Here is a 56,593-nt window from a genome sequence, read left to right as displayed (position 1 = left end):
GATCGGCGAGGAAGTGCGACAGGGCGACGCAGATCAGGTTGGACGACGTCTCGTGTCCCGCGAGCATCAGCCCGGGAAACATGGACAGCATCTCGAAGTCGGTCATTTCGACCGCACCGCTGTCGCGCTGATCCCAGATGTGACTGATCAGATCGTCGCGACGGTCGACCCGACGCAACTGCATGAGCTCCCGGAGGTGGTCGTGGAGGTCGAGGAGCTTGGCTGCCTTCTCGTCCGGTGTGCCGGGGTGGTGGATGTCCCGGGGTCCCATGAAGAAACCGAGTGCCTCGCCCACCCACTCGCCGCGCTCCGCGTCGATCCCGACGATATGGCTGATGACCCGAAGCGGCAGCGGCAGCGCGAAGGCGGTCTTGAGGTCGGCTTCCCCGCTCTCTGCGAAACGGTCGACCAGCCGGTGCGCCTCCTCGCGGATCCACGGCTCGAACCGGGCGAGCCTGCGGGGCATGAAGAAGGTGTTGACGCTCGACCGGAGCCGATCGTGGTCGGGGTTATCGACGCCGATCAGCGTCCCGCGGCTGGGCACGCGGCCCTCGAACTGTTCGCGCCACGGGGACGGCACCGTGCCGACCGTGGGCTGCGACGAGAAGGTTTCCGGGTCATGGAGGGCCGCGACGATGTCGTCGTAGGCCGTGAAGACCCGGGCACCGCCGAACGTCTCGGACTGCGGCGGATCGTCCAGCTGGCGGGCCGCCTCGAGGTCGGCGAACAGCCGCTCGGGATCGGCGAAGGGACACGCCGGCGGCGTGGTGAAGGTGGTCATTCTTGGGCTCCAGGAGTGCTGGCGGCCCGCCGGAGGCATGCACAAGCGGGACGCGATGGGTCCTCGTGCTCGCCCGGCGCGCTGGAGGCGCCGAGGGGGATTATTCGCTCCGGCCGTGATGCCGGGCGCCCTCACCCCGCCTGTGTAAGCGACGACGGTACACAACGCCGGTTCGTATTGTCAAGAATCGTGTAACTTATGCAGCTTTCCTGCGGAAGCCTGCGATACTCGGAAACATGGACACTGCGGTCACCCCAACTTCGTCGCTCATCGTCGACGGTCGTCCCTTCCTCGCCATCGGCGGCGAGCTGCACAACTCGAGCTCGTCGGATGCCGCCCACCTGGAGGCGGAGTGGGGCCGGCTGGCGACGGTCGGCATCAACACCGTTCTGGTGTCGGTCTCCTGGGCGGAGGTCGAGCGAACCGAGGGCGACTTCGATTTCCGCATCGTGGACGAGCTGGTCCGGCAGGCGCGCGACGCAGGTCTGCGGCTGGGAGTGATCTGGTTCGGCGCCTTCAAGAACGCACTGTCGACCTACGCGCCCACCTGGGTCCGCGCCGACACGGCGAGGTTCCCGCGAGCGGTGCTGCAGGACGAACCGCTGCCCACGCCGTTCAGTTACGCGGGCTCGACGGCGAAACCTGCGCTCTCCGTGTTCTCGCCGGAACTCGTCGCCGCGGACGCGCGCGCCTTTGCGGCCTTCGTCGGGCACCTGACGGCGATGGACGAGGCCGGGACCGTGATCATGATCCAGGTCGAGAACGAGATCGGCCTCCTCGGGTCCGCCCGGGATCACTCCGCACCGGCGCTCGCCGCGTGGAACGCCGCCATGCCGGACATCGTGGTGGAGCTCGCACGGAACGACCCGGAGGCGCTCCCCGGCGGGGTCGCAGGGGCGGTGCTCACGGCACCCGCCGGGGCGTCGTGGTCTCAGCTCGCCGGGAACGACGACGACATCCAGGAGACGTTCATGGCGTGGGCGTTCGCATCGTACGTCGAGGGGGTCGCGGCTCCGGTGCGCTCGACTGCACGCATCCCGTTCTTCGCCAACGCCTGGCTCGGCCCGCAGCCGGGCCAGGACAGGCCGGGGCAATATCCGAGCGGGGGCCCGACCGCGCGGATGCTCGGACTGTGGCAGGCGGCGGCGCCGTCGCTCGACTGGGTGTCGCCGGACATCTACATCGACGACGCCCGACCGGTGCTCGAGGCGTATGCGCAGCGCGGGAACCCGCTGTTCGTCCCGGAGTCGCGCTTCTCCGCCGGTGACCTGTTCCTCGCGGTCGGGGCGCTGGACGCAATCGGCTACTGCGCGTTCGGGCTGGAGGACGGCCGGGAGGGCGCGCTGTTCTTCGAGGCCGCCCGCAGCCTGTTGGCGTTGGCGGACCAGATCCTGGAGCAGCGCTCCCGCGGGAACGTCTGGGGATTCGCGCTCGGAGCCGACGTGGAGTCCGCGTCGCACAGCTTCGGCGACCTCACCCTCACCGTGCGCAACGGGCCCGGCCTCTTCGCCCGGATGCTCCTGGATGTTGGAGTGCAGCTCCCGGAGCCGGAGCCGTCGCCGTCGGAGACGAGGCCCGGCGCCATCCCGTCGCCCGGGGACGACCGCCCGTTCGGCATCGTGATCCGCACCGGACCCGACCGGTTCATCGTCGCGGGCCAGGCGGCGCTGTTCGATTTCGCCGCAGACGATGCGACGGTCGAGATCGACGAGGTGCGCGAACTCGTGCTCGACGACGGCGAGGTGCGGCCAGCGCGATTCCTCAACGGCGACGAGCGTCTCGCGATCGTGCCGCAGCGTGGCATCGGCATTGCCGAGGTCACCCTGCTTCGGATCTGAGCGAAACCCCTACTTAGGTTGAAAAAATACCTAAGATCGTCGTAGACTGACAATGACGTCGGGGCTTCTGCCCGTTCCTCACCGTGACGTTGCGGCGAGGGCACAAACCGTCGCGTCGATCACCCGATCGTTCGGGTTTCGCATGCCGCTCTCGCCACTCAGGTTCCGCCTCCTCGTCGCTTCCCTTCTCGCCGTGTCCTTCCTCGGCGCCCTGGACAACACCGTCGTCAGCACAGCGATCGCGACCGTCGCCGGCCAGCTCGGTGCTCTCGAGCACATGAGCTGGATCGTCGTCGGCTACACGCTCGCCAGCACGGTCCTGCTGCCCGTTCTCGGGAAGCTCGGCGACCGGATCGGGCCGCGCGCCGTGTTCCTCAGCTCGGTCGCCGTCTTCATCCTCAGCTCCGTCGCGTGCGGTTTCGCGAACGGCATCGTCTGGCTGATCGTCGCCCGAGTGATCCAGGGGATGAGCTCGGCAGGCCTCCAGCTGATGTCGCAGACGATCATCGCCGAGGTGACCACGCCGCGGCAGCGGCCGAAATACATGTCGATCATCGGCGCGGCCTTTCCCGTCGCTATCCTCATCGGGCCGGTGCTCGGCGGCATCATCACGGACACCTGGGGCTGGCCGTGGGTGTTCTGGATCAACGCCCCCGTGGGCATCGTCGCGTTCGCCCTCGCGCTTGTCGCCGTCCCGCACATCCAACCCGGGCGGATCGGGCGCTTCGACTTCGCCGGGGCGATCGCCCTCACGATCGGCCTGGTCGCCCTGGTGCTGGCCGTGTCCTGGGTGGGCGACAGTGCGCAGGCGGCTGCCTCGACCGTCGCGTTCGTGGTGGCAGCCGTCGCCCTCGTCGTCTTCTTCGTCATCGAGTTGCGCGTCGAGGAGCCGTTGGTGCCCCTGGGCTGGTTCCGCGACCGCACGGTCGCCGCGGGCACGGTCATCTCGGCCATCGTCGGCATCGGCCTGTTCTCCATCACCTCGTATCTTCCGACGTACTTCCAGATGGCGTACCGGACGAGTGCCACGGTCTCCGGGCTGGTGCCGATCGCGACGGTGTTCGGGATGCTGGTCAGCAACCTCGCGACCGGCTGGCTGGTGAGCCGCACCGGCCACTACCGCGTCTACCCGCTCGTCGGCACCGTGCTCGGCGCCGCCGGCCTCGGCGCGATGGCGCTGCTTCCTGCCGGTGCGCCCCTGTGGGCCCCCGCGGTCGCGATGGCCGTGGTCGGACTCGGGACCGGCGCTTTCATGAGCCTCATCGTCGCGGTGGTCCAGAGCGCCGTGCCGCGACAGGAGACCGGCACCATCACGGCCAGCGTGAACCTGGTGAGACAGGTCGGTGCAACCGTCGCGACCGCCCTCATCGGCGGCATCATCGGCGCGACCGTCGTGGCCATGCTCCCCACCGGCCTCCACCCGGCCACGCTCACGCCCGCCATCGTTCACGCCCAGGGCCCGGAGATCCAGCAGCAGGTCGCACACGTCTACCAGAGCGTGTTCGTCCCGATCTTCGTGGCGCTTGCGATCACCTATGTCGTCGGCATCGTGGCGTCGATCCTGCTGCCGAACCGCCGTCTGTCCGACGACACCGACCCGCTGCGCGCGGCATCGACCGCGTCCATCCCCGCCTGAGCACGACCAGGAGACCACCATGACCCTCACCCCGACCCACACCATCGCCGTCGTCGGCAGCGGACCCATCGGCTCCGCCTACGCCCGGCTGCTGCTCGAGGCCCTTCCCGACGCGCGCGTCGTCATGTTCGAGGCAGGCCCGCAGCTGAGCGCCATCGCCGGAGAGAACGTACGCAACATCCCCGACCCGGACGAGAAGGAGCGGGCGCGCGAGCTGTCGCAGGGTCCGCAGGCCGGCGCGTTCCGCGAATCCCTCGGCATCCCCTCCTCCGTCGTCGTCGAGGGGATGTTCACCGCACGCGGGGGCACGCACCTCCTCGATTTCGGCGGTGAGGGATCGGGGCACGCGCCGAGTTTCCCCGCGGGGGCGGCGTCCACCAACGTCGGAGGGATGGGCGCCCACTGGACATGCGCGACGCCGAGCCCGTCGTTCAGCGAGCGCATCCCGTTCATCGCGGACCCGGAGTGGGAAGAACTCGTCGCGGAAGCGTCGCAGCTCCTGCACGTACAGACCTCAGCCTTCGCGGACTCGGAGATCGGTTCGGCGATCCGATCGCTGCTGACGGAGGAGTTCGGCTCCGAGCTGCCCGACGGCTACGGGCCGTCGACCCTGCCCGTCTCGGGCGACCCCCAGGCGGACGGCACGATGCGCTGGGCCGGAGCCGACGTAGTTCTCGGGCCGCTGATCGAGCCAGGAAGCGACCTCACGGAGCGATTCGAGTTGCGGGACCTCTCCCTGGTACGCCGGATCGAGCACGCCGACGGCCGGGTTACCGGTGTCCTGGTCGAGGACCTGCGCAACCACGAGCTCTACGGGTTCGACGCCGACCTCGTCGTCGTGGCCGCCGACGCCTTCCGCTCCCCACAGCTGCTGTGGGCGTCCGGGATCCGCCCGCGGGCGCTCGGCCACTACCTCACCGAACATCCGGTCGTGATCTCCACCGTCGCCCTCGATGCCGAGAGCATGGGCCGCTTCGCGACGGAGGAGGAGCTGGATGCGGAACTCGCCCGCAGGGCGACCAACCCGGCCGATCCGGTCGCGGCCGTCAACCGCATCCCCTTCTCGGAACCGGGCCACCCGTTCTCCCTGCAGGTGATGTATGCGGAGAGGCCGCCGTTCCAGCTCGACCCTGCGCATCCGGCGGCCGGCAACCGCTGGGGGTACGTCAACATGGGCTACGGGATGCGCAAGCAGCCGCGCTACGACGACGGGGTGACCTTCGACGACGACGAGCTCGACTACCGCGGCTTCCCCAACATGACCGTCTCGTACGAACTCACCGAGGGGGAGCAGCGCGAGATCGCCGAGGCCACGGAGCGCCTCCGCCGCGCCGGAAACGCCCTCGGCACGTTCGTCGCCGAGCCCCGGCTGCTGCCGAACGGCTCCAGCCTGCACTACCAGGGGACCATGCGCCTCGGCGCGGAGGACGACGGCACTTCGGTCGCCGATCCGTACTCGCGTGTGTGGGGCTACGAGAACCTCGTGGTCGGCGGCAACGCCCTCATCCCGACCGCCACGAGCATGAACCCCACGCTCATGAGCGTCGCAATCGCCGTGCGCGGCGCGCGGCAGGCCGCCGCGCAGTTGGCCGCGACGACGAGCGCATCTGCAGACGCCCGCAACTGACACGTACGAACTCGATCCGAAGGAGAATCCGATGCTCGAAGAACAACTCATACAAACGGCGGGGTTCCGCAACGTCGGCCCGGAGGCTGCGCCCACCGGCTTCCAGCTCCGCGTGCGCAGCCCCTACTACCGCGGGCTGTGGGCGAACCTCATCGAGAAGCCGACGGTGACCGTCGACGGTGAGCGCTTCGACGGCGACACCATCCGCTGGACCCTCCCGGCCGGCGAGTTCTCCTTCGGGGAGCTGCAGCAGGCCGCCGACGCCCGCTGGCCCCTGGGCCACGCCGCCGTGCTGACCGTCCCCCGCGACGGCGGACTCGCGCGCGGCATCCACGACGTGAGCCTGGAGCTGCGGTTGCGGATGTCGTACATCCCGGAGGAGCTCCAGCCCTCGATCTGGACCGCAACGCGGAAGGCGGTGATCGTGAAATGAGCGATCGAAATGGAACCACCGACGACCTCCCCTTCGGCCTCGGCGTCTCGCTGTACAGCTACACCGACGACATCGGCGTCACCATGACGGTCGAGGACTGCATCGCCGACGTCGCCGACCTCGGGGCCACTGGTCTCGAGATCCTGGGCGAAGGCCACATCCAGGACTACCCGAACCCGTCCACCGCGTGGATCGACGCGTGGTTCGCCCGCAACGAGCGCCTCGGGCTCACGCCGACTCTCTACGGCTCGTGGATCGACACGCGCCGCTTCCCGGGCCGCGGGATGACCGCAGCCGAGGGCGCGCAGCAGCTGGAGCTCGACCTGCGGCTGGCCTCGACCCTCGGCTTCTCGTTCGTGCGCCCCAAGATCGGCGTCATCTCGGAGGACCTCATGGTCGATCCGATCTGGCAGGAGGCCGTGGAGCGCAACCTCCAGCTGGCAGCCGACCTCGGCATCGTGATCTGCCCGGAGATCCACTGGCCGACCGTCATCAAATCGCCGGTCGTGGAGGAGTACCTGGAGTTCAAGGAGCGCACCGGCTCCGAACACTTCGGCCTCCTGATCGACACCGGCGTCTTCGAGTTGTCGTCATATCCGCGGCGCGGAGGCAGCGCCTCCTTCCGGATGGGCGACGGCTCGGCCCGTCCGCCAGTGGTGCCGTTCGTGCCGGTGTCCGACCTGGCCGAGGTGATGGAGCACACCGTCTACTTCCAGGCCAAGTTCTACGAGGTGGACGACGACCTCGTCGACCACTACATCCCGTGGCGGGACATCATCGACGTGGTCGTCGACTCCGGCTACACCGGCTGGCTGTCGAGCGAGTACGAGGGCCACCACGAGCCGTACCGCGCGCCCGACCAGCTCCGGCGGCAGCACGCCCTCATCCGTACCATCGCCGCAGAACGCGCTGCGGCGCACGCAGACAGGAACTGACCCATGCCCAACGGACTCATCGACGACGCGAGCCTGCGCGTCCACCCGGAGGGCTTTGCGCTCGCCCTGACCATCCCCTGGTACCGCAGCCTGTGGCTGTCCTCCGTCACGACCCTCCGGCTGACGTTCGACGGCGCCGAGGTGCCGGAGGAGGACCTCGCCTTCGAGCTGGACGGGGTGCGCTTTCGTCTCGCCGACCTCCCGCAGCAGAGCGATGTGCTCTGGTACCTGCAGTCGCATCCGCTGCTCATCGTCCGGCGCGCGCCGGCTGTCGAACTCGGCGAGACCCACGAGGTCGAGCTGCACGGGGAGCTTCGGCTGCCGTACATGCAGATCAGGCCGGGAGAGGATGGCGGCCCCGGGCTCTACGTGCCCAACATCGTGCACCAGCGCCTGGCGCTCACCGCGACGGACCACGATGCCGAACCGCCCGTGCTCGTCACCGACGTTCCTCCGGCGCCCGAAGCGACCGACGCCGATCCGTTCAAGCTGGGACTGACGCTCTACTCGGCCAGTGCGGAGTTCCGCGCGGGCTGGTTCGACTTCGACGGGCTGCTCGACCGGGTCGCGGAGCTCGGTATCGGCCCGGGGATCGAGATCGTGGCCTCCCAGGTGCTGCCGACGTATCCGGTCGTCTCCGACGAGTTCGTGACGACCTGGCGGGAGGCGTTCGACCGGCACGGCTTCGACGCCAGCTCATTCGGGGCCAACCTCGACATGGGCAAGCGGCGCGATCGTGACATGACGCCCGACGAGGAGTTCGAGGTCAGCGAGCTGCTGTTCCGCGGCGCCAAGAAGCTCGGCTTCCCGCTGGTGCGCATCCAGTCGGCGAAGCCGGAGCTGCTGCGCCGCCTGCTGCCGGTCGCCGAAGACCTCGATCTGAAGCTCGCCTACGAGATCCACGCGCCGATGGGACCGAACGCGCCCGAGATCGTCAAGGTGCGCGACCTCTACGCCGAACTCGACTCGCCGCTGCTCGGCTTCGTCGCCGACTTCTCGTCGACGATGCACAGCATGTCGCCGACCCTGCTGCGCGCGGTGCGCCGGGCGGGCCTGGGGGACGAGGAGGTGCAGCGGCTCCAGGAGATCTGGGGGACCGAAGCGTCGATGCGCGAGCGCCAGGAGGAGTTCATCGGCTACCTGAACAGCCGCGGCTTCGACCCGGGCCGGCTCGGTTCGTTCGCGCACCTGGCGTTCAACATGCACGGGCACGTCGACCCGCACGAGTGGGCGGACATCATGCCGCAGATCCTCCACGTGCACGCCAAGTTCTACGACATCGACGACAACGGCCAGGAGCCCGCGATCGACTACCCGGAACTCGTGAGGATCTTCGTCGAGGGCGGCTATCGCGGCTACTGGTCGAGCGAATGGGAGGGCCACGCGTTCGCCGAGCTGGGCGAGGTCGACCCGCTCCTGCTCGTGCGCAAGCAGCACGACCTCATCCGGGCGAGCATGCGTTCGCTGCAGGCGGCCTCGGCGGCGCGATGACCGACACTCAGCCCGACCTTCGCGCGCTGCCCCTGCCCGACGCCATCGCGTGGTTGCGCGATCACGGCGAGCCGGCCGACCCGCGCCCCGATATCGACACGGCGTCGCTGCTGCGGCGGTTCCCCCACCTCGCGAACGTGCGCACGCGTGACCTGGTGGTGGAGGCGCCGAGCGGCCCGCAGCCGGCGCGGCTGTACCGGGATGACACGGTCGAGCACGCGGGCGCAGCGCTCGTCTGGGTGCACGGTGGCGCGTTCATCGGCGGGTACCTGGAGATGCCTGAGTCGAATTGGGTGGCGCTCGAGCTCGCGGCACGCGGCATTCCGGTGCTCGCGGTCGACTACGTCAAGTGCCTGGGCGACGTGCACTTCCCAGCGCCGTCCGATGATGTGCTCGCCGCGTGGCGGTACGCCGGGACGAACAGTGCGGAGCTGTTGGGCGTCGAGCCCGCGGCCCTCGTGCTCGGCGGCGCGAGTGCGGGAGGCAACCTCGCTGCCGGGGCGGTGGCGCGGCTGCGGGACGCGGGAGAATCGCTGCCCGGCGGCCTTGTGCTCGGCTACCCGGCGCTCGATCCGGACGGCGCGCATCCCGGTGGGATCCCCGACCCGGAGTCGCCCTACGCGAAACTCTCGCTCAACTTCGCAGGCTCGCCCGAGGGGATGCACAACCCGCACGCGTTCCCCGGGCTCGGATCGGTCGGCGGGTTCCCGCCGACCCTCGTGGTCGTGTGCGAGCACGACAGCCTGCGACCCTCGGGCGAGGCATTCGCCACCCGCCTCGCGGCAGCCGGGCTCGACGCCACCCTCTACGTCGAGCCGGACGCCGACCACGGGCACATCAACGAGCCGTCGGACCCGGGTGCGGCGCGCACCCTGGCCGCGATCGGCGATTGGATCGGGCGAAGCCGGTGAGCCATCGTCGCATCCCCGTCACGCCCCAGATGCGCGTGATCGTCGACAACGACTTCGCCGGCGACCCGGACGGGCTCGTCGCGCTCACGCATCACCTACTCGCTGACGCGGCAGAGATCCGGGGGATCACCTGCACCTCGATCGCGATGGATGACATGCCTTACCCGGTCGGTCATCCGGCGAAGGCGATCGTCGAGGAGCTCGTCGCGCGCCTCGGGCTCAGCCGCGTCCCTCCGATCGCCGAGGACGTGCAGGTCGGCTTCGCAGAGCTCGACGGTCCGACGGCGGGGGCGCTGCTCATCCTGGAGGAGTCGCGCCGTGACGACCCGTTGCCGCTCGTCATCGCGTGCGGCGGCCCACTCACCAACGTTGCCTCAGCGCTACGCGCGGACCCGACCCTCGCAGACCGGGCGGACCTCATCTGGATCGGCGGCGGGTCGTATCCCGAGGGCGCATGGGAGTACAACCTCGTCCTCGACATCCCGGCTGCTCAGGTCGTGTTCAACGAGAGCCGGATGCGAATCTCGCAGGTTCCGCAGCACGTCTATCGGCAGTGCGCTGTGTCGGTGGCCGAGTTGGAGGTCGGCCTTCGGTCGGCCGGTCCGTTCGGGGAGTGGCTCTACGACTGCTTCACCTCGCCTCCGGACTTCATCCGGGTCGGCGGCAACTGGCCGATGGGCGACAGCCCGCCGGTCCTGTTCACGGCCATCACGACCGAGTCGAGCGCGTCGCGCATCGTGGATGCGCCCTGGATCGACGACGCCGGAAACTACGCTGTGCATCCTCAGCCGCGGGCGTTGACTCTGTACGACACCGTGGACACCCGCGTGCTCTTCGCCGATTTCTGGGCCCGCCTCGCGCTGCTGAGGTAGCCCCTCAGGTGTGCTCGCCCGCGGCGACGATGCGGCCGGCCTCCTCGAAGAGGGAGCGCATCCACGTGTGCTCGGGGTCGTGCGAGTGGACTGGGTGCCACCACAGCGCGTTGACGATGGGGGTCGGGGGAAACGGGAGCTGAACGACCCGTACCGCGGCGCCGCGCTTGGCCAGCGGCACGAGAGCCGAATGGATGATGCCGACGCGGTTCGTGCCCGCGATGAAATGCGGAATCGCCAGGAAGCTCTCCACCACGACCTCGACGTCGGGCTCGATCCCGAGCTGCTGCACCTGCCGTTCCGCGGAGGTGAACGCTGAGCGCGACTGGTAGTTCATGACCCAGGGAAGCCGTGACAGCTCCTCGCGCGAGAGGACGTCGCCCACCTGGTCGTTCGTCTCGGCGACGATCGCGACCCAGTCGTCCTGCCACAGATCGACGAACGGCAGCTCGGTGAGGAATCCGTGCGGGATGACCATCCCGTCCACCGATCGGAGGCGGTTCGCGGCGTCTTCGACCACCGTCGGGTTGTGGAGCATGAACCGGAAGTGGACGCCGGGGGCTTGCGCGGCGGCAAGCTCCGAGACGACACGTCCGATGGTGGTGAACCCGTAGTCGGACCCGAAGATCGAGAACTGGCGCACCGACTCGGACGGGTCCCAGGTCGCCTGACTCTCGAAGACCCGGCGCGCCGCCTCCAGCGCGATCGTGGTGTGGTCGGCAAGCCGCAGGGCCAGCGGCGTCAGCTCGTAGGCGTTGCCGCGTCGGGCGAGGATCGGATCCCCGAAGTGGACCCGGAGTCTCGACAGCGAGGCGCTCAGCGCGGGCTGGCTGAGCCGCAGCCGCTCGGCGGCACGCGTCACACTGCGCTCGGTGAGGAGGGCGTCGAGCGCGATCAGCAGGTTGAGATCGAGCCGCGACATCAGCGGGGAATCTGTCACGACGATGTGTGATCCTTCCTGCCCGACGGTGGGCGTCTTCACTATAACGAGGCGGTCTGCAGGCGAGCGGCCCGCCGCGTATCGATCGGGTATCGACCCAGCTTATGTCTGGGATAAGCAGAAGTAGCGTTGTTTATCTGCCTTAGCGCTGCGAAACTCGAAACGCCCCCAGAGGAGACAGCGACACAGCCGCCGCCTCACCGACAACGAAGTCTAAAAAGAGGTCAATCCGATGAAGCACACACGCAGGAGCCGCACCAGCCGGCTTGCCTGGCTCGCCATTCCCGTCGCCGCAGGGCTTACGCTCGCGGGCTGCTCCAGCAGCGGTTCCTCGGGTAAGGAGCCGCAGACGATCACCTTCGCCTACGGCGCCACGAACGACCAGGACAAGGCAGCCTACGACGGCCTTGCCAAGGCGTTCGAGGCCGAGAACAAGGGGGTCACGATCACGACCCAGAACCTTCCCGTCCAGAGCTACGGCACGACGATCGCGACGCGGGTGCAGGGCGGAAACGCCCCCGACACGTTCTTCGCCGAGGGCGGCACCGGCCAGGCCCAGTCGATCCTCCCGTGGGCGAAGTCCGGACTCGTGCTCCCCCTCGACGACGCGTCGATCACGAAGAACATGCCCGACTCTGCCAAGAGCCTCTATACCTACAACGGCAAGATCTACGGTGTGCCCCTCGGCACCCAGCTGAACGGCGTCATCTACAACGACGAGCTCGCCCAGTCCATCGGTGTGAAGATCGACGCGACCACGAGCCTCGACGACATCATCGCGCAGTGCGGCAAGGCACGCGACGCGGGAAAGACGGTCTACGGGCTCGCCGGATCGACCTTCCAGAACAACGGCATCCTCGCGGTCGCACTCGCCACCTCCACCGTGTACGGCAAGGACAAGGACTGGAACGCAAAGCGCGCCCAGAACAAGGTCACCTTCGCCGGGACGAAGGGCTGGACGACCGCCCTCGAGTCGATCAAGAAGATGTACGACGCGGGATGCTTCCAGGATGGCGCCACCAGCGCCGGGTTCGACGCTCTGACCAACGGCGCCTCCTCCGGCAAGATCCTCGGCTTCTTCGCTCCGAGCGGCGCGGCGCAGCAGATCATGCAGGCAGCGGGTGGCCACGTGAAGCTCATCGCACTCCCGGTCGGAGCCCCCGACGGTACGAAGACCTACCTGTCGCTGAGCGCCGACCAGGGCGTCACGGCCAGTGCCAAGACCCAGAGCCCGAAGCTTGCGACGGACTTCCTGAGCTACATCATCTCGGACAAGGGCCAGGAGGCGTACTCCAAAGAGGTCGGCTCGATCCCCGTCAACGTGAAGAACGACTCGACCCTGCTGCCGCAGTACGCCAGCATCAAGGACGAGATCGCTAAGAACGACACCCGCGGCTACGCGCCGACCGAGTGGCCGAACGCCAAGATCTACACCGACCTCGGCAACGGCGTCCAGGGCATCCTCACCGGTCAGATGACCGTCAAGCAGGTGCTTCAGCAGATGGACACCGACTGGGGTTGATCCGGTTACCCGGGCGGCCGGTCCTCTGAGGGCCGGCCGCCCGAACCGGTTGAAAGGAACGAATCGATGACGACGCAGTCAGAGGTGCGGAGAATGACGAAGCTCGAGACGCAGGTGCAGGCTCCGCGCCGCGCGCCGCACAAGAAGGCCTATCAGGTCCGGCTCGGCAGCTGGTGGTGGGCCCTCCCCGCACTTGTGCTGATGGTTGTCGTGATCTACGTCACCACGATCGCGGGCGGATTCTTCGCCTTCACGAACTGGTCGGGCCTCGGCCCGTTCGACTTCGTCGGCCTGCAGAACTTCGTCAAGATCTTCCAGACGCCCGAGCTCATCGGGTCGCTGTGGAACACCCTCCTCCTCGCCTTCGGCTTCCTGATCTTCACCAACGTCCTCGGACTGCTCTTCGCCCTGGCGCTCAACCGAACGCTGAAGACGCGCTACGCGCTGCGCACGCTGATCTTCATGCCGGTGGTCGTCAGCCCGATCGCCGTCTCGTACATCTGGAAGTTCATCTTCGACTACAACGGCCCGCTCAACCAGGCGCTGGCCGGCGTCGGCCTCCCGAAGCAGAACTGGCTCGCCGACCCGGGGCTCGCGATCTGGTGCGTGCTCGTCGTGATGGTCTGGCAGAACATCGGCTTCGTCATGGTCATCTACCTGGCCGGTCTCGCGACCGTGCCGGAGGAGATGGAGGAGGCCGCCGCGCTGGATGGCGCCAGCACCTTCTATCGGTTCCGGTACGTCGTGCTGCCGATGATCCAGCCGTCGGTCGCGATCGCCACGACGCTCACGCTCATCCAGGGTCTGCGGGTCTTCGACCAGGTCGTCGCGCTGACGGGCGGAGGCCCGGCCGGCGCCACCCAGACGCTCGCGCTGGAGGTCTACCAGCAGGCGTTCACCTACCAGCAGTTCGGATTCGGAGCCGCGCTGGCGCTCGTGCTCAGCCTGCTCATCCTGCTCTTCTCCATCGCGCAGCAGTACGCGACGCGCGACCGCTCGGCCAAGGAGGCGTGAGCCATGTTCCGGTACACGAAGAAGACCCTCGCCATCGAGATCATCGTGCTGATCGCGGCCGCGATCCTGCTGCTGCCGTTCTGGATCCTGCTGGTCGGCTCCCTTAAGACGCTCCCGGACATCCTGAGCTCGGCAGCGATCGCCCCGCCCACGAATCCCACCTTCGACAACTTCATCACGCTGCTCTCGCCGGCCTCCACCTCGTCGGGCAACATCTGGGCAGGTCTCGCGTCGAGCCTCATCATCACGACGGGCAGCATCATCCTGCTGGTCGGGCTGGGCTCGATCGCTGCGTACGGGATCGCTCGGTCGACGAGCAAATGGAGCCGACGCTCCTTCTATCTGTTCCTCGTCGCCATCATCCTGCCGACGCAGCTCGGCACGCTGCCCCTGTACATCGGCGCCCGCGACGTGGGCCTGGTCGGCAACCCGTGGGGCATGATCCTGATCTATACGGGGATGCTGCTGCCGCTGTCGGTCTTCCTCTATGCGAACTTCTTCCGGAACCTGACTCCGGAGTACGAGGAAGCCGCGATCATCGACGGCGCGAACCGGTACCAGGTGTTCTGGAAGGTCGTCCTGCCGCTGATGTCCCCGGCGACCGGCACCGTGGCGATCCTCGCCGGGCTGATCGTCTGGAACGACTTCTTCACCTCGCTGATCTTCCTCAACGGGACGCCCTGGCAGACCCTCCCAGTCGTGATGTACAGCTACGTCGGCTCGCTGGTCTCGCAGTGGAACCTGATCTTCTCGGTCGTCATCGTCTCGATGATCCCGATCCTGGCGTTCTACGCCTTCGCGCAGAAGAAGTTCATCCAGGGGTACGCCGGCGGGCTCAAGGGCTGACATCGCATGACCTCCGCTCCGCGTTCCGCTCCCGACCGGGGGGACGGGACCTTCCTGAACCCCGTCCTGCCCGGTGACCGGCCCGACCCGGCGGTGCTGCGCGTCGGCGAGAACTACTACCTGACGTACTCGTCGTTCGACGCGTCACCGGGGCTGACGATCTGGCGCTCGCCGGATCTCGTGAACTGGACGTTCGTGACCAGCGCCCTCGAGAAGCCCCTGACGACCGTGTTCGCCCCTGACTTCATCGAGCACGATGGACGCTTCTACCTCTACATCCCGTTCATCCCGAGCGCCTGGTCGGACCGCATCCCGGAGCCGCAGATCTGGGTCACCCACGCCGACAGCCCGGAGGGGCCGTGGAGCGAGCCGACGTTCACCGGCGTCTCCGGCGCGATCGACCCGGGACACGTCGTGGGGGAGGACGGCGAGCGGTACCTCTTCGTCAGCGGCATCCGTCGCTGCCGCCTGAGCGCGGACGGGCTGACGGCGGTCACGCCGCTGGAGCACGTGTACGACGGCTGGCGGTATCCCGACGAGTGGATCACCGAGGCGTACGCCCTGGAGGGACCGAAGCTGTTCCGCCGCGGCGAATGGTTCTACCTGGTCAGCGCGGTCGGCGGAACCGGGGGCCCGGCGACCGGCCACATGGTGATCGTCGCCCGGTCCCGGTCGGTGCACGGGCCGTGGGAGAACGCGCCGGGCAACCCGATCGCCCGCACCTGGTCGGCCGACGAGGCGTGGTGGTCGCGCGGGCACGCGACGATCCTCGACGCTCCGGACGGCTCCTGGTGGATGGTGTCCCACGGCTATGCCAACGGCTTCCGCACGCTCGGCCGTCAGGCGCTGCTGGAGCCGATCGAGTGGACGGACGACGGCTGGCCCTTCGCCGCCGCGAGCGATGTCGGCGCGCCGCTCACCACGCCCGCGGCCTCCGGGAGCGGGTGCACCCCGGTCGCCGTTCCCGCACCCTCCGACGATTTCGCCGCCCCCGCGTGGGGCGAGCGGTGGGTCTTCGACAACCCCGGGCCCGACGAGCAGGGCCGGGCGCGCTTCGGCGACGGGCTGGTGCTTGCCGCGAAGGGCTCCTCCCCGTCCGATTCCTCGCCGCTCACTACCTGGGCGATGGACGACGCCTACGAGGTGGAGGTAACACTCGAGGTGCAAGGAGGCGCGACCGGCGGCCTGCTCCTCTATTTCAACCACCGCATGTTCTTCGGGATGGGCTGGGACGGCGAGGCGCTGCCCAGCTACGCGGGCGGCATCCGCACGCACTGGCGGGAGCCGGCCGAACCCGGCGCGACGATCGAGCTGCGGTTGCGGAACGACCACCACATCGTGACCGGCTGGCAGCGCCGCCCGGGGGAGGACTGGACGCGGCACGGCGTCCGCTACGACACCTCCGGAGCGCACTCGGCGACGGTGAACGATCTGAAGAGCCTCCGGCCCGCACTGTTCGCGGCGGCCGACGGCGAGGTCGTGTTCCGGGAGTTCCGGTACCGCCCGCTCGCGGAGGATGCGCCCGAGGGGGACCGATGACCGTCGACATCGAATCCCTGCTGGCGCGCATGACCTGGGAGCAGAAGCTCCTGCAGCTGCAGATCGTGTGGAGGCCCTCCGCGACCGAGCGGGAAGAACTCATCCGCCGCGGCATCGGCTCCACCTTCTGGCCCCCGAGCGCGGAGGAGACGAACGCGGCTCAGCGGATCGCCGTCGAGGAGACCGAGCTCGGCATCCCCCTTCTTGTCGGGCTCGACGTGATCCACGGGCAGTTCACGATCTTCCCGACGCCGCTCGCGCAGGCGGCGGCCTTCGACCCGGCGGTCGCAGAGCTCGACGCCCGGGTGTCGGCGACGGAGGCTCGATCGGCGGGCGTCACCTGGACGTTCTCACCGATGGCCGACGTCACCCGCGACCCGCGCTGGGGGCGGGTGGTCGAGGGCTTCGGCGAGGACCCGTATCTGTCGTCGATCCTCACCGTCGCCAAGGTGGCCGGGTATCAGGGCAGGGCACTCGACACGGGCGACGCGCTCGCCGCCTGCCTCAAGCACTTCGTCGCTTACGGCGCCGCCGAGGCGGGCCGCGACTACAACACTACCGACGTCTCCGACCGCCGCCTCCGCGAGGTCTACCTCGAAACGTTCCGGGCCGGCGTTGAGGCCGGAGCGGCGACGGTCATGGCCGCGTTCAACGCGTTGAACGGCATCCCGATGCATGCCCACCGCGCTCTGCTGACCGGAGTGCTCAAGGAGGAGTGGGGATTCGACGGCGTGGTCGTCGGGGACGCCGACGGTGTCGCCCAGCTCGTGAACCACGGCGTGGTGGCCGACGAGCGCGAGGCCGTGGCCGCGGCGATCGAAGCCGGTGTCGACATCGTGATGGGCGGATCGCTGCTGGTCGATGCGGACGGCGTGGCGTTCGTCTCACCTGACCAGCTTCCGGTCGCGCGGGTCGACGACGCGGTGCGCCGAGTCCTTCGCCTGAAGCAGCGGCTCGGCCTGTTCGAGCGACCGTACGTGGACGCCTCCACCGCCTCGACCGGCGCCACCGAGAGGTACCGCGGGCTCACGCGTCAGGCGGCCGAGCGGTGCACCGTGCTTCTGACGAACGACGGCGCGCTGCCCCTTCCCCCGACCGGCCGGGTGCTGCTTGCGGGACCGTACGCGCGCAGTCTCGACCACCTCGGCACGTGGGTGCAGCACTTCGCTTCGCCGGTGACCGAGTCGTTGGCGGATGCGCTGGCGACCGAACTCCCGCACGTCGACTGGGAGGTCGTCGATAGTTGTGGCTTCTTCGATGCGACCGACGCCTCCATCGCCGAGGCTGTCGAGCGTGCTGCGGACACCGACCTCGTCGTCCTCGCCGTCGGCGAACCGAGCCGGATCTCCGGTGAGGCGAGCTCGCGGGCGGACATCACCCTCCCCGAGGCGCAACGACGCCTCATCCACGCGCTCGCAGACGCCGGCGCGCGCATCGTCGTCGTGCTCGCCACCGGCCGGCCGCTCGTCGTCGAGGACTGGATCGAGCGCGTCGCTGCCACGCTCTGCGTGTGGCACCTCGGCTCGGAGGCCCCGGCCGCCATCGCGAGGACCCTGTCGGGCCGGGTCAGCCCGGGAGGCCGTGTTCCGATGACCTTCCCGCGCGCGGCCGGCCAGGTGCCGATCCACCACGATCACGAGCGCACCGGCCGTCCGCCGCGGACCGGGGGTGCGCTGCTGCCCGAGACGATCGCCGGTTTCACCGGCCCGAACAACACCGACGACTATTACACGTCGAAGTACCTGGACCTCCCGCTCGGCCCGCGCTTCGACTTCGGTCATGGTCTCGCGTACACGACCTTCACCCTCGACGGGTTCGCGGTGTCGCGGACCATCGCCAGCGCAGAGGAGGCGGCGGCCGGCATCGACGCCACAGTGCGAGTCACGAACACCGGCGACCGCGCGGGCGACGATGTCGTCATGCTCTTCGTCACGGACGAGGTCGCGTCGGTGACGCAGCCCGTGCGGCGCCTGCGCGGGTTCACTCGGGTGACCCTCGAACCGGGAGAGTCGGTCACGGTCGCCTTCCGGATCGACGACGACGACCTCCGGTTCTGGGCCGACGGCGTGCACCGCGTGCTCGAACCGGGAGACTTCACTCTCACCATCAGCGACGGAACCGTCGAGCACCGGCTGGGACTACGTCTGGAGGAGTCCGCATGACCCTGCAGCGCCTCCGCGACATCGTGGCCGGAACGGTCCCCAACGCGATCATGCCCCTGTTCTGGCAGAAGGGGGGCCCGGTCGAGGTCGTGCGCGAGGAGATGGAGCGCATCGCCGACGCGGGCATCGGCGCGGTCATCCTGGAGGCGCGGCCGCATCCGCAGTACCTCGAGGACGGCTGGTGGCGCGACGTGGACGCCGTGCTCGAGATCGCCCGGCGCCGCGGCATGACGGTGTGGTTCTTCGACGACGACACCTTTCCTACGGGTCACGCCGGCGGCGCGGTGGAGGCTGCGCCCGCGGAACTGCACCGTCACTTCCTCAGCGAGCGGCACACCGACGCCGTCGGTCCCGCACGCGGTGCCTCCTTCATTGTGGAACGCCGCGCGCTCTGGGGACCGGATGCGGCGCGGGAGCCCGGGGAACTGCTTCGGGTGCTCGCCTTCCGGCGGGCCGAGGACTCGGACGAGCTCACCGGCGACCCCGTCGACCTCACGGACCGGATCGTCGACGGGGTGCTGCACTGGGACATCCCCGACGGCTGGTGGCGGGTCTTCTTCCTGGAGGTCGGCGAAGGCGGAAGCGCGCGGCACGCGCAGCACATCGACTACCTGAACGCCGCCTCCACCCAACTGCTCATCGACACGGTCTACGAGCGCATCCACGAGCGCTACGCGGACGAGTTCGGCGCGACGATCGCGGGGTTCTTCAGCGACGAGCCCGGGCTCTACAACGACCCGGACACGTTCGACTTCGACTCGCGGCTCGGCAAGGCGGTGCCGCTGCCGTGGAACGACGACGTCGCCGCTCGGCTGTCCGAGCGGCTCGGACAGGATGCGGTCCCGCTCCTGCCCCTGCTGTGGATGCCGGGCGGCGAGCGCGGACGCGAGGTGCGGTACGCCTTCATGGACACGGTCTCGCGGCTGTACTCGGAGAACTTCGGCCGGCGGCTCGGCGACTGGTGCCGTGCGCACGGCGTCGAGTACATCGGCCATGTCATCGAGGACAACGGATCCCACGCGAGGCTCGGCCCGGGCGCCGGGCACTACTTCCGGGCGATGGCCGGCCAGGACATGGCGGGCGTCGACATCATCGGCGGCCAGGTGGTCCCTGGGTTCTCCCGCGGCCCGTTCGGCAACATCGGCGGGGCCGCCGACGGCGAATTCTTCCACTTCGGGCTCGCCAAGCTCGCGTCGTCCGCCGCGCACCTCGACCCGCTGAAGCAGGGCAGGGCGATGTGCGAGACGATCGGCGCCTACGGCTGGTACGCGGGTCTGCGGCTGTTCACCTGGTTGACGAATCACCTCCTGGTGCGTGGGGTCACGCACGTGGTGCCGCACGCGTTCTCGCCCGCGCCGTTCCCCGACCCGGACTGCCCTCCGCACTTCTACGCACGCGGCAACAATCCGCAGTACCCGCTGCAGCACCTGCTCAGCGCGTATACGAACCGGCTCAGCCACCTGCTCCAGAGCGGCGGGCATGTCGCCCCGTTCGCGGTGCTCTACCACGCGGACGCCGAGTGGCTGGGCGATGCGATGCCGTTCGAGCGACCGCTGGGCCTGCTGATGGAGGCTCAGCTCGACGCCGACGTCGTCCCTGCCGATGTACTCCTGGACGCCGGGGTGGACGGCTCGACGCTCACGCTCGGCGGCGAGACCTACGACGCGCTGATCGTTCCGGGCAGCGCGTACCTGCCCGCCCACGTCGCGCTCGAGCTGCTGCGGCTCGACGATGCGGGTGTCCCCGTGGTCTTCGTCGGTTCCGTTCCGGACGTCTCCGGGCCCCGCGTCGACGGGAACGCGCTGAAGCTGCGGTTCCGCCCGGTGTCCGAGAAGGGACTGGTGCCTGCCGTCCAGGGGATGAGCGACCGCGCTGTGCGCCTCGACCCGCCGTGCGCGTCCGTGCGCGTGCTGCGTCGCGACGCCGGCGACGCCGACGTGTTCATGGTGGTCAACGAGTCGGTGAGGGACACCGTGCGCGCGACGGCGACCCTCCCGCGAGCCGGGGAGATCGTCGCTTTCGACGCCGCAACGGGAACTCTCACGGAGGTGCCCGGCAGGGTCGACGGCAGGACGACGTCGGTCTCCCTGGAGCTGGGCCCCGGAGAGTCGGTCGTGCTGCTCGTCGGATCGCCGACGGCCTGGGAGGGCCTGCCGGTCCGGCCGGCCGCTGAGCTCGGCGATGCCGTCGAACTCGTGTCGACCTGGACGGTCGCCACGGCGACAGCATCCGAGCCCGCGTTCTCGGAATGGGGCGAGCTGGACGGCCTGCGGCCGCTCAGCGACCCCGATCTCCTGCCACGGTTCAGCGGCACGGCGCGGTACACGGCGTCGTTCGACTCCCGGGATGACGCTGCCGAGCACGTCCTCGATCTCGGGCAGGTCTTCGAACTCGCCAGCGTGCGCCTCAACGGGGTCGACCTCGGCAGCCGCATCGCGCCTCCGTATGTCTTCGACGTGCCGGCGGGTGTCCTGGCCGGCAGAAACACCATGGAGGTCGAGGTGACGAACACGCTCGCGAAGGCGCAGCCGGACTTCTTCTCCGCGTTCGCCCAGCAGGATCCGAGCGGGCTGCTCGGCCCTGTCACCATCGCAGCGCGGACGCCGCTGTCCAGCACGGCCGAGACCTCGAAGGACCGCGCATGAGCGACAACCGCGAGACATTCGAGCGCTTCTGCGACCTCTTCTACACGCAGAAGCGCGTCGCCGCCGCCTTCGCCCTCCTGGTCTCCGACGACTACCGGCAGCACAACCCGAACATCCCCGACGGCCCCGCCGCCGCTGTGGAGGCTCTCACGCCGAAATTCGACGGCAGCCCGGATGCGCGGTTCGAGATCCAGCGCATCCTCGTCGACGGTGACCTGGCGATGGTGCACGTCAAAGCTTCCCGACCCGGCGTCCCCGACGCCGCGGTCGCGGACATCTACCGATTCGAGGACGGCCGGATCGTCGAGCACTGGGATGTGCTTCAGCAGGTTCCCGTGCATGCCGCCCACGACCATCCGATGTTCTGAACAGGAGAACCCATGTACCAGCTCGCACCCAACATCGAACTGCTCTTCACTGAGGCCGGCGACTACCACGACCGCGTGCGCGCAGCGGCCGCCGCTGGCTTCGACGCCGTGGAGATGTGGGGTCCGACCGGCGTCGATGCACCGACGACGCCGAAGGACCTCCCCGCGCTCAAGGCCGCTCTGGAGGAGACCGGCACGTCGCTCACCGCCCAGCTGTCGGAGCCGCGCACCCAGTTCATGATCCCGCCGTGGGACCATTCGGAGTTCTTCCGCAAGCTCGACGAGGGCGTCGCCATCGCGCAGGACCTCGGTTGCCCGCGCATGGTCGTCGGCAGCGGAACCGGCTTCGGCGGGTGGAAGCGCCAGGTCCAGCTCGACAAGCTGATCGAGATCTACCAGAAGGCGATCGCGCAGATCGACGGGTCGGGGATCACGCTCGCCCTGGAGCCGGTCAACATCCGCGTCGACCACCCGGGCTCACTCCTCGACCGCACCGCCGAGGCGGTCTACGTCGCGCGCGGCGTGGGCTCCCCGTACTTCGGCGTGCTCTACGACATCTACCACTCGGCCGTCGAGGGCGAGGACATGGCGGCGGAGCTGGCCAACGCGGGCGACCTGATCGCCTACGTGCAGCTCGCCGATGCCCCCGGACGCGGCGAGCCGGGCTCCGGCGACCTCGACTGGGCGGAGCGCTTGCGGATCCTCCGATCCTCCGGCTACGACGGCCCGATCGGCCTCGAGTACTACCCGACGCAAGAGTCGGCGGCCTCCGTCGCACTCATCCGCGAGCTGGCGGTGACCGCGTGAGCCGCTATCCGGAATCCGTCGACGTCGCCATTGTCGGCAGCGGCCCCGCCGGCGCGACGTATGCACGCATCCTGAGCGAGGAGGCGCCCGGCGCCACCATCGCGCTGTTCGAGGTCGGGCCCACGGTGTCCAATCCGCCGGGCGCGCACGTCAAGAACATCGAGGACCCCGTCACGCGGGCCGAGGCGCAGGAGCGCTCGGAGGGCCCGGGCGCGGGCGCTGACACCGTGAGCTCTCCGGGTGCGGTGACCGCAGGGCAGCGCCGGGGGCGCCCCGGCACCTACCTCCTCGACGAGGGGTTTCAGGAGCCGGGCGAAGACGGCATGCCCGTCGTCGCGTTCTCCAGCAATGTGGGCGGGATGGGCGCCCACTGGACCGGAGCGTGCCCGCGCCCGGGCGACAGCGAGCGCATCGCGTTCCTCCCCGACCTCGACGCTCTGCTCGACGAGGGCGACCGGCTGCTCGGCGTCACCACCGACGCGTTCGACGGAGCGCCGTTCACCGCTCTCGTGCGCGAGCGGCTCGCCGAGGCCGTGGACGAGGGCCGACCGCCCGCCCAGCGGGTGCAGAAGATGCCGCTCGCGGTGCACCGGCGCGACGACGGGCGCCTGGTCTGGTCGGGTTCCGATGTGGTGTTCGGCGATGTGACCCGTGCGAACGAGCACTTCACCCTGTATGACGAGTCGCTGATCACCCGGGTGCTGCTCGAGGACGGCCGGGCCGCCGGCGTGGAGGTCCGCGACCGCCGTACGGGCGAGCTGCACACGGTTCGCGCGCGTTTCGTGGTCGTCGCCGCCGACGCTCTGCGCACGCCGCAGGTGCTCTGGGCCAGCGGGATACGCCCCGCCGCCCTCGGCCGCATGCTCAACGACCAGACGCAGGTGGTCTACGCCACGCGCATCCGGGATGCGGAGTCCGTGGCGAAGGACGCCCCGGGGAAGGCCGGCACCGGTGACGTCGGAGCCGACGAGGTGATCGACGGAGCCATCAGCGAGCGCAGCGGCGTGAGCTGGGTGCCGTACACCGACGCTGTGCCGTTCCACGGCCAGGTCATGCAGCTCGACGCCTCCCCGATCCCGCTCGCCGACGACGATCCCGTCGTCCCGGGCTCGATCGTCGGGCTCGGTCTATTCTGCGCCAAGGACCTGCAGTGGGACGACCGGGTGGCGTTCAGCGACGACGAGCGCGACTGGTACGGGATGCCCGCCCTGCGCATCCACTACACGCTCACCGACCGCGACCGCGCGGTGATCGCGCGCGCACAGGACGAGATCGTCGAGCTCGCGAAAGCGGTGGGGACCCCGATCGGCGACAGGCCGTTCACCATGCCGCTCGGAGCCTCCCTCCACTACCAGGGCAGCGTGCGGATGGGGGAGACCGACGACGGCCTGAGCGTGTGCGGGCCGGACAGCGAGGTGTGGGCGGCGCCCGGGGTATTCGTCGCGGGCAACGGCGTCATCCCGACGGCGACGGCCTGCAATCCGACGCTGACCTCGGTCGCACTCGCCGTCAAGGGCGCTCGCCGCATCGCGAGCGAGCTCGGTGCCGAATGAATCCTTGCTTATGTAGCAAACCGACATTAGTCTGTAGAAACGTGGAAAAAGTAGTCAAGGAGGACTCGTGATCCCCGATCGCATCATCGAGCAGGGAACGCTCACGACCAGCGGCACGCGTGCCGCGGTCGACGTGCGCATCCCCTGGTACCGTGCACTCCCGGCGTCCTGCATCGCAGGCGCCTCGCTGTCCGTGGACGGCGTGCCCGCTCCGGCCGAGACGCTCCGCTGGGAGCTCAACGGCCGCGAACGCACCTTTGCCGAGATGGCGGACGACACCGAGTCGTGGTGGTTCCCGCTCGACTCCGCAGTGCTCTCCGGCGACGTGCCGGTCGCCGCGGACGGCGGCGAGCACGAGGTGTCCGTGGAACTCACGCTCTACATCCCGTACATCGTGATCGGCGAGAACGAAGTGCTCCACATCGAGGAGCACGACACCAAGACCATGAAGGCGGCGACGGCATGACCGGCAACCTCGGATCCCCGATCCAGGGCGTGACGCTGTACAGCTTCACGCGCGCATTCCACGCCCGCGAGTACGACCTCGAGGGCCTCATCCGGAAGGTGGCCGCCGACGGTTACGGCCCGGGGCTGGAGATCATCGGCTTCTCCAGCTTCCGCGGGTTCCCCGCCATCGACGACGGTTACGCCGGCTGGTTCCGCGACCTCATCGCCGAGGTCGGGCTGGTGCCGACCTCGCTCGCGATCAACGCCGACATCGGCATCCATCGCGACCGGCTGCTGAACCAGGACGAGCTGATCGAGTACATGCGCCGCCAGATCGAGGCGGCCGCGAAGCTCGGCTTCCCGATCGCCCGCGTGCAGATCTCGATCACGCCCGACTCGATGGCGGCGCTGGCGCCGATCGCCGAGGAGTACGGCGTCACGCTGGCCCTGGAGGTGCACGCCGACCAGTACGCGTCGCACCCGCGCATCCTCGCGCTGCGGGACCGCTTCGAGGAGGTCGGCTCGCCGTTCCTCGGCTTCACCGCCGACTGGGGCGCGACGACCGTCGGCTTTGCGCCGTCGCTGCTGGAGGCCTACCGCCGCCGCGGAGCCACGGACGAGCTGCTCGGGCAGGTCGTCGACCTCTGGAACGAGTTCTACCAGGCCGGTCCGCCGGCGGACCAGGCCGACCACGGCCAGCGCTTCGGCCGCTTCATCGGCCTCGCCGCCCAGAACGGGCGACCCGACCTCGGCATCGACTTCGCCATCAACGGCACCGGCCTGTTCGGCCCGGCACGCGTCGACGACTGGCTGGAGATCATGCCGTGGATCAAGCACGTGCACGGCAAGTTCTTCGGCATCGACGACACCCACGAGGAGCCGTCCGTGCCGGTGCGCGACCTCATCGCGCTGCTCGTGGAAAACGGCTACAACGGCGCGATCTCCAGCGAGTACGAGGGCTGGCACTGGAACTACTGGCAGTCGCCGTTCGAGATCATCCGCGACGAGCAGGCCGTGCAGCGGTCGGCGGCACAGAACGCGGGTAGCCGGATGGTCACCGACGCCGCCGAGGCGCGTGTCCAGCTGTCGGAATGGCTGCCCAGCATCGAAGGAGCGACCCGATGACCGCGAACGACAACGCCGAAGCCGGAGGCATCGCCGGCACCGGCATCGAACTGGGCACCACCCTCTACTCGATGACGAGTGAGTTCGCGGCCGGGGTCTACACGCCGGAGACCCTCATCGCCGCGGTCGCCGAGAACGGCATCGGGCCGGGCGTGGAGTTCAACATCGCCCAGCTCCTGCGCACGTACCCCGACGTCGACGCCGGGTTCGAGAAGCTCTGGTTCGACTCGCTCGAGAAGTACGGCCTCGAGCCGAGCGCTGTCGGCACGAACCTCGACATGGGCCGCCGCAAAGACCGCGACATGACGCCGGACGAGGAGCACGACTTCCTCGCCCGCCAGCTGAAGACCGCGCATACGCTCGGGTTCAAGCGGGTCGTCATCCGCTCGGCCGGCCGGGAGCTGCTGCGCAGCCTCCTGCCGCTCGCCGAGAAGTACGACCAGCGGCTCGGCTACGAGATCCACGCGCCGCAGGGCCCCAACGATCCCAAGGTGCTCGGGATCCGCGAGCTGTACGAGGAGCTCGGCAGCGACCGGCTCGGTTTCACCGCCGACTTCTCCTCCACCATGCACAGCCTGTCGCCGACGCTGCTGTCGCAGCTCGCGAAGATGGGCCTCGACCAGAAGCACTTCCCGGTCATGGACGAGATCTGGCACGAGCCGACGCCCATGCACGTGCGCAACCAGAAGTTCGAGGACTACCTCACGGGCGAAGGCGTCGACCCTGCTCGATTCGGTCCGTTCACCCGGCTCGCGTTCAACATGCACGGCCTGGTGCCGCCGGAGGAGTGGCTCGACATCATGCCGCAGATCTTCCACGTGCACGCGAAGTTCTATGACATCGATGCGGAGGGCCAGGAGCCGGCTATGGACATCCCGCGCATCGTGCGTCAGTTCGTCCAGGGTGGATACCGCGGATACCTCTCCAGCGAGTGGGAGGGTCACGCGTTCTCCGACCTCGGGGAGGCCGACCCGATCGACCTCGTCAAGAAGCAGCACGCGCTCATGCGGCGCACCATCGAAGACGCCGTCGCCGGCGTCCCGGCCTGAACCGCGAAGGAGCACGACATGTCAGAAACCATCGCCGAGGGAACCCTCTCGGAACTCACTGCCGAGGTCGCGCGCCTGCGCGACGAGGTCGCCGCCGCACAACGGCTCGCCCGCCGCGCCGCCGACCACGGCGAGATCGAGAACCTGTTCAGCCGCTACATGTACCTGCACAATGCCTTCCAGGACGAGCGGATCATCCCGCTCTGGGTCAAGGAGGGCACGGAGGGCATCCGCGCCCGGTACACGAACGCCGGCCAGTACACGACCTGGGAGAGCGTCACCCGGTACCACCGCGACCGACCGTCACCGGTCGGGAAGCTCATCCTGCACGCCACCACCACCCCGGTGATCGAGGTGGCCGGGGACGGCGAGACCGCCAAGGGCGTCTGGCTGATGGCGGGAACGGAGTCGGGTCTCACCGACCCCGAGGTCGCCAAGGACAGCCCGGACTTCATGTACTCCCCGGGCGAGGTGCAGGGCAAGAAGGTCTGGGCGCACTGGGTTTGGTGCAAGTACGCGATCGACTTCCTGCGCCAGGACGGCGAATGGAAGATCTGGAAGTTCCGGTGCTACGAGCTGGCCCGGGCGCCGTTCGAGGAGAACTGGGTGAGCTTCGGCGAGAAGAACCAGGACGCCTTCGACCTCGACCTGATGTACTTCGGGGACGACGGCAAGCCCGCGTTCATGCCCCCGGCGGATGAGCCGGTGCCGAGCGAGAACCACCCGTACAGCCCGTCGACGGTGCAGAAGCTCGAGCCCGAGCCTCCGGTGGCCCACGACACGTTCGTCGACACGTTCAAGTAAGGGATCCGGATCATGGCAACGCACAATTCGCTCTTCGCCGAGCAGGACGTCCGGCGCACCGCTGACGGCATCGCCGTCTCGGTGCAGCTGCCCTGGTACCGCAGCCTCTGGCTCTCCGCCGTCGACGATGTCGCGGCGAGCGTCAACGGGGTACCGATCCCGCGCGACGACCTCCGCTTCGAGCTGAACGGCCGCAGCTACCGCATCGAGGAGCTGCCCGAGCAGTCCGAGACGCTGTGGTTCGTCGCCGACAGGCCCGACGTCGTGATCCCGCTGGGCCACGCGCCGGAAGCGGGGGAGAAGCTCACCGTGGAGGTCGTGCTCACCATGCGCCTGCTCTACATGCAGATCATGCCCGGCGTCGACGGCGGTCCCGGCCGCTACGTGACCAACCGCGTCCCCGTCGAACGGGAGCTGGTGCTGGCATGACCCTGCGGGTGGCGATGATCGGCTACGGGTTCATGGGGTCGGCCCATTCGGTGGGCTGGCGCCAGGCTCCGGCTATGTTCTCTCTCCCCGAGAAGGTGGAGATGGCCGTCGTCGTCGGCCGGAACGCCGATGCCGTCGCCCAGGCCGCCCAGCAGTGGGGCTGGGCCGAGGCGGCGACCGATTGGCGGGAGGTCATCGCCCGCGACGACATCGACCTGGTCGACATCGTCACTCCCGGCGACTCCCACGCCGAGATCGCGATCGCGGCGCTGGAGGCGGGCAAGCACGTGCTCTGCGAGAAGCCCCTCGCCAACTCCGTCGCGGAGGCCGAGGCGATGGCGGAGGCCGCCGCCCGGGCCGCCGAGCGCGGCGTCGTCGCCATGGTCGGCTTCACCTACCGTCGGGTGCCGGCGGTCACGCTGCTCCGCGACCTGATCGCACAGGGCACGATCAGCGAGGTGCAGCAGGTCCGCGCCGCCTATCGTCAGGACTGGCTGGTCGATCCGCAGATGCCGCTGGCCTGGCGGCTGCAGAAGGAGCACGCGGGATCCGGAGCGCTCGGGGACATCGGCGCCCACATCGTCGACCTGACCCAGTTCGTCACCGGGCAGACGGTCGACGCCGTGACGGGTGTGCTCGACACCATCGTGAAGCAGCGACCGCTGCAGGCGACGGGTTCCGGCCTGTCGGGCAGCGCAAGCGAAGGGTACGGCGAGGTCACGGTCGACGATGTCGCGATCTTCACCGGTCGGCTCTCCGGTGGTGCGCTGGCCTCGTTCGAAGCCACCCGGTTCGCAACCGGCCGCAAGAATGCGCTGTCGATCGAGGTCTCGGGCACCGCGGGCGCTCTGCGCTTCGACCTGGAAGACCTCAATACACTGCAGTTCTACGACGGGACCGCCCCGGAGGAACGCCAGGGCTTCACGAAGATCCTCGTCACCGAGGCGGTGCATCCCTACGTCTCCGCCTGGTGGCCCGCTGGCCACATGCTGGGCTACGAGCATGGCTTCAGTCACCAGGTCGTGGACCTGGTGGGGGCCATCGCAGAAGGCACCCAACCGCATCCCACTTTCGCCGAGGGCCTGCGGGTGCAGCGTGCCCTCGCCGCCGTCGAGGAGAGCTCGGCGAACGATTCCGCCTGGGTCCGCATCGCCGCGGACGACCGGGTCTGAAGCATCCTGAAGGAGTCAGAACGATGACGCGACCGATCACCCTGTTCACCGGCCAGTGGGCCGACCTGCCGTTCGAGGAGGTGGCGCGACTCGCTGGCGAGTGGGGCTACGACGGCCTCGAGATCGCCTGCTGGGGCGATCACCTCGACGTCTCCCGGTGGGACGATGCCGCCTACGTGCAGTCGCGCCGCGACATCCTGGAGCGCAACGGCCTGAAGGTGTGGACGATCTCCAACCACCTCGCCGGCCAGGCCGTGTGCGACGACCCGATCGATCAGCGCCACCGCGACATCCTCAACGACCGGGTGTGGGGCGACGGCGACCCGGAAGGGGTGCGGCAGCGCGCCGCCGAGGAGCTGAAGCTGACCGCGCGGATGGCCGCCGCACTCGGTGTGAAGACGGTGACGGGTTTCACCGGCTCGTCGATTTGGAAGGCCGTGGCCATGTTCCCGCCCGCCTCCGACGAGTGGATCGCCGCGGGCTACCAGGATTTCGCGGACCGCTTCCATCCGATCCTCGACGTCTTCGAGGAGGTCGGGGTGCGGTTCGCTCTCGAGGTGCACCCCTCCGAGATCGCCTACGACTACTGGACCGCCAAGGCGACGCTGGAGGCGATCGGTCACCGGAAGAGCTTTGGCATCAACTTCGACCCGTCGCACTTCATGTGGCAGCAGCTGGACCCGGTGGCGTTCGTCCTCGACTTCGCCGACCACATCTTCCACGTGCACGTGAAGGAGTCGATCACCAACCTCGACGGCCGCAACGGCGTTCTCGGCTCGCACTTGCCCTGGGCGAACCCGCGGCGCGGCTGGACCTTCGTGTCCACCGCGCACGGCGAGGTGCCGTGGGAGCCGATCTTCCGCGCGCTCAACTTCATCGGCTACACCGGCCCGACCTCCGTCGAGTGGGAGGACGCGGGCATGGATCGCCTTCAGGGCGCTCCGGAGGCCATTGCCTTCGTCCGCGAGCTCAACTCCATCACCCCTCCTGAGGCCGCGTTCGACGCCGCCTTCTCGACGAAAGCCGAGTGATGCCCGATCCACTGGATGTGCTCATCCTGTCGGGCCACATGACGCGTGAGCACGACAACGAGCACCGCAGCTTCCGCCAGCACAACCAGTGGATCACGACCCTGCTGGAGGACACCGGCCGGTTCCGCGTGCGGGTCGTGGAGGACCCGCGCGGCCTCGGCGCCGCGGTCATCGACAAGTACGACGTCGTCATTGTGGTCTTTGAGGGCCGCGACGGGTACCACGAGAAGGCGACCGGGTTCGGCGCCGAGACGGATGCGGCTCTGCTGAAGTTCGTCCACGATGACGGCAAGGGGATCGTCTGGTTCCACGGCTCGGCCGCGCAGGAGGACGACTGGGGCTATCCGGACGAGTACAACGTCATGCGGGGCTCGCGGCTGACGGTGGCCGGCGGCCTGCGGCCGCGGCCGTGGGGCGAGGCGCAGCTCGACACGGTCGAGCCGCGGCACCCGATCACCGACGGCATCAGCGCGCGCTGGACGGTGACCGGCGACGACATCCTCACCGGTGTGGAGATCCTCGACGGGGCCCAGGTGCTGGTGACGACCTTCGACGACCTGGAGTCGTACGAGAACGCGCCGGTCTGGCCGATGGCGCACTACCCGGTCGCGATCCCGCCGGAGGGCGTGGCGGCCCTCCCCGGGATGAACACCGACCAGCCCATCGCGTGGATCAACGAGTACGGAGCGGGCCGCTCGTTCACCATCACCATCGGCCACGACATCGACACCTTCCGCCGCATCGAGTTCATCCGAATGTTCCCGCGCGGCGTCGAGTGGGCCGCCACGGGTGAGGTCACGCTCACCGGTCCCGATCGCCGCGGCGAGCGCCGGTTCCTGCCCTGGCCGTACTACAACCGCGAGGGCTGAAGGGCGGCCCGGACGAGCGACAGGTGCGCACGCGTCTGTTCCGTGGGGTCCGCATCGAGCCACTCGTGCCCTCCCCACTCGCTGCAGAGCGTGCCGGCGAAGCCGGGTACGGCGGCACGCAGCAGCGTGCCGAGGTCGCGGAGCGGCTGAGAGACACGGCCGTCGGCGTCATCGAGGTCCCAGAACTTCAGGTGGAACGCTCCGACGAGCGGGAGGATGCCGCGCACGACGTCGACCGGCGACCGGCCGAACCGCACGAGCAGGTTCATGTAGAGCGCGTGAGCGGAGGGAGGCACGCCACCGGAGCGGAGGTGCGCAGTGACCGCCTCCAGCGTCTCCGGCTCCAGCCAGGCGTCCCTCAGCCGCGCCAGCAGCGACTCCGGGATGTGAGGCGCCAGCGCCGCGAGATACGTCACCGGCAACGCCGGCATGAACATGCTGGTGTCGACGAGCAGCCGCACTCGCTCGTCGTCGAGAGAAACGATGTCGTCGATCGCGCGCGCGACCGGCGCCGTGTCGGGTGTCTGTCCGCCCTGCAGCTCCTCGTAGAGGGTCAGGTCGAGATCGTGCAGCACGGGCTGCAGCCTGCGCAGCAGCGCCGGTCCCGCCTGCCCGATCGGGAGTCGCACGCCCTCCGCGCCGACGTCGTGGGCGGTGCGCAACTGCGGGAGGAGGAATTCGAGCCGCTCGTCCTCGTCGCGCCGAAGCGTGGGCCTCAGCCAGTCATCGAGGCTCGCCCCGACCAGGCTGACCCGGCCGCCCGCGGCGACGAGCCGCTCGCGCAGCTCCGCTGCCTCCGCGGTGGAGGTCGACGGGAACGATCGCCACAACTGCCCGGGCTCGAGCTCGACCACTGGTGAGACTCGGGAGGTCACGATGCCGACCGCGATGTCGGTCGACGGACGCTCGGCGCGGATCACCTCCGGCGTCCAGTTGAAAGCGCTCACTGCGAGCGTCCACGGCGCATCGCCGACGGCTGCCACCTCTCGCTCGGCGTCGAAGTCGAGCTGGAGCGGTCCCTCCTGCCCGCCCGGCAAGTACGGGATGAGCAGCCGGAAAGACACCCGGACGGTGTGCACGCCGGGACGCAACGGGCGGTGGATGCGCAGCGCGAGCCGGTCCTGCAGGAACCACCAGCCGTCGCCGCCCGGCGCCTCGGCGGGGCACTCTTCACCGTCGAGGTGGACCTGGACACGTGAGACGCTGGAAAGCGGCAGGGAGCGGATCCACGGCAGGCGCAGACGCACGTCGAACCCGTCGGCGGTGGCGATCACAGCGTCGTCGCCCAGGATCGGGATCATGCTGCCGCCGCTTTGATCCCCTCGATGCTCGGCCGGCCGTCCGCGAACCACCGCGGGAAGGTCACCTCGAACAGCTCCTCGATCGCCAGTTCGGCGCCGCCTCGCAGCGGTTCCCGTTCGTCGCCGACCGACCGCACGATCGACAGGTCGCGGGTCGCCAGAGGCAGCGAGAGCTCGTAGACGCGCTGGCGCACCTCCGCCAGGAAGAGCTCGCCGGCCGCCGACAGAGCGCCGCCGACCACGATCACCCCCGGATTGAACATGTTCACGAGTGCGGCGATAGACTCGCCGATCAGCCGGGCGGAGCGCTGCACGAGCGAGATGGCCAGGGCGTCGCCGTCCTGAGCGGCGATGGACACGACCTCCGGGGTGATCGGCTCCCCACGGGCGACCACGTTCGCGAGAACTCCCGTGGCGCCTTCCTGGAGCGCGAGTTCGGCGTCCCGCACGATCGCCCAGCCGGATGCCTCCGCCTCCAGGCAGCCCACCTTGCCGCACCGGCAGGGCGTCGTCGAGTCGCGGACCCTCACGTGCCCGATGTCGCCGGCGGCCCCGTTCACCCCGCGGTGAATGCGGCCGTGCGAGAGAAGTCCCGCGCCGATGCCGCTGCCGACCTTGCAGTAGATCAGGTCGACGTTGTCGTCGCGGCGATGTGCTCGTTCGGTGAGCGCCAGCAGGTTCACGTCGTTGTCCACCCAGACCGGTGCGTCGAAGCGCTGCTCGAAGCGGCGGCGCACGTCGAAGCCGTTCCAGCCGGGCATGATCGGCGGCGCGACAGGGGATCCGGTCTCGAAGTCGACGGGACCGGGAACGCCGACCGCGACGGCCCACACGGGCCGTGCCGGCTGTGACGCGAGGAGTTCGTCGAGCATCCCGAGAGCGGTGTCGATCGTCTCGGCAGGTCCGCGGCCGATATCCCACGCTCGGTGCGCTTCCGCGATGACCTCGCCGTCGAGGGTGGCGAGGCCCACACGGATATGGAGGGCGCCGAGTGCGCAGACGACGATCATGGCCTGGTCGGCGCGGAACCGCAGCGTGCGCGGCGCGCGGCCGCCGGAGGAGGGGCCGTACTCGCCGTCCTCCAGGAAGCCCATCTCGATCGCGGCCTCGACGCGCTGGGCGACGACGCCCCGGCCGAGCCCGGTGAGCCTGCCGATCTCGGGACGCGTGTCGGCCTCGCCTGTGCGCACGAGGTTGATCACACGCAGGAGGCTCATGGCTTCGTCGGTCTGCGCGCCGAACCTGAGTGCGGAATCCCTAGCCATGCTTGATTCTGACACAACGCGAGGGCCAAACAGGCAAAATGGGGGCCACTTGCGTCGAAGCCGCCAGATCTTGTGCCGCTGTCAGACCGAAGAAAGAACGATGCGGACCAAGGAAATCAGTCTCATTGATCCCCGGCATAGCCGATACGCGGTTCCCTGATCTGGATGCGGACCCGAAAGTAGAGACCGGGCATTCACATTCGGCCCGTCTGGAAAGGATCAAGGATGATCAAGCTTCTCTCCCACTTGTCTTACGTGGAGATCACGTCCCCGGATGTCGAGGCGTCCGTGAAGTTCTACGAAGAGCAGGTCGGTCTGACCGTCGTGGATCGCGTCGACGGAGCCGTGTACCTCCGCTGCTGGGGCGACTACTACGCGTACTCCGTCGTCGTCTCGCCCGGCACGGAGCCGACGCTCGCGACGATGGCCTGGCGCACGTCGAGCGCCGAGGCGCTCGAGGAGGCGGCCAAGCGCATCGAAGCCGCCGGCATCGAAGGCCAATGGCTGGACGATGTTCCCGCAATCGGCCGCGCCTACCGCTTCACCGGTCCGTGGGGCCACTCGATGACCCTGCACTGGGACGTCACCCGCCACCAGGCTCCCGGCCATGTCGCGTCCATCTACCCGGACCGTCCCGAGAAGCGCAGCAAGGTCGCCGGCGCCCCGCGCCAGCTCGACCACGTGACGCTCGCTGCAAGCGACGTCGACGCCTTCGCCGCCTGGTACAACGATGTTCTCGGCTTCCGCATCATGGCCCGGACCGAGCTGGATGAGGCGCCGATCTCGATCTTCTCCGTGCTCACCACGAACGAGAAGTCCCACGACCTCGGCGTCGTCCTCGACGGCTCGACCCGCGCCGGACGCGTCAACCATTTCGCGTTCTGGGTGGACACCTACGAGGAACTGCTCATCGCGGCCGACGTTCTCATGGAGAACGGTGTCCCGATCGAGTACGGCCCCTCCATCCACGGGATCGGCGAGCAGACGTTCCTCTATTACCGCGAGCCGTCGTCGTTGCGTATCGAGCTGAACACCGGCGGATACCGGAACTACGTGCCCGACTGGCAGCCCAACACGTGGAAGCCGTCGCTGGGGTCGAACAACTTCTACCGCAACGGCGCCATGCCGATGTCGATGACCGAGTCGTTCCCGGCCGCCGACGGGCCGAGCGCGACCGAGGAGGGCGTGCCCGACGAGATCAAGGAGGCGCTGCTCAACCCGTACGCCGTCCAGGGTCGCGGCTGACGATGACGGCACCGAGCGAGAATCCGGCGGACCTGAACCGTCAGGATCCGGAGGCCGAGATCGCGGCGCGGGCGGAGGCCTACCGCAACTGGGGCCGGTGGGGCGAGGACGACGTGCTCGGCACGCTCAACCTCATCGACGAGGCCAAGCGGACGGAGGCCGCCGCGCTCGTCCGCGAGGGTCTGGCGATCTCCCTGGCGCAGTCGTTCGACATGAACGGCCCGCAGAAGGGCTGGCGCCGCCGCACCAATCCAGTGCACACGATGCTCGACACCGGGACGGACGCCGAACGCGGCAATCAGGGTTTCCCGCACGGGCTTGGCGGGGCGGACGATGTGATCGCGATGCCGCTGCAGTGCTCGACGCAGTGGGACGGCCTGGGCCACATCTTCGACCACGGCTACGCCTGGAACGGCCGGCGCGCAGGAGAGGTCGTCACGAGCGAGGGCGACCTGGTGACCGGGATCGAGCACGCGGCCTCTGTGATCGTCTCGCGCGGCGTCCTGCTCGATGTCGGGCGGCACCTGCGGCCCGAGACGGGAGAGCTGCCCGACGGGTACGCGATCACCGCCGCCGATCTCCGGTCCTGTGCGGAGGCGCAGGGCCCCACCAGCTCGGTGCGCACGGGTGACGTCGTCCTCGTGCGCACCGGACAGCTCGCCCGCGTGCGCCGCGACGGCTGGGGCGAGTACGCCGGAGGGCCGGCCCCCGGGCTCTCACTGACCACCGCCGGCTGGCTGCGCGACACCGGAATCGCGGCGATCGCGACCGACACCTGGGGTTTCGAGGTGCGTCCGAACGAGTTCGACGTGCCGGCGTTCCAGCCGCTGCACCAGGTCGTGATCCCGAATATCGGGCTCACCATCGGCGAGATGTGGGACCTAGAGCAGCTGGGAGCCGAATGCGCCCGGCTCGGCCGATACGATTTCCTCCTCTCGGCCCCGCCGCTGCCGATCACAGCCGCGGTCGGGTCGCCGATCAACCCCATCGCACTGCTCTAGCCGACACGCTCCGCTGGAGCCGAGCATCCCGAGAACAGAGAGGTTCTTGAATGACCGCCGTACAGAAGGTCGCAATCGCCGGAAGCGGCGTCGCGGGGCTCGCCACCGCCATCCAGCTCGCCAAGGCAGGTGTCGAGGTCGACGTCTTCGAGTCCAAGCCCGAGCTGAGCGCGCTCGGCTCGGGCATCACCCTGCAGGGCAATGCGCTGCGCGCCTTCGCCGCGCTCGGCGTCTGGGAGGACGTGCAGGCGAAGGGCTACTTCTTCGAAGGGCTGACCCTGCGGGCGCCGGGCCCGGACGCGCCGGTTGTCGCCGAGCTGCCCGAGGTGAAGACGGGCGGCCCCGACTTCCCGGCGACCGGCGGCATGTACCGCCCCGATCTCGCGCGCATCCTGCTCGACCACGCCATCGCCGCCGGCGCGAACATCCGGTTCGGTACGAAGGTCACCGGCGTCGCAGAGACCGCCGACGGCGTCGCGGTGGAGGTCGACGGCTCGCCCGCGGGCACCTACGACCTCCTGGTCGGCGCCGACGGGCTGAATTCGGCGGTCCGGGACCTGATCGGCATCGAGACCAAGCCCCAGCCGACCGGGATGGGCATCTGGCGGTCGTTCGTCTCGCGCCCGGCCTCGGTCGAGCACAGTGAGCTGTACTACGGCGGCCCGGTGTACATCGCGGGCTACACCCCCACCGGAGAGGACACGATGTATGCGTTCCTCGTCGAGCCGGCGCAGGAGCGGGTCGGCCTCACCGACGAGGAGGCTGTCGCGCTCATGCTCGAGGAGTCTCAGGCCTATGGCGGTCCGTGGAACGACATCCGCGCCGATCTCCAGGCGGGCGCCCACGTCAACTACACCTGGTTCACGCAGCACGTCGTGCCGGCGCCCTGGAATCGCGGGCACTCCGTCGTCATCGGCGACGCGGCGCACACCTGCCCGCCCACGATCGCGCAGGGCGCTGCGCAGGCACTGGAGGATGCGGTCGTGCTGACCGAGCTGCTGCTCGCGGCGGACACCGTGGACGACGCGCTCTGGGACGAATTCCACGCCCGTCGCCTCCCGCGCGCGCAGGCCGTGGTGGACGCCTCCGTGCAGCTCGGCCAGTGGCAGATCGACCACAACAGGGAGGCCGATGCCGCCGGGCTCATCTTCGGCATCTCGCACCGGATGGCGGAGCCGGCATGAGGATCGCGCGCTGGTCGGTCGGCGGAGCTGTGGCCGAGGGATTCGTGGTCGGGGACCGGGTGGTCCCCTTCCCGGACTCCCTGACCGTGAGCGACGTCCTCACCCGGGGGCTGGCGGAAGCGCATGCGCTGCTCGCCCGCGCGCGTGATGACGACGCCAGCGCGCTGGCGGACGTGCGGCTGCTCGCGCCGCTCGTCCCCGCGTCGATCCGTGACTTCGTCGCCTTCGAGGAGCACGTGGAGGGAGTGAGCGCCTCGGTCGACGGCAAGAGCGAGGTCGTCCCCGAGTGGTACCAGGCGCCGACGTTCTACTTCACCAACCCGCACACCGTGCTCGGCCCCGGCGAGCAGCTGCGGCCTCCGGTCAGCGCGCGGCTCGACTTCGAGCTGGAGGTCGCGGCGGTCGTCGGAGGCGCGTCCGGTGTCGATGGTTCGAACCTGACCGCCGCAGACGCAGCCGAGGTGATCTTCGGCTACACGATCATGAACGACTGGTCGGCCCGCGACCTGCAGTCGCGCGAGATGAAGGTGCGGCTCGGCCCCGCCAAGGGCAAGGACTTCGGCATGAGCCTGGGCCCGTGGATCGTGACCGCCGACGAGTTCGAGCCATACCTCGACGACGACGGCTTCCTCGCGATCCGTGCCGAGGTGTACGTCAACGACGAGCGCATCGGGTACGACCTCGTGTCGAACATGGGCTGGCCGTTCCCGGAGCTGGTCGCCTACGCCTCGCGCAACTCGCGGGTCGTTCCCGGCGACGTGCTCGGCTCCGGAACGACCGGCAACGGCGGCTGCCTGGCCGAGCTGTGGGGCCGCCGCGGCGAGCTCACTCCGCCCCCGCTGACCGACGGCGACACCGTGCGGATGGTGGTGGAGGGCATCGGCGAGCTCGTCGGGCCGGTCGGCGCCCCCGTCGCCGCCCCTGAGCTGCCGCCCGCGCGCGAGCGTTCGCGACAGCGGAGCCGTGAGGAGCGGGTGGCGCTATGAGCTCGGGCTTCCTCGAGGCATTCGCTCGGCTCGACGGCGCTACCGTCGTCGTGACGGGCGCCGCCCGCGGCCAGGGGGCCGCTGAGGCGCGGATGCTCGCGGAGCTCGGCGCTCAGGTGATCGCAACCGATGTCGTCGACGCCGAGGGTGCCCTGGACGACCGCATTTCTTTCCGCCACCTCGACGTGACGGACGAGGGGGCGTGGGCACGCCTCGCCGGCGAGCTCACACGGACCCTGGACGGATCGACTCTCCACGGCCTGATCAACAACGCGGGCATCACCCATCGCGCCGGGATCGGCCAGACCGAGCGCGCGGACTGGGATCGCGTGCTCGCGGTCAACCTGACCGGTCCGATGCTCGGGATGCGCGCCCTCGCGCCGCTCATGGGCGACGGGTCGTCCATCGTGAACGTGGGCTCGGTCGCCGGACTCACCGGTCACTACACGGCCGCGTACACGGCCTCCAAGTGGGGCCTACGCGGGCTGTCCCGCGTCGCGGCCAGCGAGTACGGACCGCGCGGCATCCGGGTGAACACCATTCATCCCGGCTTCATCGAGACGGACATGACCGCGAACGCCCCAGCGGCGATGCGGGAGGCGCAGCTCGAGCTGACGCCGCTCGGACGTCTGGGGGAGGCCGACGACGTCGCGGGGCTCGCCGTCTTCCTGATGTCGGACGCGTCCCGGTACCTCTCCGGCGCCGACCTCCCCGTCGACGGAGGATTCGCCTCCTCCGCCGGGGCCAAATACCTCGCCGACCGCATCGCGGCCGGCGCAGCACGTTCGCAGTAGCTAAGGAGTCCCTCGTGTTCATGTACTTCCCGACCAATTACGTCTGGAGCCTGGCCGTCGTCGCCACCCTCAACAACGGCGGCTTCATCGACGAGGTCGACCGTGCGTGCAAGCCGGTGCTGCTCGCATCGCAGAACGGCGACGACGCCGGCACCGCCGAGCTCTACGCCTCCTGGGAGGCCGTCGCCGACCGCTTGGTCGCGAAGGCGCAAGCCGACGAGGCCACCGGCCGGCGGATCGGCGCGGGAGAGACGTACTACCGGGCGTCGCTGTACACCTCGCAGGCCGAGCGCCTGCAGTCGCCGCGGTGGGAGGGCCGCAACGCCGCCTACCAGAAGTCGATCGACCTGCTGCTCAAGCACGTGGAGCTCAGCGACATCCCGCTCACGCGCGTGGAGGTCCCCTACGAGGACTCGTCCCTGCCGGGCTACTTCTACCGCGCCCCGGGCGACGGGCCGCATCCCGTGATCATCCAGTGGAACGGTCTCGACTCGACCAAGGAGATGATGTACTACTCCGGGTTCCCGAGGATGCTGGCCGAGCGCGGCATCTCCACCCTCATGATCGACACTCCCGGCTCGGGAGAGGCGCTGCGGCTGCGGGGTCTGACGGCGCGCTACGACACGGAAGTGTGGGCAGCGGCGATCATCGATTGGATCGAGGCGAACGCGCAGGAGCTCGGCGCCGACCCCGACCGGATCGGCATCGTCGGCTGGTCGCTCGGCGGGTACTACGCCCCCCGGGCTGCGGCTTTCGAGAAGCGGCTCGCGCTTGCGGTGGCCTGGGGCGCGAACCACAACTGGGCAGCCGTGCAGGAGGCCCGACGGAACCGTGAGGGCGAGAACCCCGTGCCGCACTACTGGGACCACGTCTTCTGGGTGTGGGGCGTGCAGGACATGGACGAGTTCATCGAGAAGACCCGCGGGATGCACCTGAACGGCGTCGCCGAGAAGATCACCGCCCCGCTGCTCATCACGCACGGCGCAGGCGATCGGCAGATCCCCGTGCGCTACGCCCATGAGACGTACGACCAGGCGGTGAACAGCCCTCGGCGCGAGCTGCGGATCTTCGACGATCCCGAGGGCGGGACCGAGCACATCTCCATCGACAACATGCCGTACGTCGCGGGGATCATCGCCGACTGGGTGGCGGAGACCTTCGCCGCCCTCGAGCCGTCCGCCGCCGGCGTGGCGCCCGCCCTCGGCGCCGACGCCCGCTGACTGGAGCCGGAGAACCATGCGCACCCAGGTCGCCATCATCGGAGCAGGTCCAGCGGGCCTGCTCCTCGGCCACATCCTGCGACGGGCCGGGATCGGCTTCGTCATCCTGGAGCAGAAGAGCCGCGAGTACGTGCTCGGCCGCATCCGGGCGGGAGTGCTGGAGCAGGGGTCGGTCGACATCCTGCGCGACCTCGGCCTCGATTCCGACCTCAACGCGCGCGGACTCACCCACCACGGCATCTATCTGCAGTACGAGGGTCAGCGCCACCACGTCGACTTCGTCGACCTCGTGGGGCGCACGGTCACGGTGTACGGCCAGCAGGCGCTGGTGAAGCACCTGCTGGCCGAACACGACCGGCTCGGCTCCGACATCCGGTTCGAGGTCGAGGGAGTCGCTCCGTACGGCATCGATTCGGACGCCCCGCACGTCACCACCGCCTCGGGCGAGCGGATCGACTGCGATTTCATCGTCGGCGCGGACGGCTACCACGGCGTGTGCCGGCCATCCATCCCGGGCGTGACCGCGCTCGAGCGGAGCTACCCGTATGCATGGCTCGGCATCCTCGCCGATGTGGCGCCGTCCACGGACGACCTGATCTACGCGCTCCACCCCGAGGGTTTCGCCATGCACTCGATGCGCTCGCCCGCGGTGTCCCGACTGTACCTCCAGGTCGACCCGTCCGAGTCGATCGATGAGTGGCCCGACGAACGGATCTGGGAGCAGCTTCAGACCCGGCTCGGCGTCGACGGCTGGACGCTGCACGAGGGCACGATCACCGAGAAGTCGATCACTCCGATGCGCAGCTTCGTGGCGTCCACCCTGGAGCACGGAAGGCTGTTCCTGGTCGGCGATGCCGGTCACATCGTGCCGCCGACCGGCGCCAAAGGGCTCAACTCGGCGATCGCCGACGTCGCCTTGCTCGGCCGCTCACTGACCGCGCGGTACGGCGGAGACGACTCCCCGCTCACCCGCTACAGTGCGTCGGCGCTGGCCCGGCAGTGGAAGGTGCAGCAGTTCTCGCAGTGGATGACCGAGATGCTGCACGTGCACCACGAGATCGCCGACGAGTCGACCCGCGCCTTCCGCTACCGCAGCCAGGTCGGCCAGCTCGAGTACACGACCGGGTCCCGTCACGCGCGGGCGGCGCTCGCCGAGCAGTACGCCGGCCTGCCCTTCTGAGGAGGAACGATGACGGAACTCAGCCAGCAGCAGATCAGCGACGAGATCGCCGAGGCGCACGCCGCTGCCGACGCGGCAGGACCGCTCCCCATCCACCCGTTGCGCGACTTCGCGCCCTATCGCAGTTCCACGCTGCGGCATCCCACCCACGAGCTGGTGCGCGCCGACCCGGAGGAGATCGAGCTCGTCTCGCCCGCGTTCGGGCACTCGGATGTCGCGCCGGAAGAGAGCGACCTGACCATCCAGCACAGCGGCGAGCCGTTGGGGGAGCGGATCGTCGTGACCGGCCGGGTCCTCGACGGTGAGGGGCGCCCGGTGCGCGGGCAACTCGTCGAGGTCTGGCAGGCGAACTCGTCGGGCCGGTACGTGCACAAGCGCGACCAGCATCCCGCGCCGCTCGACCCGAACTTCACCGGCGTCGGCCGGGCGATCACCGGCGACGACGGGTCGTACCGGTTCGTGACCATCAAGCCGGGGCCCTACCCGTGGAAGAACCACCGCAATGCGTGGCGGCCGGCGCACATCCACTTCTCGCTGTTCGGGTCGGAGTTCACGCAGCGGCTGATCACGCAGATGTACTTCCCGAGCGACCCGCTGTTCGCGCTCGACCCGATCTACCAGTCCATCGCCGACCCCGCCGCGCGGCAGCGGCTGATCGCCGCGTACGATCACGACATCAGCGTGCCGGAGTGGGCGATGGGGTACCGCTGGGACATCGTGCTCACGGGCGGCAAGGCCACCTGGATGGAGCCGGAGGAGGGCGAGCATGCCTGAGGCGAGCGTGCCTGAAGGCGAGTACCTGCAGACGCCGTCGCAGACCGTCGGGCCGTTCTTCGGCTATGCGCTGCCGTACGACGGCGGTCCCGAGGTGACGCCGCGCGTGGACCCGGAGTCGATCCGGCTCCACGGCACGGTCTACGACGGCGCGGGTGTGCCGGTGCCGGATGCGATTCTGGAGATCTGGGGCCCGGATGCGTCCGGCGCCGTGATCGCCGAACGCGGCAGCCTCCACCGCGACGGCTACACAGTCACCGGCTTCGGCCGTGCCGCCGTCGACCGGGCGGGGCACTACACGTTCACGACCGTCCTGCCGGGCGCGACCGCGCCGGGTCGCGCGCCGTACCTGTTGGTGACGGTTTTCGCCCGCGGCCTGCTGCACCACCTGTTCACGCGGGCGTACTTCTCGCCCGACGACCCGTTTCTGGCGACCGTGCCGGAGAACCGCCGCGGCACGCTCCTGGTGGAGCAGGACGGGGAGCGCAGCTACCGGTTCGACATCCGGTTGCAGGGCGAGGGCGAGACGGTGTTCCTCGACTTCATGGGGGATGGACGTGGTTGACGCATTCGACTGGGGGCTGCTCGAACCGGCGGGCGCGGATGCCGCGGTCGTCGCGGATGACCGCATCCTGCACGCCATGATCGAGCTGGAGCGGGCCCACCTCGTCGCCTGGGGCGGCCTGCTCGGTGTCGAGACCACCTCCACGCTGGACGCGGACCTGCTCGACCGGGAGGCTCTGCTCCGCGAGTCGCGGCAGGCGGGCGTCCCGGTGGTCGGGCTCGCGCAGGCGCTCCGCCAGCAGGGCGGAACCCTCGTGCATCAGGGGATGACGAGTCAGGACGTGCTGGACACCGCCCTGATGGTGGTGTCCAGGGACGCGCTCGTCGGCGCGCGAACCCGCCTCGGGGAGGCAGGCCGTCGGTTCGCCGCTCTTGTGCGCGAGCACCGGCCCACCCCCTTCGCCGTCCGCACGCTCATGCAGGAGGCCGAGACGACGACCCTGGGCGCCGTGCTCAGCGGCTGGCTGGATGCGATCACGTCGGCCCTGGAGGTGCTCGACGCGGTCGAGTTCCCGCTGCAACTGGGGGGCGCGGTCGGGGATGGCGAGGCGTTCGCGCGGCTCTCCGGAGACCCGGACGCCGTCGCGAAACTGCGCCGCCGGATCGCCGCGGCCGTCGGGCTGACCGATCCGGGCCGGGCCTGGCACACCGACCGCTCCCCGGTGCTCGCCGTCACGCGGGCCGCCGCGAGTGTCTGCACGGCCGGTGGCCGCATCGGACGCGACCTGGGACTGCTCGCCCGTGACGAGGTCGTCACACCGCTGCACGGCGGCGGCTCGTCGGCGATGCCGCACAAGAAGAACCCGGTCGACGCCGTTCTGCTGGTCGCCAACGGTCTGCGGGTCAGCGGCCCGCTCGCGGTGGTGCAGACCGCATCCCTCAGCTACGACGCCCGACCGGCCGGCGAGTGGCACGCAGAATGGCAGGCCTGGCGCGAGTGCCTCCGCCTGGGCGCCGAGAGTGCAGCGCTGCTCGCCCACGCGGCCGAGGACCTCGTGGTGCACATCCGGCGCGCGCACGTCGACCCCGCAAAGCCGCCGCGCGCGACGGCGACCGTCGACGCAGCGCTGGCACGATTCGAACGAGCGGTGGAGGGAGGCGACCGATGACGATCCTGCGGTTGCGGGGTTCGATGGTCCCCGCCGCGCCCACGGCGTCCGCGGCGCCCTTGCTCGTGCTCCTTCCGTCGCTGGGCACCACCACCGAGCTGTGGGACGGGGTCGTCGCGCGGCTCGCGCAGGCGCCGGACCGTCCGCGTATGCTGCGCGTCGACCTGCCGGGGCACGGCGTCTCGCCGGCCGCCCGCGAAAGCTTCACGGTTGCGGACCTCGCACGCGCGGTGCTCACCGTCGTCGACGAGATTGGCGGAGGGGCCTTCCACGTCGCGGGGGATTCCCTCGGCGGTGCGGTGGCCCTGGAACTCGCGGTCGCCGCCTCCGACCGGGTGCTGAGCCTGGCGATGTTCTGCTCGGGTGCGGCAATCGGCACCCCGCAGGGATGGGCGGAGCGTGCTGCGCAGGTCCGGGCGTCCGGCACCGCCTCCGTGGTGGCGGGCAGCGCCCAGCGCTGGTTCGCGCCCGGCTACCTCGATGCGCATCCGGACGGGCCGGGCGGTCACGCGCTCCGCACGCTGGTCGACGTGGACGACGAGTCGTACGCCCTGTGCTGCGAGGCACTCGCGGGCTTCGACCGGCGGGAGGACCTGGGTGCCGTGACCGCGCCGGCGGTCGTCGTCGCGGGCGCGCACGACGCGGTGACCACGCCGGCGCTCATGCGCGAGCTGGCGGACGGCATCCCGAGGGCGCGCTTCGTCGAGCTCCGGGACGCGGCCCACCTCATCCCACTGGAAGACCCGGATTCCGCAGCCGAACTCCTGACGACCGTGCTGGGTCCCGGCTCGGTCGCCGAGAACGGGATGCGGGTGCGCCGGGAGGTCCTCGGCGACGCCCACGTGGACCGGGCAACGGCGGCGATCACACCCGAAACCGCCGACTTCCAGGACTTCATCACGCGCTACGCATGGGGCGAGGTGTGGGCGCGCCCGCAGCTCACCCGGCAGCAGCGCTCCATCGCGACGCTGGCGAGCCTGGTCACCGGCGGGCACGACAACGAGCTCCGCATGCACGTGCGCGCGGCGCTGCGGAACGGCCTGACACGCACCGAGATCGCCGAGGTCATCCACCACACGGCCATCTACGCGGGCCTGCCCGCTGCCAACGGCGCGCTCGCCATCATGCGCGACGTCTTCACGGAGGAACCCCTTGGATAAGACCTATGCCTCTGCCGCCGACGCGGTCGCCGACATCCCGGAGGGCGCCTCCCTCGCGGTCGGCGGCTTCGGCCTGTCCGGCGTGCCGATCGTCACCATCCGGGCGCTGCTCGAGCGCGGCGTCGGAGAGCTTCACGTCGTGAGCAACAACTGCGGCGTCGACGGCTGGGGACTCGGCGAGCTGCTCGCCGCCGGCCGCATCCGCCGCGTGATCGCGAGCTATATCGGCGAGAACAAGGAGTTCGCGCGCCAGTACCTCGGCGGCGAGGTGGAGGTGGAGCTCACCCCGCAGGGCACGCTGGCCGAACGTCTGCGGGCGGGCGGTGTCGGCATCCCGGCCTTCTTCACCGCGACCGGGGCGGGAACGGCGGTGTCCGATGGCGGGATGCCGATCCGGTACGCGCCGGACGGGTCGGTCGCCGAGGCGAGCGGCCCGAAGGAGCTGCGCCCGTTCGACGTGTTTGGCGCCTCCCGGGAGTACGTGCTGGAGACAGCGATCCGCACCGACTACGGCCTGGTGCGAGCCGCGGTCGGCGACCGGCACGGGAACCTGCGCTTCGAGAAGTCGACCCGCAACTTCAACCCGCTGGCCGCGATGGCGGGCCGGATAACGATCGCCGAGGTTGACGACCTCGTCGAGCCGGGCGTGCTCGGCCCGGACGACATCCACCTCCCGGGCATCTACGTGGACCGGGTGGTCGCGCTGACGCCCGAGCAGTCCGCCGACCTGCCGATCGAGAAGACCACCGTCCGCGTCCGCCCCGAAGGAGCCTGACATGCCGCGCACCCGTGACGAGATGGCCGCCCGCGCCGCGCAGGAGCTGGAGGACGGCTCGTACGTGAACCTGGGGATCGGCCTGCCCACCCTCATCCCGAACCACCTGCCGGAGGGCGTGCATGTCGTGTTGCACTCCGAGAACGGCATCCTCGGCGTCGGGCCCTACCCGTGGGAGGGCGAGGAGGATCCGAAGCTCATCAACGCGGGCAAGGAGACGGTCACCGTGCTGCCCGGCGCAAGCTATTTCGACTCGGCGATGAGCTTCGGGATGATCCGCGGCGGACGCATCGCGACCGCCGTCCTCGGCGCGATGCAGGTCTCCGCGTCAGGCGATATCGCCAACTGGGCCGTGCCCGGCAAGATGGTGAAAGGGATGGGCGGCGCGATGGACCTGGTCAACGGCGCCGAGCGCGTCATCGTCGTGATGGAGCACGTCGCCAAGGACGGCACGCCGAAGCTCGTCGAGCAGTGCATGCTCCCGCTCACCGGCCGCGGTTGCGTGGATCGGATCATCACCGACCTCGCCGTGATCGATGTCACCGTCGACGGCTTCGTGCTGCGCGAACTCGCCCCCGGAACCACTGAGGAGCAGGTGGTGGCTGCGACCGGCGCCGCGCTGACCGTCACCCGGGAGGCCGTGGATGCCTGAGCTGCGGGAGGTCGTGATCTGCTCGCCCCTGCGGACGCCCGTCGGCCGGATGGGAGGCGCGCTGGCCCCCGTGCCGGCGCTCGCGCTCGCCGAGACGGTGCTGTTGGCCCTGCTGGAGCGCACGGGGATCGACCCGGCCGTCGTGGAGGGCGTGATCGGTTCCCAGGGGTATCCCACGATGGAGGCGCCCGCCTTCGGTCGCGTCGCCGCCCTGAACGCGGGCTTCCCGGTGACGACGACCGGCTACCAACTCGACCGCCGGTGCGGGTCGGGACTCCAGGCCGTGATCAACGCCGCGATGGAGGTGCAGACCGGTGCGAGCGAGGTGCTGATCGCGCTGGGCGCCGAGTCCATGTCGAACGCCCCCCTCTATACGGAGCAGGGACGCCGCGGGCTGCCGCCCGGCGGACTGATGCTGCACGACGCCCTGGCCCGCGGACGGGAGACCGTCGGCGGCCGGAACTTCCCGACGCCGGAGGGGAACGTCGGTTCGGCCGAGACGCTGCGACGCGAGTACGGCATCCCCCGCGACGCCCAGGATGCGCTGGCCCTGCGCTCCCACCAGCGTGCCGTCGCGGCGCAGGAGTCTGGTGCCTTTGATGCCGAGCTGGTGCCCGTGACGGTGCCCGGCAGGCGCGGCGACGTCGTGGTCGCTCGCGATGAGCATCCCCGCGCCGACACGACCCTCGAGGCGCTCGCCGGCCTGCGCCCCATCCTCGGCCGTGACGATCCGGACGCCACGGTCACCGCCGGCAACTCCAGCGGCCAGAACGACGCGGCCGCCGCAGCGATCGTCACGACGCCCGAGCACGCCGCTGAGCTCGGCCTCACCCCGATGCTGCGGCTGCGATCGTGGGCCGTCGCCGGCAACGACCCGCGCGTGTTCGGCGTCGCCCCCGTCCCTGCCGCGAACCGCGCCCTGCAGCGCGCCGGGCTCGCCTGGTCCGACATCGACGTGATCGAACTGAACGAGGCGTTCGCCGTGCAGGTGCTCGCCTGTCTCGCCGACTGGGGAATCGACGCCGAGGACCCGCGACTCAACCCGCGCGGCAGCGGTATCTCGATCGGCCACCCGATCGGGGCGACGGGCCTGCGGATGCTGGCGACCCTCGCGCACGAGCTGCCCGCCCTCGACGGCACCCTCGCCGTCGAGACCATGTGCATCGGCGGCGGCCAAGCGCTCGCCGCCGTCTTCGAGCGACTGTAAGGAAAGACATGACGTCGACCGAACCGACCGGCGATCGGCCCTGGCTGAACTCCGACCTCCCGACCAGCGAACGGATCGATCTGCTTCTGAACGCGATGACGATCGAGGAGAAGGCCGGACTCTGCTTCCACAGCATGATCGGCATCGGCGACCTTACGGAGGCGAATCCGGTCTTCGGGACCCTAGCCCCCGTCGATCTCGTCGAGCGGCGGCACATGTCGCACTTCAACCTGGTCGGCGGTGCCGCAACCGCGCGCGAGATCGCCGAGTGGCACAACGCCCTGCAGGAGGTGGCCGCCTCCACCCGCTTGGGGATCCCCGCGACCGTGTCGAGCGACCCGCGCCACTCGTTCACCGACAATCCCGGCACGGCGATGATGGCTGGGCCGTTCTCGGAGTGGCCGGAGCCGCTCGGACTGGCGGCGATCGGCGATGAGGAGCTCGTGGAGCGGTTCGGCGACATCGCCCGGCAGGAGTATGTGGCGGTCGGACTGCGGGTGGCGCTGCATCCCCAGGTCGATCTGGCCACCGAGCCGCGCTGGTCGCGTCAGGTGGCGACTTTCGGCGAGGACGCTGAACTGGCCGGTCGCTTGGGGTCGGCGTACGTGCGGGGATTCCAGGGCGCCTCGTTCGGTCCCGGATCGGTCTCGACGATGACGAAGCACTTCCCGGGCGGGGGCCCGCAGAAGGACGGCGAGGACCCCCATTTCGCCCACGGACGGGAACAGGTCTACCCCGGCGGCGCGTTCGAGCTCCACCTCAAGCCCTTCGAGGACCTCATCGCCGCCGGGACGCGGCAGATGATGCCCTACTACGGCATGCCCGTCGGAACCGAGTACGAGGAGGTCGGATTCGGGTTCAACAGGTCGGTGATCACCGGATTGCTGCGCGACCGGTTCGGATTCGACGGACTCGTCTGCACGGACTGGGGGCTGCTGAGCGACCACGAGATCTTCGGTGACCCGTTCCCGGCCCGTGCGTGGGGAGTGGAGCATCTGAGCCCGCGCGAGCGGATGAAGAAGGTCATCGACGCGGGTGCCGACCAGTTCGGCGGCGAGGCCTGTCCGGAGCTGCTGGTCGACCTTGTTGTCTCGGGGTCGGTCAGCGAGTCGCGCCTCGACGAGTCCGCTCGTCGGATCCTCCGCGAGAAGTTCGAGCTCGGCCTGTTCGAGCAGCCGTACGTCGACGCCGCTGCGGCGGACGGGATCGTCGGGAATCCGGAGTTCCGTGCTGTCGGTGAGCGAGCGCAGCGCGCATCCATCACTGTGCTGACCAACGGATCCGTCGACGCGCCGACGCTGCCCCTCGCTGTTGCGTCACGGTTGTACGTCGAGGGTATCGACCCGGATCGCCTCGCCGGATACGGCGAGCTCGTGGCCACGCCGGAGGAAGCGGACGCGATCATCGTGCGCCTCCAGGCCCCGTTCGAGCAGCGGCCCACAACCTTCGAGAGCATGTTCCATTCGGGCTCACTGGAGTTCTCCGACGAGGTCATCGATCACGTCCGCGACCTCGCGAAGCACGCGCCGACCATCGTCGACGTCTACGCCGATCGGCCGGCCATCCTGGAGCCGATCGTCGAGGTCGCAGCCGCCGTCACGGTGAACTGGGGTGCGAGCGCCGAGGCGCTTCTCGACGTGCTGACCGGACGATTCGCTCCCCAGGGTCGTCTACCGTTCGACCTCCCGCGGTCGATGGCGGCCGTCGAGGCGGCGCGGCCGGACGTGCCCTTCGACACCGCCGATCCACTGTTCCGCTTCGGTCACGGCATCACCGAGCTGGGCGCTCCTGGTCGTCGGCTACCACCCCCGCGACTGACGTAAGGGCGATGCGCGGATGGGCGGACAATGCCGCGGCGGCGTCCGCCTCTAGACGCCCCTTGCGGTTGCAGCATCTTCTATGGTCGGGTGTCCATCGTGAGCTTCTTCCCGCCGGACCCGCCCGAGGACGAGACCGAAGGCAGCGAACATACGCCCGCGCCGTGGTGGAAGCCATCGGATGACGAGCTCGCCGCGATCTTTCCGATCAACGAGACGATCGCGATCAACGACAGCGTCGCACTGATCCTGACGATGGCCAGGGTCTACAGCAACGGCGTCGAGTTCGTCATCGAACGCCGCATCCGTCGAGGTGGCGCCACCCGTAGCGAATGGCGCGAGGTGCAGTCGAGCATCCACGGCCACTTCGTGCGCTTCGACCCCGACCGGCTCCGCTACGGCGTCGTCCTCGGCGACGGTCAGCAGCTGATCCTCGACCAGCCGCCCGGGATGTACGGCATCACTCCGGAGAAGCACAGCCTCAGCCAGACCGGTGGTGGCGGCGGGGGCGGCGAGGAAAGCTACCGCTTCGACGATGGGATGTGGCTGTGGCCGTTGCCACCCGCCGGGCCGGTCGAGATCGTCGCCCAGTGGCCGGCCTTCGGCATCCCGGAGTCGCATGTCGTGCTGGACAGCGCACCCCTGATCGAACTGGCGGGCCAGGCGCGGCCGGTGTGGGAGCGCTGAAGCCCGTCGGTCCGTTAGCTAGTGTGCCGCGTGCGCGGCTGCGTCCACGTGGATCCGCATCACGGTTTTGCTCTTGCCGATGTGACGCTCGAAAGCGAAGCCGGCCTTCTCGAACATCGCGCGTGTTCGGCAACGAGACCACCTCGCCTGCCACGACCCCATAGTGAGCGACCCGTTCCGTCCGTGACAAGAGCCTCACACTCGACACGGGGCTGCTTCAGGACAGCTTTCCCCGGACCAGAGCCTCCGCAGCCGACTCGAACCAGCTGCCGGCCGGCGGACCGCCGTTGCATCCGCCGTCGCTCGCACCCGGATGCTTCACCCAGAGCAGCGCGTCGAGTTTCGTAGCGGACGATTCTGTGATCTGCGGGTTCTGCCCGAGAGCAGCTCGCGGCGGATTGCACCAGCCTCCGGTCCAGCCGTGGCCATTTCTCGAGACGTCGATCACGAAGTGCTTCCAACCGACTCTGGATGACACCCTTCCGGCGTAGTCCCTCTCGGTCTGTGTCGCGTCGAAGTTCGAAACGTTCGTGAAGAATCCGCGCGCCGAGGCGATCCCCGCAGCTCTCAGGTACGCGGCCTGCGCATCCGGGGACAGCCAGCGGGCATTGCCTCCATCCAGGTAGATGGTGAGGCCGGCCGCATTCAAGATGTCGACGGCCGACCGGATGAGTGGCAGCCGCGTGTCAGCGACTCCCGCGCACTTCGCGCTCGACAGCATCGCGAGGGAGTCGGGTTCCACCAGCACGACGGAATGGCTTCCGGCCAGCGCGGCGGCGACCTGACGGTTCCAGTCGAGGTAGGCGTCCGCTGTGAACCCGCCTGCCGAGTAACCACCGCAGTCGCGGTCCGGCACGGCGTACGTCACAAAGACCGGAGTCGCCCCCTGAGCCGATGACGCCCGCAGGTGCCGCTGGATCACACTGAGAAGCAGCGTCGGGCTGTACCAGTCCCCGAGCCAGACGGCGGTGGGCTGGCTGGCGATCTGCTCGATGAGGGCAGCGGCCTCATCGTCGCCGGACGCCGTCAGCCTATCGACCGCTGTCCGCGCGTCGCTGTACGGGTCGACGTAGAGCCGGCTTCCGAAGGCAGCATCGGCAGGCGCGGGCGCGGCTGCGAACGTGGCCATCGCGACGGCCGCCGCGGCCAGGGAAGCCACCAGAGTACGCATACTCCGACTATCGGCAGCCTCCCCCAACGGGTAACCGCCATAGCTCGGAGGCCGTCAGAACCCGGCAGGCTCCCGGGGCGTGTAGGCCGCCGCGAGACGGGCTACTTCGTCGTCGGTGAGCGCGAGCTCGAGAGCCGCCACCGCGTCGTCGATGTGGTGGGGTTTGGTCGCGCCGACGATCGGTGCGGTCACGGAGTCACGCCCGGCCACCCAGGCCAGCGCGACCTGCGCCATCGGCACATCCCGTTCGGCGGCGACGGCGGCGACCGCGTCGACGATGGCGCGATTCGACTCCTCCTGCGCGCGGTACAACGTCTTGCCGAACTCGTCGTTGTCGGCACGCGTGCCGGAGCCGGGAGCATCCCACGGGCGGGTGAGCCGGCCACGCGCGAGCGGGCTCCAAGGCAGCACACCAATACCGGTGGCTCGGCAGTAGGGGTGCATCTCGCGCTCCTCTTCACGATCGAGCAGGTTGTACTGGTCCTGCATCGACACGAACCGGGTCCAATGGTTCAGCTCAGCGACCCGCTGGAGCTCGGCGAACTGCCACGCCCACATGCTGGAGGCGCCGATGTAGCGCGCCTTGCCCGCCTTGACCACATCGTTGAGCGCCTCCATCGTCTCCTCCATCGGAACGTGCCGATCGAAGCGGTGGATCTGGTACAGGTCCACGTAATCGGTTCCCAGACGAGTGAGCGAGGCGTCGATCTCGTGCATGATCGCGGCGCGAGAGAGTCCTGCGCCGTTTCGCCCGTCGCGCATTCGCCCGTTCACCTTCGTGAAGATCTGGACGTCCTCGCGCGACCCGAGTTCCGCCAGCAGGGCGCCGGTGATCTCCTCGCTGGAGCCGAGGGAGTACACGTTCGCTGTGTCGAAGCTCGTGACGCCCGCCTCGAAAGCCCGGCGCACGAAGGGCCGCGCCTCGTCGACGCCGACGCTCCACGGATGGCCGCCGCGTTCCGGGTCGCCGTACGACATCATCCCGAGCACGAGCCCGCTGATCTCAAGACCGCTCTTACCGAGTCTGACCGTGCGCACGTGAAGCTCCTCTGCTCATCGGGAAGGGTGGTCCGACTCTATTCGCCTCGGGCGGGCGGCCCCACCGCTCTGGCGTGCCGTAGATTCCAACTCGATCGCAACAGGATCACTCTCGCAACCGGCCGGCGGGACGGGGAGATTCGTCTCCCGGCGCTCAGCCGTTGAACGGGACCGCCACCGGGCCACCGAATGAGGGCGTGTCGTAGCTCGGCGTCGTGGAGACGTCCGACCGGTACTCGGTGCTGATGGCCACCGGCGCCGCATACGGCGTGACGGCTTCAACGGCTGGGCGCGCGTCGGCGGACGTCTCGAACGGGGTCTCTTTCAGGCCGATCTGCTGAAGCTGCTCGACCGTCCAGCCTTCCTTGACCGCCGCGTTCCAGCCTTCCTCGTAAGCCGCGAGCGCCTCGTGGATGGCTTTGCGTTGCTTGGCGAGCTCGCGGACGGCTGCGATCCGCGCCTGGATCTCCGACTCGAGCATCACATGCGCGAGCGAAGCGGCTGCGTCGGGGTCGACAGGGGCCTCAGTTGAAAAGGTCATCATCGTTGTCCTTCGATTCGGGTTCGAAAGTGCGGGAGCACATCGGAGTGATCCTGGGTTGACGCTCTCATGGCCGGCTCCGCGGGGGCAGCCCCCACTTCGGGTCGGGGCTCGAGTGGGCGTCCGAGGGCATCGGCGTCGGTGCGCGCCTGAGCGTCCGCCCGACGCCTGGAGGCGGTCGCCAGGGCGCCGCGAAGGACCATGTAGCCGGAGTAGAGCAGGAGCAGCACACCCAGGGCGGGCAGAATCCACGAGCGCTGCCCGTGGTCGAGGGCGCTGTTGACATAGCCCAGTAGCGGCACGCTGTACCAGACGACTCCGCGCACCTGGGCCGGGATGACCGGGGGATCCGTCTCCGCGTTGTCGTCGCCTCGGGTGGTGAACGTGAGCCCTCCGGTGGTCGACCGGGTGATCGCGATCACTCGGTGCGAGACGACGGCCGGGTCGCCGGAGCGGAGCTGGTAGGTCATGACGTCGCCGATGCGGATCTGTTGCACCGGCACCGGCTTCACGATGACCAGGGTGCCGGGCGGAAGCGTGGGCTCCATCGAGCTGGTCAGGATGGTCGCGGGGGTCGCTCCGGCGACCTTCGGCACCACGATGGCGGCGAGGGCGACCAGGATGACGAGGCCGAGGAGTCCGGCGCTCAGTCCGATGCCGAGGTACTCCAGTAAGGACTTCGTCTTCGTGGACCTCACGGAGTCACCGGGGCCGGCGAGGAGGCCGGGGCTGCTGCGGTCGGCCCGACCACCAACGTGGCTGCCGGCGACGTCAGGCCGACGGCATCCCGAGCGACGACCGAGTAGGTGTATTCCGTGTCGGCGGCTGCGCCGTCGTCGGTGAACGTCGTTGAGGAGGTGGAGCCGATCGGTGCTGCCGCGCCGCTGCGGTACACGTCGTATCCGACCACGCCCACGTTGTCTGTCGCGGCCGCCCACGACAGGCCCACTCCGTCGCTCGAGCCGGCAGTGGCGCTCGCGGTCAGGGCCGTCGGCGCGGACGGAGCGAGGTCGTCGGCGAATGACTGTCTGGCGCCGGTGGTCGCCGTGCTCGACCAGGTGCTGCCGGCGCTCACCGTCGTTGTCATCGCGATGTCGATCGCCGACCCGCTGGCGATTCCGGAGGCCGACGCGACGTTCATGGTCGTCCGTACGCAGTAGCCGGTCGATGCGCCGGGGCCGAGGGCGGCGGGGCCGAGCGTGCCGGTCAGTGGCACACCCGCCGCCGACGCCCACGTCGCGGAGTACGCGGTTGGTGGTACCACGGCGGAGGCGGTGCAGGATGCGGTGCTCGCGGTGGGCCACGCGAGGACCGCGATGGCTGCTGCCAGAGGGGCGGAACTGCCGGGACCGAGTGTCGCGACGGTGGTCACGGACGCGGTGACACTGCTCGTGTTGGTGACGAGCACGCCTCCGGTCGCGCTGGTGCGTCCGGATCGGAAGGCGACGTCGAGGTACGGCGCCATTGTCTCCGTCACCGAGACGGTGGCCGCCGTGACGGTCCCGGCATCCGTGGTGGTAGCGCCGTTCCAGAGGGCGTAGCTTCCGGTCCCGGGGAGGAGGGCGGCGACGACAATGGCAGCGGCGAGCGCGGGAGCGGCCAATGCGCCTGTGCGCAGCGCACTCCATCCCCTTCGCACATCGGACATCATCGCCTCCCCTCCCCGGATGCTCGCCTGACTGGTTGCGCTCGCCCTGCTACTGCTGTGCCAGCTTGAACGCGAGCTTTGTCAGATCGATGGTGCCGCCCTGCGCGGCCGTGCCTGCTGCGTCGAATGGCGCGCTCAGCACGATGGTGACCGTCTTCGTGCCCAGGGCACCCGTGACCTTGTACGAGTACGGCGCCGGGCCCGCGGTGAGCCCGGCGGGAAGGGTGCCGGGGATCGTCATGGTCGCGGTCCGCGCCAGAGCGCTCGCCAGCTCCGAGCTCGCGGCGTTGCCTCCAACGACGATCGACGTGGGGTCGAGGCTCAGGATCGCGGAGAGGTTGTCGCCGGAGGCCGAGATGTCGACCTTCTGTGTGAGGGTCAGGGTGTCGCCCGGAACGAGGCGGAAGGCGCCGATCGACGCGATCGCGGTCGTCACGCCGCCGTGGGTGACTGTCCAGGCCGGCGTGGAACCGGGGGTGTTCGCGATCGTCATCGTCCCAGACTGCACGGTGCCTGCCGCAGCGCTGGCGGTCCCGTTCCAGAGGGCGAAGGATCCGGCTCCCCCGAGGAGGAGGGCGACTCCCGCCGCCCCGGAGATCGCGCCTTTCAGGAACCTGTTCATCACACACTCACATTCTGTTCGGGTCAGGACCCGGCAGGCGCAAGCGTGCGCGCTCGAGAGGAGCGCAACGGGGTGCCGCGTCGTCGGGTCGACGTAGAGCGAGGGGATGGGTTCCCCTACATCGAGCCACCCGCGACCGAATGTCGGGCGGTCACGTCGGCTCAGAGATGAGAGTACTTGTCCGCATTATGGGGGACAAGACCGTTCTGTACACCCAGAACGGGGGTCACCTTTGCTGGAGCGCCCAAAGGGAAGCCATCCGTCGCGCCGGTTTTTGTACACAAGCTCTAAAGCTGCGCGCCTGCCCCGCTGGCGCTCATTAGCCGCGTCCTGACGGGGGACGCGCTCGATTGTTGCGTTCCAGTACGCCCCTAACGCCCAGGCGGCGTGACCGCCGTGGCCACCCCCGCGGCCGAATCGGCGGTCACGCCTATGCCGACCACATCATGTGGTTCGGCCTTCAGCATCCGCTCCGCTCATGAAGCGATTTCTGCCGGTAGCGCGAGTTTCGCACGCGCTGGTTAACGCGGTGGAAATCACAGCACGGCGAGAAAACCGTCGTCAGGAGCGGAGTTCTCTGCCGTGGACCGTCACCGCGTAGATCACCAACACGTCGAGCGCGATCATGATGATCGCCCACCACGGCTGTGCGGGCAGCGACAGCACATGGCTCACCGCGTTGATCGCGACGACGATCGTGACGAGAATGCGAGCCCACGTGCGGCCGGTCAGGAGGAAGAACGCCAGCACGACCATGGCCAGGCCGATGATCAGCGACCACCATCCCCACCCGGCGACGTTGAACGATGCGACGCCGCCCTGCGCGCCGACGAAGTACGCCGTGTTCGGGCCGATGATCGCCATGAGGCCATAGATGATGTCGATGGCCGCACCGATCAACAGCACGATCCCTGCGAAGTAGATCCAGCCGACCCAGCCTGAGCGCTGAGCAGCGTCGTGAGTTTCCGTCCGAGTCATCAGAACCAACCTCCCCAAATGTCATTCACAATGCGCGTTTGCCCATCTGGCCGCATGATGCAGTGCTTCGGAGGTGTTTGGCTATGCAGCGTTTTGCGATCGCGCCGGCCCCTAGGTGGCGAGCATGGAGCGGGCGGTCGCCCTGATGCGCTCGCGATACCGGGTCTTGACCTCGGCCTCCGGCACGTCAGGGAACACCATTCGCACCATCTGCGGTGCAGCCACGAACCAGTAGCACATGGCGATGATCGCGAAGTAGGTCGCTTCGGCGTCCCCGCCCTCACCCAGCGCCTCCCGTACAGCGTGGACGCGGGACTGGAAATAGCCGGCCCTCGCCTCGAACGCAGGCACGTCTGCGGATCCGTAATACAGCGCCTCCTGCTCGAACAACCAGGCGACCACCGGGTCCTCGGTGAGGAAGTCGAAGAGGTCGACGGCGTAGGAGCTGACGTCGTCGGACCGGATCGCGACGGTGTGCGCGAGTTCCCCGAGCTTGGTCTGCAACGCGGCCTCGAAGAGGTCCTCCTTGTTGCCGATGTAGGCGTAGATGGACGCCTTGTTGACCCCGGCGCGGTCGGCGATCTTCTCGATGCGTGCACCGCCGATCCCGCTCTGGGCGAATTCGACGATGCTCGCCTCCACCAACAGGCGTTCGCTTTCGACCCGGTCATACCGTCGTGCCACGTCGTTCCTCCCGAGTTGTGCTCTGCCTCTGACAGGCGTAGTTTATATCTAAACGTTTGTTTATATTGGAGGTTCGCGATGAACATCGAAATGATCACCCGCCCCGTCACCGAGGCACGCCTGAGTTCCGTGCAGGTCAAGGAG

General features: G+C 69.3%; 54 protein-coding genes (2 of these 54 cut by a window edge). 42 read left to right on the top strand and 12 right to left on the bottom strand.

All coding sequences use genetic code 11. The annotated features are described in order from the left end of the window. Positions 1-781, bottom strand: partial view of a cytochrome P450/oxidoreductase gene (locus AB4Y74_RS13670; protein ID WP_441799605.1) — the start only. 1,421 nt of this gene lie to the left of the window's left edge; the window shows 781 of its 2,202 coding nt (coding positions 1-781); its start codon is at positions 779-781; its stop codon lies off the left edge, out of view. Between the two features lie 236 nt (positions 782-1,017). Between AB4Y74_RS13670 and AB4Y74_RS13665 the strand changes: the two genes are divergently transcribed. From AB4Y74_RS13665 to AB4Y74_RS13630, 8 genes are all read left to right on the top strand, one after another. Beyond that, entirely contained in the window at positions 1,018-2,619 is a 1,602-nt protein-coding gene (locus tag AB4Y74_RS13665) for a DUF5597 domain-containing protein (protein ID WP_441799604.1), read from the top strand. A 142-nt stretch (positions 2,620-2,761) separates the two neighbouring features. Beyond that, positions 2,762-4,255 carry an MDR family MFS transporter gene (locus AB4Y74_RS13660; RefSeq protein ID WP_441799603.1) on the top strand — a complete coding sequence of 498 codons (1,494 nt, stop codon included), beginning with the start codon at positions 2,762-2,764 and terminating at the stop codon, positions 4,253-4,255. 19 nt (positions 4,256-4,274) lie between these two features. Next, positions 4,275-5,882, top strand: coding sequence for a GMC oxidoreductase (locus AB4Y74_RS13655; RefSeq protein ID WP_441799602.1), 1,608 nt, complete (start codon positions 4,275-4,277; stop codon positions 5,880-5,882). 31 nt (positions 5,883-5,913) lie between these two features. Continuing rightward, complete coding sequence (locus AB4Y74_RS13650; RefSeq protein WP_441799601.1) at positions 5,914-6,315, top strand: C-glycoside deglycosidase beta subunit domain-containing protein; 402 nt, start codon at positions 5,914-5,916, stop codon at positions 6,313-6,315. Then, positions 6,312-7,250, top strand: a complete 939-nt coding sequence (locus tag AB4Y74_RS13645; RefSeq protein WP_441799600.1) for a sugar phosphate isomerase/epimerase family protein — start codon at positions 6,312-6,314, stop codon at positions 7,248-7,250. Before AB4Y74_RS13650 ends, AB4Y74_RS13645 begins: the two co-directional genes overlap by 4 nt. A 3-nt stretch (positions 7,251-7,253) precedes the next feature. After that, a complete protein-coding gene (locus AB4Y74_RS13640) occupies positions 7,254-8,741 on the top strand; it encodes a C-glycoside deglycosidase beta subunit domain-containing protein (protein WP_441799599.1) in 1,488 nt (495 codons plus the stop codon). Further along, the gene (locus tag AB4Y74_RS13635; RefSeq protein ID WP_441799598.1) at positions 8,738-9,652 is read left to right on the top strand and encodes an alpha/beta hydrolase; all 915 of its coding nucleotides are present in this window, start codon (positions 8,738-8,740) and stop codon (positions 9,650-9,652) included. The genes AB4Y74_RS13640 and AB4Y74_RS13635 overlap by 4 nt, the downstream gene beginning before the upstream one ends. Further along, positions 9,649-10,524 carry a nucleoside hydrolase gene (locus AB4Y74_RS13630; RefSeq protein WP_441799597.1) on the top strand — a complete coding sequence of 292 codons (876 nt, stop codon included), beginning with the start codon at positions 9,649-9,651 and terminating at the stop codon, positions 10,522-10,524. Before AB4Y74_RS13635 ends, AB4Y74_RS13630 begins: the two co-directional genes overlap by 4 nt. A 4-nt stretch (positions 10,525-10,528) precedes the next feature. Here AB4Y74_RS13630 and AB4Y74_RS13625 read toward each other — a convergent pair whose 3' ends face one another. Then, complete coding sequence (locus AB4Y74_RS13625; protein WP_441799596.1) at positions 10,529-11,464, bottom strand: LysR family transcriptional regulator; 936 nt, start codon at positions 11,462-11,464, stop codon at positions 10,529-10,531. A gap of 232 nt (positions 11,465-11,696) precedes the next feature. Between AB4Y74_RS13625 and AB4Y74_RS13620 the strand changes: the two genes are divergently transcribed. The 17 genes from AB4Y74_RS13620 (at position 11,697) to AB4Y74_RS13540 (ending at position 30,846) form a co-directional block, all read left to right on the top strand. Next, positions 11,697-12,986, top strand: a complete 1,290-nt coding sequence (locus AB4Y74_RS13620) for an ABC transporter substrate-binding protein (protein ID WP_441799595.1) — start codon at positions 11,697-11,699, stop codon at positions 12,984-12,986. Between the two features lie 66 nt (positions 12,987-13,052). Then, complete coding sequence (locus tag AB4Y74_RS13615) at positions 13,053-14,000, top strand: carbohydrate ABC transporter permease (protein ID WP_441799594.1); 948 nt, start codon at positions 13,053-13,055, stop codon at positions 13,998-14,000. A gap of 3 nt (positions 14,001-14,003) precedes the next feature. Then, positions 14,004-14,846 carry a carbohydrate ABC transporter permease gene (locus tag AB4Y74_RS13610; protein ID WP_441799593.1) on the top strand — a complete coding sequence of 281 codons (843 nt, stop codon included), beginning with the start codon at positions 14,004-14,006 and terminating at the stop codon, positions 14,844-14,846. 6 nt (positions 14,847-14,852) lie between these two features. Next, positions 14,853-16,385: a family 43 glycosylhydrolase gene (locus AB4Y74_RS13605; protein WP_441799592.1), complete on the top strand. Its 1,533-nt coding sequence runs from the start codon at positions 14,853-14,855 to the stop codon at positions 16,383-16,385. Then, positions 16,382-18,547 (top strand): glycoside hydrolase family 3 N-terminal domain-containing protein, encoded by a 2,166-nt coding sequence (locus AB4Y74_RS13600; protein WP_441799591.1) that lies wholly within the window; start codon positions 16,382-16,384, stop codon positions 18,545-18,547. The genes AB4Y74_RS13605 and AB4Y74_RS13600 overlap by 4 nt, the downstream gene beginning before the upstream one ends. Further along, positions 18,544-21,192, top strand: a complete 2,649-nt coding sequence (locus tag AB4Y74_RS13595) for a glycosylhydrolase-like jelly roll fold domain-containing protein (RefSeq protein ID WP_441799590.1) — start codon at positions 18,544-18,546, stop codon at positions 21,190-21,192. The genes AB4Y74_RS13600 and AB4Y74_RS13595 overlap by 4 nt, the downstream gene beginning before the upstream one ends. Continuing rightward, entirely contained in the window at positions 21,189-21,560 is a 372-nt protein-coding gene (locus tag AB4Y74_RS13590; protein WP_441799589.1) for a nuclear transport factor 2 family protein, read from the top strand. The genes AB4Y74_RS13595 and AB4Y74_RS13590 overlap by 4 nt, the downstream gene beginning before the upstream one ends. 12 nt (positions 21,561-21,572) lie before the next feature. Continuing rightward, the gene (locus AB4Y74_RS13585; protein WP_441799588.1) at positions 21,573-22,367 is read left to right on the top strand and encodes a TIM barrel protein; all 795 of its coding nucleotides are present in this window, start codon (positions 21,573-21,575) and stop codon (positions 22,365-22,367) included. Then, on the top strand, positions 22,364-23,920 hold the full coding sequence (locus tag AB4Y74_RS13580; protein WP_441799587.1) for a GMC oxidoreductase: 1,557 nt from the start codon (positions 22,364-22,366) through the stop codon (positions 23,918-23,920). Before AB4Y74_RS13585 ends, AB4Y74_RS13580 begins: the two co-directional genes overlap by 4 nt. 67 nt (positions 23,921-23,987) lie before the next feature. Beyond that, positions 23,988-24,386 carry a C-glycoside deglycosidase beta subunit domain-containing protein gene (locus tag AB4Y74_RS13575; protein WP_441799586.1) on the top strand — a complete coding sequence of 133 codons (399 nt, stop codon included), beginning with the start codon at positions 23,988-23,990 and terminating at the stop codon, positions 24,384-24,386. Then, a complete protein-coding gene (locus AB4Y74_RS13570) occupies positions 24,383-25,492 on the top strand; it encodes a sugar phosphate isomerase/epimerase family protein (RefSeq protein WP_441799585.1) in 1,110 nt (369 codons plus the stop codon). Before AB4Y74_RS13575 ends, AB4Y74_RS13570 begins: the two co-directional genes overlap by 4 nt. Beyond that, on the top strand, positions 25,489-26,541 hold the full coding sequence (locus tag AB4Y74_RS13565) for a sugar phosphate isomerase/epimerase family protein (protein WP_441799584.1): 1,053 nt from the start codon (positions 25,489-25,491) through the stop codon (positions 26,539-26,541). The genes AB4Y74_RS13570 and AB4Y74_RS13565 overlap by 4 nt, the downstream gene beginning before the upstream one ends. Before the next feature lie 18 nt (positions 26,542-26,559). Next, entirely contained in the window at positions 26,560-27,345 is a 786-nt protein-coding gene (locus tag AB4Y74_RS13560) for a nuclear transport factor 2 family protein (protein ID WP_441799583.1), read from the top strand. Positions 27,346-27,357: 12 nt separating this feature from the next. Then, complete coding sequence (locus tag AB4Y74_RS13555) at positions 27,358-27,774, top strand: C-glycoside deglycosidase beta subunit domain-containing protein (protein ID WP_441799582.1); 417 nt, start codon at positions 27,358-27,360, stop codon at positions 27,772-27,774. Beyond that, positions 27,771-28,946, top strand: coding sequence for a Gfo/Idh/MocA family protein (locus tag AB4Y74_RS13550; RefSeq protein WP_441799581.1), 1,176 nt, complete (start codon positions 27,771-27,773; stop codon positions 28,944-28,946). Before AB4Y74_RS13555 ends, AB4Y74_RS13550 begins: the two co-directional genes overlap by 4 nt. A 23-nt stretch (positions 28,947-28,969) precedes the next feature. Continuing rightward, the gene (locus tag AB4Y74_RS13545) at positions 28,970-29,977 is read left to right on the top strand and encodes a sugar phosphate isomerase/epimerase family protein (RefSeq protein WP_441799580.1); all 1,008 of its coding nucleotides are present in this window, start codon (positions 28,970-28,972) and stop codon (positions 29,975-29,977) included. Continuing rightward, entirely contained in the window at positions 29,977-30,846 is an 870-nt protein-coding gene (locus AB4Y74_RS13540) for a ThuA domain-containing protein (RefSeq protein WP_441799579.1), read from the top strand. The genes AB4Y74_RS13545 and AB4Y74_RS13540 overlap by 1 nt, the downstream gene beginning before the upstream one ends. Here AB4Y74_RS13540 and AB4Y74_RS13535 read toward each other — a convergent pair. Together AB4Y74_RS13535 and AB4Y74_RS13530 are read right to left on the bottom strand one after the other, a co-directional pair. Further along, the gene (locus AB4Y74_RS13535; RefSeq protein WP_441799578.1) at positions 30,828-32,147 is read right to left on the bottom strand and encodes a restriction endonuclease subunit R; all 1,320 of its coding nucleotides are present in this window, start codon (positions 32,145-32,147) and stop codon (positions 30,828-30,830) included. The genes AB4Y74_RS13540 and AB4Y74_RS13535 overlap by 19 nt on opposite strands. Then, a complete protein-coding gene (locus AB4Y74_RS13530; RefSeq protein ID WP_441799577.1) occupies positions 32,144-33,412 on the bottom strand; it encodes an ROK family protein in 1,269 nt (422 codons plus the stop codon). The genes AB4Y74_RS13535 and AB4Y74_RS13530 overlap by 4 nt, the downstream gene beginning before the upstream one ends. A gap of 225 nt (positions 33,413-33,637) precedes the next feature. On the opposite strand from AB4Y74_RS13530, the gene AB4Y74_RS13525 reads away from it, so the two are divergent. The 16 genes from AB4Y74_RS13525 (at position 33,638) to AB4Y74_RS13450 (ending at position 49,767) form a co-directional block, all read left to right on the top strand. After that, complete coding sequence (locus AB4Y74_RS13525; RefSeq protein WP_441799576.1) at positions 33,638-34,657, top strand: VOC family protein; 1,020 nt, start codon at positions 33,638-33,640, stop codon at positions 34,655-34,657. A 2-nt stretch (positions 34,658-34,659) separates the two neighbouring features. After that, positions 34,660-35,658: a cyclase family protein gene (locus tag AB4Y74_RS13520; protein WP_441799575.1), complete on the top strand. Its 999-nt coding sequence runs from the start codon at positions 34,660-34,662 to the stop codon at positions 35,656-35,658. Between the two features lie 50 nt (positions 35,659-35,708). Beyond that, positions 35,709-36,842, top strand: coding sequence for an FAD-dependent monooxygenase (locus AB4Y74_RS13515; RefSeq protein WP_441799574.1), 1,134 nt, complete (start codon positions 35,709-35,711; stop codon positions 36,840-36,842). Then, complete coding sequence (locus AB4Y74_RS13510; RefSeq protein ID WP_441799573.1) at positions 36,839-37,828, top strand: fumarylacetoacetate hydrolase family protein; 990 nt, start codon at positions 36,839-36,841, stop codon at positions 37,826-37,828. The genes AB4Y74_RS13515 and AB4Y74_RS13510 overlap by 4 nt, the downstream gene beginning before the upstream one ends. Then, positions 37,825-38,622 (top strand): SDR family NAD(P)-dependent oxidoreductase, encoded by a 798-nt coding sequence (locus AB4Y74_RS13505; protein WP_441799572.1) that lies wholly within the window; start codon positions 37,825-37,827, stop codon positions 38,620-38,622. The genes AB4Y74_RS13510 and AB4Y74_RS13505 overlap by 4 nt, the downstream gene beginning before the upstream one ends. A gap of 20 nt (positions 38,623-38,642) precedes the next feature. Next, positions 38,643-39,842, top strand: coding sequence for an alpha/beta hydrolase family protein (locus tag AB4Y74_RS13500; RefSeq protein ID WP_441800457.1), 1,200 nt, complete (start codon positions 38,643-38,645; stop codon positions 39,840-39,842). 16 nt (positions 39,843-39,858) lie between these two features. Then, positions 39,859-41,022 (top strand): 4-hydroxybenzoate 3-monooxygenase, encoded by a 1,164-nt coding sequence (locus tag AB4Y74_RS13495; RefSeq protein WP_441799571.1) that lies wholly within the window; start codon positions 39,859-39,861, stop codon positions 41,020-41,022. Between the two features lie 9 nt (positions 41,023-41,031). Beyond that, positions 41,032-41,796 (top strand): protocatechuate 3,4-dioxygenase subunit beta, encoded by a 765-nt coding sequence (gene pcaH, locus AB4Y74_RS13490; protein WP_441799570.1) that lies wholly within the window; start codon positions 41,032-41,034, stop codon positions 41,794-41,796. After that, on the top strand, positions 41,789-42,361 hold the full coding sequence (gene pcaG / locus AB4Y74_RS13485; RefSeq protein WP_441799569.1) for a protocatechuate 3,4-dioxygenase subunit alpha: 573 nt from the start codon (positions 41,789-41,791) through the stop codon (positions 42,359-42,361). Before pcaH ends, pcaG begins: the two co-directional genes overlap by 8 nt. Further along, positions 42,354-43,469, top strand: a complete 1,116-nt coding sequence (locus tag AB4Y74_RS13480) for a lyase family protein (protein WP_441799568.1) — start codon at positions 42,354-42,356, stop codon at positions 43,467-43,469. Before pcaG ends, AB4Y74_RS13480 begins: the two co-directional genes overlap by 8 nt. Then, positions 43,466-44,629 (top strand): bifunctional 3-oxoadipate enol-lactonase/4-carboxymuconolactone decarboxylase PcaDC, encoded by a 1,164-nt coding sequence (pcaDC, locus tag AB4Y74_RS13475; RefSeq protein ID WP_441799567.1) that lies wholly within the window; start codon positions 43,466-43,468, stop codon positions 44,627-44,629. The genes AB4Y74_RS13480 and pcaDC overlap by 4 nt, the downstream gene beginning before the upstream one ends. Further along, complete coding sequence (locus AB4Y74_RS13470; RefSeq protein WP_441799566.1) at positions 44,622-45,404, top strand: CoA transferase subunit A; 783 nt, start codon at positions 44,622-44,624, stop codon at positions 45,402-45,404. Before pcaDC ends, AB4Y74_RS13470 begins: the two co-directional genes overlap by 8 nt. 1 nt (position 45,405) lies before the next feature. Beyond that, the gene (locus AB4Y74_RS13465; RefSeq protein WP_441799565.1) at positions 45,406-46,056 is read left to right on the top strand and encodes a CoA transferase subunit B; all 651 of its coding nucleotides are present in this window, start codon (positions 45,406-45,408) and stop codon (positions 46,054-46,056) included. Continuing rightward, positions 46,049-47,263 (top strand): acetyl-CoA C-acetyltransferase, encoded by a 1,215-nt coding sequence (locus AB4Y74_RS13460; protein ID WP_441799564.1) that lies wholly within the window; start codon positions 46,049-46,051, stop codon positions 47,261-47,263. The genes AB4Y74_RS13465 and AB4Y74_RS13460 overlap by 8 nt, the downstream gene beginning before the upstream one ends. Positions 47,264-47,271: 8 nt before the next feature. After that, positions 47,272-49,086, top strand: a complete 1,815-nt coding sequence (locus tag AB4Y74_RS13455) for a glycoside hydrolase family 3 protein (RefSeq protein WP_441799563.1) — start codon at positions 47,272-47,274, stop codon at positions 49,084-49,086. Positions 49,087-49,170: 84 nt separating this feature from the next. Then, positions 49,171-49,767, top strand: coding sequence for a hypothetical protein (locus AB4Y74_RS13450; protein WP_441799562.1), 597 nt, complete (start codon positions 49,171-49,173; stop codon positions 49,765-49,767). Positions 49,768-49,984: 217 nt separating this feature from the next. On the opposite strand, the gene AB4Y74_RS13445 is transcribed toward AB4Y74_RS13450, so the two are convergent. From AB4Y74_RS13445 to AB4Y74_RS13410, 8 genes are all read right to left on the bottom strand, one after another. Further along, on the bottom strand, positions 49,985-50,938 hold the full coding sequence (locus tag AB4Y74_RS13445) for a glycoside hydrolase family 6 protein (RefSeq protein WP_441799561.1): 954 nt from the start codon (positions 50,936-50,938) through the stop codon (positions 49,985-49,987). A gap of 54 nt (positions 50,939-50,992) precedes the next feature. Further along, entirely contained in the window at positions 50,993-51,976 is a 984-nt protein-coding gene (locus AB4Y74_RS13440) for an aldo/keto reductase (RefSeq protein WP_441799560.1), read from the bottom strand. Positions 51,977-52,130: 154 nt separating this feature from the next. Then, positions 52,131-52,517, bottom strand: a complete 387-nt coding sequence (locus tag AB4Y74_RS13435) for a hypothetical protein (protein ID WP_441799559.1) — start codon at positions 52,515-52,517, stop codon at positions 52,131-52,133. Then, complete coding sequence (locus AB4Y74_RS13430) at positions 52,517-53,215, bottom strand: signal peptidase I (RefSeq protein WP_441799558.1); 699 nt, start codon at positions 53,213-53,215, stop codon at positions 52,517-52,519. The genes AB4Y74_RS13435 and AB4Y74_RS13430 overlap by 1 nt, the downstream gene beginning before the upstream one ends. Continuing rightward, entirely contained in the window at positions 53,212-54,165 is a 954-nt protein-coding gene (locus AB4Y74_RS13425) for a hypothetical protein (RefSeq protein ID WP_441799557.1), read from the bottom strand. The genes AB4Y74_RS13430 and AB4Y74_RS13425 overlap by 4 nt, the downstream gene beginning before the upstream one ends. A gap of 49 nt (positions 54,166-54,214) precedes the next feature. Continuing rightward, positions 54,215-54,787 carry an alternate-type signal peptide domain-containing protein gene (locus AB4Y74_RS13420; protein ID WP_441799556.1) on the bottom strand — a complete coding sequence of 191 codons (573 nt, stop codon included), beginning with the start codon at positions 54,785-54,787 and terminating at the stop codon, positions 54,215-54,217. Between the two features lie 561 nt (positions 54,788-55,348). Continuing rightward, positions 55,349-55,765 carry a DUF7144 family membrane protein gene (locus AB4Y74_RS13415; protein WP_441799555.1) on the bottom strand — a complete coding sequence of 139 codons (417 nt, stop codon included), beginning with the start codon at positions 55,763-55,765 and terminating at the stop codon, positions 55,349-55,351. Positions 55,766-55,876: 111 nt separating this feature from the next. Next, the gene (locus AB4Y74_RS13410) at positions 55,877-56,449 is read right to left on the bottom strand and encodes a TetR/AcrR family transcriptional regulator (RefSeq protein WP_441799554.1); all 573 of its coding nucleotides are present in this window, start codon (positions 56,447-56,449) and stop codon (positions 55,877-55,879) included. 78 nt (positions 56,450-56,527) lie between these two features. Here AB4Y74_RS13410 and AB4Y74_RS13405 point away from each other — a divergent pair, with 78 nt between their 5' ends. Next, positions 56,528-56,593, top strand: partial view of a hypothetical protein gene (locus tag AB4Y74_RS13405; protein WP_441799553.1) — the start only. Its footprint extends 234 nt past the window's final position; 66 of the gene's 300 nt are visible here — the first part of the coding sequence; its start codon is at positions 56,528-56,530; its stop codon lies beyond the right edge, outside the window.

The sequence above is a fragment of the Leifsonia sp. RAF41 genome (assembly GCF_052114085.1).
GTDB lineage: Bacteria > Actinomycetota > Actinomycetes > Actinomycetales > Microbacteriaceae > Leifsonia.
This window is presented reverse-complemented; position numbering and strand designations above follow the sequence as displayed.

Bases quoted from the DNA above. Each gene is read 5' to 3' on its own strand.
- AB4Y74_RS13665 (WP_441799604.1), top strand. From the start codon at position 1,018: ATGGACACTGCGGTCACCCCAACTTCGTCGCTCATCGTCGACGGTCGT.
- AB4Y74_RS13660 (WP_441799603.1), top strand. From the start codon at position 2,762: ATGCCGCTCTCGCCACTCAGGTTCCGCCTCCTCGTCGCTTCCCTTCTC.
- AB4Y74_RS13655 (WP_441799602.1), top strand. From the start codon at position 4,275: ATGACCCTCACCCCGACCCACACCATCGCCGTCGTCGGCAGCGGACCC.
- AB4Y74_RS13650 (WP_441799601.1), top strand. From the start codon at position 5,914: ATGCTCGAAGAACAACTCATACAAACGGCGGGGTTCCGCAACGTCGGC.
- AB4Y74_RS13645 (WP_441799600.1), top strand. From the start codon at position 6,312: ATGAGCGATCGAAATGGAACCACCGACGACCTCCCCTTCGGCCTCGGC.
- AB4Y74_RS13640 (WP_441799599.1), top strand. From the start codon at position 7,254: ATGCCCAACGGACTCATCGACGACGCGAGCCTGCGCGTCCACCCGGAG.
- AB4Y74_RS13635 (WP_441799598.1), top strand. From the start codon at position 8,738: ATGACCGACACTCAGCCCGACCTTCGCGCGCTGCCCCTGCCCGACGCC.
- AB4Y74_RS13620 (WP_441799595.1), top strand. From the start codon at position 11,697: ATGAAGCACACACGCAGGAGCCGCACCAGCCGGCTTGCCTGGCTCGCC.
- AB4Y74_RS13615 (WP_441799594.1), top strand. From the start codon at position 13,053: ATGACGACGCAGTCAGAGGTGCGGAGAATGACGAAGCTCGAGACGCAG.
- AB4Y74_RS13610 (WP_441799593.1), top strand. From the start codon at position 14,004: ATGTTCCGGTACACGAAGAAGACCCTCGCCATCGAGATCATCGTGCTG.
- AB4Y74_RS13605 (WP_441799592.1), top strand. From the start codon at position 14,853: ATGACCTCCGCTCCGCGTTCCGCTCCCGACCGGGGGGACGGGACCTTC.
- AB4Y74_RS13600 (WP_441799591.1), top strand. From the start codon at position 16,382: ATGACCGTCGACATCGAATCCCTGCTGGCGCGCATGACCTGGGAGCAG.
- AB4Y74_RS13595 (WP_441799590.1), top strand. From the start codon at position 18,544: ATGACCCTGCAGCGCCTCCGCGACATCGTGGCCGGAACGGTCCCCAAC.
- AB4Y74_RS13590 (WP_441799589.1), top strand. From the start codon at position 21,189: ATGAGCGACAACCGCGAGACATTCGAGCGCTTCTGCGACCTCTTCTAC.
- AB4Y74_RS13585 (WP_441799588.1), top strand. From the start codon at position 21,573: ATGTACCAGCTCGCACCCAACATCGAACTGCTCTTCACTGAGGCCGGC.
- AB4Y74_RS13570 (WP_441799585.1), top strand. From the start codon at position 24,383: ATGACCGGCAACCTCGGATCCCCGATCCAGGGCGTGACGCTGTACAGC.
- AB4Y74_RS13565 (WP_441799584.1), top strand. From the start codon at position 25,489: ATGACCGCGAACGACAACGCCGAAGCCGGAGGCATCGCCGGCACCGGC.
- AB4Y74_RS13560 (WP_441799583.1), top strand. From the start codon at position 26,560: ATGTCAGAAACCATCGCCGAGGGAACCCTCTCGGAACTCACTGCCGAG.
- AB4Y74_RS13555 (WP_441799582.1), top strand. From the start codon at position 27,358: ATGGCAACGCACAATTCGCTCTTCGCCGAGCAGGACGTCCGGCGCACC.
- AB4Y74_RS13550 (WP_441799581.1), top strand. From the start codon at position 27,771: ATGACCCTGCGGGTGGCGATGATCGGCTACGGGTTCATGGGGTCGGCC.
- AB4Y74_RS13545 (WP_441799580.1), top strand. From the start codon at position 28,970: ATGACGCGACCGATCACCCTGTTCACCGGCCAGTGGGCCGACCTGCCG.
- AB4Y74_RS13540 (WP_441799579.1), top strand. From the start codon at position 29,977: ATGCCCGATCCACTGGATGTGCTCATCCTGTCGGGCCACATGACGCGT.
- AB4Y74_RS13535 (WP_441799578.1), bottom strand. From the start codon at position 32,147: ATGATCCCGATCCTGGGCGACGACGCTGTGATCGCCACCGCCGACGGG.
- AB4Y74_RS13530 (WP_441799577.1), bottom strand. From the start codon at position 33,412: ATGGCTAGGGATTCCGCACTCAGGTTCGGCGCGCAGACCGACGAAGCC.
- AB4Y74_RS13525 (WP_441799576.1), top strand. From the start codon at position 33,638: ATGATCAAGCTTCTCTCCCACTTGTCTTACGTGGAGATCACGTCCCCG.
- AB4Y74_RS13520 (WP_441799575.1), top strand. From the start codon at position 34,660: ATGACGGCACCGAGCGAGAATCCGGCGGACCTGAACCGTCAGGATCCG.
- AB4Y74_RS13515 (WP_441799574.1), top strand. From the start codon at position 35,709: ATGACCGCCGTACAGAAGGTCGCAATCGCCGGAAGCGGCGTCGCGGGG.
- AB4Y74_RS13510 (WP_441799573.1), top strand. From the start codon at position 36,839: ATGAGGATCGCGCGCTGGTCGGTCGGCGGAGCTGTGGCCGAGGGATTC.
- AB4Y74_RS13505 (WP_441799572.1), top strand. From the start codon at position 37,825: ATGAGCTCGGGCTTCCTCGAGGCATTCGCTCGGCTCGACGGCGCTACC.
- AB4Y74_RS13500 (WP_441800457.1), top strand. From the start codon at position 38,643: ATGTACTTCCCGACCAATTACGTCTGGAGCCTGGCCGTCGTCGCCACC.
- AB4Y74_RS13495 (WP_441799571.1), top strand. From the start codon at position 39,859: ATGCGCACCCAGGTCGCCATCATCGGAGCAGGTCCAGCGGGCCTGCTC.
- pcaH (WP_441799570.1), top strand. From the start codon at position 41,032: ATGACGGAACTCAGCCAGCAGCAGATCAGCGACGAGATCGCCGAGGCG.
- pcaG (WP_441799569.1), top strand. From the start codon at position 41,789: ATGCCTGAGGCGAGCGTGCCTGAAGGCGAGTACCTGCAGACGCCGTCG.
- pcaDC (WP_441799567.1), top strand. From the start codon at position 43,466: ATGACGATCCTGCGGTTGCGGGGTTCGATGGTCCCCGCCGCGCCCACG.
- AB4Y74_RS13465 (WP_441799565.1), top strand. From the start codon at position 45,406: ATGCCGCGCACCCGTGACGAGATGGCCGCCCGCGCCGCGCAGGAGCTG.
- AB4Y74_RS13460 (WP_441799564.1), top strand. From the start codon at position 46,049: ATGCCTGAGCTGCGGGAGGTCGTGATCTGCTCGCCCCTGCGGACGCCC.
- AB4Y74_RS13455 (WP_441799563.1), top strand. From the start codon at position 47,272: ATGACGTCGACCGAACCGACCGGCGATCGGCCCTGGCTGAACTCCGAC.
- AB4Y74_RS13445 (WP_441799561.1), bottom strand. From the start codon at position 50,938: ATGCGTACTCTGGTGGCTTCCCTGGCCGCGGCGGCCGTCGCGATGGCC.
- AB4Y74_RS13435 (WP_441799559.1), bottom strand. From the start codon at position 52,517: ATGACCTTTTCAACTGAGGCCCCTGTCGACCCCGACGCAGCCGCTTCG.
- AB4Y74_RS13425 (WP_441799557.1), bottom strand. From the start codon at position 54,165: ATGTCCGATGTGCGAAGGGGATGGAGTGCGCTGCGCACAGGCGCATTG.
- AB4Y74_RS13420 (WP_441799556.1), bottom strand. From the start codon at position 54,787: ATGAACAGGTTCCTGAAAGGCGCGATCTCCGGGGCGGCGGGAGTCGCC.
- AB4Y74_RS13415 (WP_441799555.1), bottom strand. From the start codon at position 55,765: ATGACTCGGACGGAAACTCACGACGCTGCTCAGCGCTCAGGCTGGGTC.